Raw genomic sequence first — 44883 nt, forward strand, 5'->3', positions numbered from 1 at the left:
ATAGCGCAACCCGTGAGGTCACTTCAGCGTTTTGTCGACATGCCCACAGAACGACAAGCCAAACACACCCCGCCCAACTCCCCCCGGCGGCGCGGCGACCCCGCGCACCGGTACATGCGTTCGCCGCCCGTCCGGACAGCGGCCGCGACCGCTCCGCACACCAGGAACCGCCGGTCCGGGCGCCGTTGCCCGACCGTCCGCACACCACGAAGGCCCGGATCCAAAAAGGATCCGGGCCTTCGACTTCAGTAGCGGGGACAGGATTTGAACCTGCGACCTCTGGGTTATGAGCCCAGCGAGCTACCGAGCTGCTCCACCCCGCGCCGTTGTGTTCAAACCGTATCACGGCGCGGGGCGGTCTCGATCACCCGCTCGTACCGGGGCTGCCGCTCGCGGTGGGACTCGTACTGGCACCCGGGCTGGGACTGGCGCCGGGCGACCTGCCGCCACCGGTCCCTCCGGAGGCGGACTGCGCCGCCTCGGCCCGGCTGAGCGCGTCCTTCAGCTCCTCCTGGGCCTTGCCGTACGCCGTCCAGTCGCCCTTCTTCAGGGCCTCCTGTCCCGCCTCGAAGGCCTTCTGGGCGTCGCTCAGCGCCTGTTGGACCGTCGGGTTGCCGGACGACGGCGGGGTGGTCGTGCCGCCGTCGGACGATCCCGTGTCGGAGGACCCGGTGTCCGTGTCACCCGGCCCGAAGACCTTGCCGAGCGCCTCGCCGAGGGTGTTCTCGAAGACGGTCCTGCCCTGGTAGTTGACCAGAACCTTGCGCAACAGCGGGTACTTGACGCCGGCCCCGCGGACGTAGACCGGCTCCGCGTACAGCAGTCCCCCGTCCAGTGGCACGGTCAGCAGATTGCCGTACTCGACCTCGGAGTCGCCGCCCTTGAGGAGTTTGATGGCGGCGGCGATCTCCTGTTCGGAGTTGAACTTGCTCTGGACCTGTTTGGGTCCGTCGACGGTCGTACTGGTCGGCAGTTTCAGGATTCTGATCTTGCCGTAGTCCTGGGAACCCGCCTCGGAGTCGACCGACATGAACGCGCTGAGGTTGTCCCGGCCGTTGGGCGTGAACGTCGTCGACAGCGAGAACGTCTGCGCGATCTGGTCCGGCATCTTCATGCTCAGGTAGTACGGCGGCACCGCGTCGCCCGACTTGTTGGTCGGGTCGTCGGGCACCTGCCACACCTCGCTGCCGGTCAGGAACGTCTGGGCGTCCGTCACGTGGTAGCGGGTGAGCAGTTCGCGCTGCACCTTGAACAGGTCCTGCGGATACCGGAGATGGTCCATCAGGTCCTTCGAGATGGCGCTCATGGGCCGCACCGTCCCCGGGAAGGCCTTCATCCAGGTCTTCAGCACCGGGTCCTTCGTGTCCCACTGGTAGAGCTTGACCTCGCCGGTGTACGCGTCGACCGTCGCCTTCACCGAGTTGCGGATGTAGTTGACCTGGTTCTGCTGGGCCACCACCGCACGCGAGTTGTTGTTCGCCGTCAGCGAGTCGGCGGTGGTGTCACCGAGGGTCGTGCGGGACGCGTAGGGGTAGCCGTTCGACGTCGTGTAGGCGTCGACGATCCACTGGATCCGGCCCTTCACCACCGCCGGGTACGCGTCGCCGTCGATGGTCAGCCACGGGGCGACCGCCTCCACGCGCTCCTTGGGCGTGCGGTTGTACAGGATCCGCGAGCCCTTGCCGATCGCCCCCGAGTACAGGATCTGCGGCTCGTTGAACGCCACCGCGTACGCGGCCCGGTTGATCGGGCTGGAGAGACTGACCCCGCTCTTGCCCGCGTAACTGGTCAGCTCCTCACCGTTGTCGTCGGAGTAGTCGATCTCCTTCTGGGGTCCGCCGACGATCGAGTAGGTGTTGGTCTTCTCGCCGTAGTAGACGCGCTGCTGGTACGTCCCTAGGTCGCCCGTGGAGGGCAGGTCGGACTCGGTGAAGACCGGCTGGCCCTGGTCGTCGGCCTCGGTGCCCTTGGCGGCGACCACGCCGTAGCCGTGGGTGTAGCGGAAATGGTCGTTGATCCAGTTGTTCTTCGGGATGCCGTCGAGGTTCAGCTCGCGCAGGCCGATGACGGTGTCCTGGATCTTGCCGTCCTTGGTGTAGCGGTCCACGTCCAGATTGGTCGGGAACGCGTAGTAGTTCCGCATCTGCTGGAGCTGCTGGAACGTGGGCGAGACGATGTTCGGGTCCATGATCCGGATGCTCGCCGTGTTGTCGACGTCGGCCCGGAGCTTCGACTTGTCCGTGGTCGTGCTCGTGCCCTTGTACTCGGTGACCTTCGTGTCGTCGATGCCGTAGGCCTCGCGGGTCGCCTGGAGGTTCTTCTGGACGTACGGGGCTTCCTTGGCCTGCTCGTTGGGCTGGACCTGGAACTTCTGGACGATCGCCGGGTAGAGGCCGCCGATGAGGATCGCGGACAGGACCATCAGGCCGAAGCCGATGACGGGCAGCTGCCAGGTGCGCCGCCACAGGGTCGCGAAGAACAGCAGCGCGCAGATGACGGCGATGCAGAACAGGATCGTCTTGGCCGGCAGGTACGCGTTCGCGTCGACGTACCTGAGGCCCGTCCAGTTGCCGGTGGCCTTGAAGTCGCTGGACTTGACCGCCAGCCCGTAGCGGTCCAGCCAGTAGGCGACCGCCTTGAGCGCGACGAAGAGGCCGAGCAGCACCGAGAGGTGGCCGGTCGCGGCACCGGTGGCGCGCGCGCCCGGGCTGGTGACACGCAGCCCGCCGTACAGGTAGTGGGTGAGCGCGGCGGCGATCAGGGAGAGGATCGCGGTGGCGAAGCCGAAGCCCAGCAGGAACCGGTACCAGGGCAGGTCGAAGGCGTAGAAGGAGACGTCGAGGTGGAACTGCGGGTCCTCCTGGTGGAAGGGCACGCCGTTCACCCACATCAGCCAGGTGCGCCACTGCCCGGCGGCGGAGGCGCCGGCGATCAGCCCGACCAGCGCGGTGACCGCGAGCAGCAGCCACCGCTTGTACGGCGCGATCCCCATCCGGTAGCGGTCCAGGCTCTGCTGCTCCATGGACATGGCGCTCAGCGGCGGCCGCAGCCGGTGCGCGAGCCAGATGTTGAAGCCCACCGCCGCCGCCATCAGCAGCCCGAAGACGGAGAACAGCCCGATCTTCGTCCACAGGGTGGTGGTGAACACCGAGGAGTAGTGCACCGACCGGTACCAGAGCCAGTCCGTCCAGAAGCCCGCGAACATGGTGAACGCCATGCCGAGTACGGCGAGGACGCCCAATGTCATGAGCAGGGTCCGGACGCGCCGGGACGGGCGGCCCGCTCTCATCCGCGGCCCCGTCGGGCCTCCGCCGCGGTCCGGCATCTGGAAAGCCAAGGTGCGCACCTCGAAGTTCGCTGTTTGATCCGCTGTTGATCCGCTTTTGTTGCGTCAGACCCTCTTGCCCGAGGGCCGGACATGGCACCCGGTGATCGTGGGGCCACACCTATGCAACTTACTCATGACTTACTCGGTTCCCGATTCCGGCCATGAACGAGGCAGGATTGTGACCATGTCCAACACTCCCATGGCAGCGAACCCGCTCACCCGGGCCCTACTCGAGATCGACGAGTACGCCTCCGGCCTCGGCTGGGACCAGCCCGCTCGCCTCTTCGCCCTCGTCGACACCGCACGGCTGCGCACGCAGGAACCGGCTCTCGCCGCCCAGCTCGGTCTGGAGGACGACTCGGCGACCACCGGTCTCACCCCGATCGAGCAGGACGAAGTGCCAACGGACAAAGCGCTGGACGAGTTCCTGGGCACCATCGCCTGGCCGGACGCGGTGGTGGGCTGCGCGCTCACCGTGGAGCGGCTGATGCTGCCGCCGTCCGCCGAGAACCAGGTCCCGGAGGGGCTGAGCGAGGCCAAGCTGGCCAGGTGGGTGGCTCAGCACCCGGACCGGCAGGAGGTCCGGATGACGGTCGGCGTGCTGCGGGACGGCAGCCGCGACTCGGCGGTCCGGCTGCGCGAGAAGGACACGCCGACGGAGGTCCTCACCGGCCCCGACCTCGTGCCGGGCCTGGCGGAGGCGCTGAAGGCCACGTTCGCGGACTGAGCCCGCGGCCCGCGCGGACCGCGTCCGACGCGCCCGGGGGCCCGCACACGGCATCGGGGCGCCCCTCGTCAGGACGGGCGCCCCGGGCTCTTGCGGTCAGCCGCGGTTGCTCAGCCCTTGGCGGTGCACTTCGGCAGGGCGCCGGTGTCCCCGGCGCGGATGTCCTTGAGGGCGCCGAGGGCGTCGTCGATCGTCTTGACCTTGACCAGGGTGAGTCCGCCCGGGGTGTCCTTGGCGGCTTCGGCGCAGTTGTCGGCCGGCGTCAGGAAGTACTGGGCGCCCTTGCTGCGCGCCCCGATCGTCTTCAGGGCGATGCCACCGATCGGGCCGACCGTGCCGTCGTCGGCGATCGTCCCGGTGCCGGCGACGAACTTTCCGCCGGTGAGGTCGCCCGGGGTGAGCTTGTCGTAGATGCCGAGGGCGAACATGAGGCCGGCGCTCGGTCCGCCGACGTCGGCGAGCTTGATGTCGATGGAGAACGGGAACGTGTGGTCGGTGCCCGCGGAGATCCCGACGATCGCGCGCTTCTCCCCGTCGGCGGTGGCGGAGGTCGTGGTCACCGTGACGTTCTGCGTCCTGGTGGCCGTCTTGTCGGCCTTCTCGGCGGCGGCCTGCTCCTTGGCCGGTACGACCGTGAAGACGACGTCCTCGCCCGGCTTGTGCTTGGTCACCAGCGTCGCGACGTCGGTCGGCTGCTTGACCGCCTTGCCGTCGACGGCCTTGATCACGTCACCGGCGTGCAGCCTGCCCTCGGAGGGCGAGCCCTTGAGGACCGTCGAGACGATGACCCAGGACTGCACCGGGACGCCCAGCTCCTTCAGGGCGGCGACCTTCGCGCTCTCCTGGGACTCGCTGAACTCCTCGGCGTTCTCCTGGGTGGACTGCTGCTCGGTCTTGCCGTCCGGGTAGAGCGTGTCGTGCGGCACGACCTTGCTGTCGTGCGAGAGCCATCCGTAGACGGCCTCCACGAGGTTCATCTTGTAGTCGGCGCTGGTGACCCGCACCGTTGTCATGTTCAGGTGCCCGGAGGTCGGATAGGTCTTGTGACCGGAGATCTGCAGCACCGGCTCGCCACCGTGGTCCCCGAGCGTGTTCACGGTCGGGCCGGGCGACATCTCCGAGTACGGCACGTTGATGAGCACTCCGGCGCACAGGAGCGCGATCAGCATCAGGGTGGAGGCGAGCATCGTCGCGGTGCGGCGTGGCATGCAAAGACAGTACGGGACGTGTCTGTCAGCGCACCGTCAGGGCCACCCGTCGGACCGGCCTCAGCCGCCGGTGTGCGACCGCTCCATGGCCTCGCGGAATCGCGCGTAGCCGTCGAGTTCGGGGCCGTCGCTCCGTGCCCGCCTGGTCCGGCTGGCCCAGCTGCCCCACAGGCCGGCGGCGACCGCGGCCACAAGCGGAATCAGCAACCAGACGAGCGCCCCCATGCCGACCTCCCAACCCCTACGACCGTCCGCGACTGACTGATCAGCAGATTAATCATCCGCACTGACAACGCTCACGCGGGGGGTACGGTTACGCAACCGGAGGTCGGACAGGTGTTCTTCAGCAGGCTCCGACCCATTCCTCCGTCCCATCCGAGAACTTCTGGTGCTTCCAGATGGGCACTTCGTGCTTGATGTCGTCGATCAGCTTTCGACAAGCTTCGAAGGCATCACCGCGATGCGGACAGGACACGCCGACGACCACGGCGAGATCACCCACCCGCAGGTCCCCCACCCGGTGCACGGCGGCCAGCGCCCGCACCGGGTACTCGGCGGCGACCTTCTCGGCGATCCGCCGCATCTCGCTCTCCGCACTGGGATGACACGAATAGCCGAGCGCGTCCACGTCGGCGCCCCCGTCGTGGTTGCGCACGGTCCCGACGAACAGCGCGACACCCCCCGCGGCGTCGTCCCCGACGGCCGCGAAGACCTCGTCCACGGACAGCGCGCCCTCCCGGATCCCGATCAGCCTGACGGGATCTTCGGCACCCAGCTCACCGGGATGATCGTTCACAGCAGCCATGCCCCCATCGTGCCGCACGCCCGGGACCACGCGGAATACGCCCGACCACCGGTACGCGCGCGTGCCGGTTGGAGACTCCTACAGAAACGACGGCCCGACCGGAACACAGGTCCCACGCCCGCGGGGCGAGCCGAGGCCGTGCAAGCGGCGAGGGGGCGGGGTCCGGCCCTCAGATCCGCCGCCGGGCCTTGCGTGCCCGCCGTACCACGGCCGCCGCGCCCAGCAGCGCGACCGTCGCGCCCGCCGCGCCCGCCGCCGTCGCGTCCTTGCGGCCCAGCCGCCGCCCGGCCACCGTGTGCCGTCCCGCCGCCTCCTCCAGCAGCTCGGCGAGCACCTCCTCGTTCGTCCACGCGGGCCGCCAGCCCGCGTCGTGCAGCCGGCTGCCGCTGACCACCCACGGATACATCGTGTAGGCGAGATCCCCGGCGGGCGACGGCGTCAGCCCGATCCGGTGCAGCCGGGCCGCGGCGCCCAGCGCCACCGCGGACGGCAGCTCCATCCGCCGGATCCCGCTGAGCTCCTCGACCTCCTCCTGCTCGAGCCACCCGTCGCAGCCGACGGCGAGTTCCCCGTCGACCCGCTCCAGCACCGCGCACTCCAGCGCGCTGCACAGGTCCTCGACGTGACAGAACTGCCAGGCGGGCCGGGAGCCCGCCACGACGAGCAGACGGGGCGACTCGAAGTACCTGGTCAGTGCGGTGTCGGTGCCACCGACGAGGACCGCGGGGCGCACGACGGTGACATTGAGCCCGGGGTGCGCGCGGGGCGCCCGGCGCGCGAGCCGCTCGATCTCCAGGAGGTCGCCCACACCGGTGGCCTCCGCCGTGGCACGCAGCTCGGCGTCCTCCGACAGCGGCAGCTCGTTGTCCGGGAGCGCGCCGTAGACCATCGCGGAGGTGCACAGCACCACGCGGTGCACGCCGGCGGCGGCCGCCGCCGTCAGCACGGTCTGCGTTCCGCGCACGTTGTAGGCCGTACGGGCCGCCGGATCGGTCTCCAGATCCAGGTCGAGCGCGAGATGCACCACCACGTCGGCCCCGCGGAGCTTGTCCGCGATGGCCGGATCCCGCACGTCGAGAATGTGCCACTGCGCGTCCGCGCACTCCCCGCGCCGCTCGTCGATGGCGATGACCTGCTTGATCTCCTCGGAGGCGGCCAGCCGCTCGGTGAGCAGCGCGCCGACCCCGGTCGCGGCGCCGGTGACGGCGACGACCGGCCCGCGCACCGCGGCAGGGGTTGACGGGTTTCGCGCTGCGCGAACCTGCGGATCTGGGGAACTCACCGGGCGTCTCCAGCGGTTGTCTTCTGTACGAGCGTGAGTGACGCGTACGTACCAGGTGGCATCCATCCTGCCGCAGGCCGACTGTCGGCGAAGCACCGAGGCCCGATCGGGTCGGGGTGTCTACGCTGGGTGGTGTTGTCGGGCAGCCGCGCCGCCGGGAGAGAACCGGTGGCCTTACCAGCCGAGGATTCCCGTGAGTGACACCCCATTCGGTTTCGGCCTTCCGCCGGAGGAGCCGGAAGACGGCGACGAGGGCAAGAAGAAGGACCAGCAGAGCGGTGGTGGGCAGGGACCGGCCAACCCGTTCGGTTTCGGCGCATCCGGAGCCGGCGGCTTCGGCGGCCCCGGTGCCGACAATCCGTTCGCTGCCATGTTCGGTTCGCTGAACCCCACCGACCTGGGCGCCGCGTTCCAGCAGCTGGGCCAGATGCTCTCCTACGAGGGCGGCCCGGTGAACTGGGACATGGCCAAGCAGATCGCCCGCCAGACGGTCTCCCAGGGGACCTCCGACGGCGTCAAGGACGCGAGCGTGGGCCCCTCGGACCGCACGGCGGTCCAGGAGGCGGTCCGGCTGGCCGACCTGTGGCTCGACGACGCGACGTCGCTGCCCTCCGGTTCCGGCTCGGCCGTCGCGTGGTCACGCGCGGAGTGGGTGGAGGCGACGCTGCCCGCCTGGCAGGAGCTGGTCGACCCGGTCGCCGAGCGGGTCGGCGCCGCGATGGGCGACGTCCTGCCGGAGGAGATGCAGGCCATGGCCGGCCCGCTGATCGGCATGATGCGCTCGATGGGCGGCGCCATGTTCGGCACCCAGATCGGGCAGGCCGTCGGCGTGCTCGCGGGTGAGGTCGTCGGATCGACCGACATCGGCCTGCCGCTCGGCCCGATCGGCCGGGCCGCGCTGCTGCCGGTGAACATCGAGGCGTTCGGCAAGGACCTCGGCGTGCCCAAGGAGGAGGTGCGGCTGTACCTCGCGCTGCGCGAGGCGGCCCACCAGCGCCTGTTCGCTCACGTCGCATGGCTGCGCTCACACCTGTTCGGCGCGGTCGACGGGTACGCGCGCGGGATCAAGGTCGACACCGCGAAGCTGGAGGACGTGGTCGGCCAGTTCGATCCGCAGAACCCCGAGCAGCTTCAGGACGCGCTCCAGCAGGGCATGTTCCAGCCCGAGGACACGCCCGAGCAGAAGGCGGCGCTGGCCCGTCTGGAGACCGCGCTGGCGCTGGTCGAGGGCTGGGTCGACGCGGTGGTGCACGCGGCGGCCAAGCCGCGCCTGTCGTCCGCCGACGCGCTGCGCGAGACCCTGCGCCGCCGCCGCGCCACCGGCGGTCCCGCGGAGCAGACGTTCGCCACGCTGATCGGCCTGGAGCTGCGCCCGCGCCGGCTGCGCGACGCCTCCCGTCTCTGGGCCTCGCTCACCGACGCGCGCGGCGTCGACGGCCGTGACGCCCTGTGGGCGCACCCCGACATGCTGCCGACGGCCGGTGACCTGGACGACCCGGACGGCTTCGTCCACCGCGAGCAGCTGGACTTCTCCGAGCTGGACAAGATGCTCGGCGAGGCGGCCGAGAAGCCCGGCCTGCACAAGCCCGACCCGGACAAGCACACGGACCGGGACACGGACGAGAAGGACGAGCGGACAGAGGGCGACGAAACCGAGTGAGCCTGTACGACGACGTGGTCCTCGTCCTCAAGGGGTACGAGGACCAGGGAGAGCTGCGCCAGGCCTACCTGGACCATCTCGCGGCGCACCCCGACGGCATCTGGAAGGCCTGCCACGCGGGACATGTCACGGCGAGCGCGCTGGTCGTCGATCCCGAGCGCGGGCGGGTGCTGCTGACCCTGCACCGGAAGCTGCGCATGTGGCTGCAGATGGGCGGCCACTGCGAACCGGGTGACCCCACGCTGGCCGAGGCGGCCCTGCGGGAGGCCACCGAGGAGTCCGGGATCCCCGGGCTGACGCTGCTGCCCGGCGGCCCGGTCCGCCTGGACCGGCACCCGATCCCGGCGCCGTGCCACTGGCACTTCGACGTCCAGTACGCGGCCGTGGCCCCGTCCGGTGCCGCCCACGCGGTCAGCGACGAGTCGCTTGACGTGCGCTGGTTCGCCTACGACGAGGTCGCGGAGGTCGCCGACGACTCGGTCGTACGACTGCTGGAGGCGGTCCGGGCGCGGATCTGAACCGCCGGCCCGTGCGGGTAAGGGGCGCCGGCCACGGCACGCGCCCCTTACCCGGTGGCCGTCAGCTCCAGGCGTTCCCCTGGTTCATGCCACGCGCGCCCTGCTGGCCCATTCCGAACTGGGCGGCGAGGCCCTGGCCGATCTGGGCACCCTGCGGCGGCAGCAGTTCACTCGGCTGGACCAACGCGAAGCCACTTCCCATGAAGCTCAGCTCCCAGCCCTCGCCGGTGCTGCCGCGACGCCGCCACACCCCCGAGGAGTGCGTCTGGGCCTGCATCTGGACGCGCAGCCCGGTGGACCAGGCGACGATCGCGTCGGCGTCGCAGTTGACGTACTTGTCCGGCGTGACCTGCATCAGCAGCGGAGCACCCGAGGTCATCAGGGCGACCTTGCCGCGTCCGGTGATGTTGAGCTGGTACTTCCCGGAACCCGAGATGCCGTAGAGGCTGTCCACGGCGACCACCTCGTAGTGCAGCGAGGAGTCCATGGCGAGGACGTAGCCGCTGTCCACGGTCAGCCCCTCCTGCTCCACGTCCAGGACGTGCACGTGCTGGGCGAGGTTGGCGAGGTAGACCGTGCCCTGCCCGTGGCAGCGCATCAGGTCCAGGCCCTCGCCGGTGTACGCACGCGCGCGTGACTGCTGGTTGTTGGTGTACTCGGCGTCGAACTCGACGAGACCCTGGTAGGCGACCATCGTGCCCTTGCGGGCGAGGACGTCGTCGTGGCCCTCCAGGACGACCCGCAGCATCTGCTTGTTCTGCAGGCTGTAGCGGTCCCGGGCCTGGGAGTCGTTGAACGCGAAAAGCGGGCTCTGCATGATTGTCTGGCTCCCCCTCAGCCCCGGAAACGAAGGCGGTCGGTGCTGTCCTCGCTGGGCTGGACTACGACGATGCCCTGCCCGGAGAAGGCCATCTGGAAGGCCTCGCCGCTGCCCCGGCCGATCAGGGACTGCGCCTTGAAGCTGCGCTTGCCCTTCACCTTGAGGTTCGGCGACCAGGCGACCAGCGCGTCCGGGTCGACGTACGTCTCGTCCTCGCCACCGCCGCAGTCGACGACGATCGGCTTGCCACGGGAGGTCAGCGCGACCCAGCCCTGCCCTGAGATCTTGGTGTTCCACAGGCCCTGGCCGGCGAACTTCGCGAGCCCCTTCACCCGCTCCACGCCCCAGGTGAGGTGGGCGTCGAAGGCGAGCAGGTTGGTGGCGTTCACGGAGATGCCGTCGCCGTTGAGGTTGATGACGACGACGTTCGCCCCGTAGTCGGCGAGGTAGAGCAGGCCGTCTCCGGAGCACTTCATCAGCGGCGTGCCCTCGCCGGTCGCCCAGTCCCGGGCGATCTGGCGGACGGCCGGCGGGTTGGGCTCGTACTGGACGAAGCCCTCGTAGGCGACCATCGACCCCACGCGCGCGAGGAGGTCGCTGCCGGTCTGCATGGCGACCTTCAGCATGTGGTCGCCGTGGTTCTCCATGCGGGCGGTGACGGGTGCGGGGGCGTAGCCCGCGAGCGGCTGGTTCATGACGGGCTCCCTCAGACCTCGTACGGCTGGACCACGATGAAGTTGCCGGGGGCGCCCCGGAACTGCAGGTTGACGCTCTCGCCGGTGTCGCCGGGATAGGCGTTGCGGCGCATCCGGACCTGGCTGGAGACGATCACCTGGGAGGCCGCCGACCACGCGACCACGGCGTTGCAGTCGGCGAACGTCGTCGGTGTCACGGGCAGCACGACGGGCGTGCCGTGCGTCTTGACGACGATCGTGCCGGTGCCCTGGAACTGCATCGTGAACAGCGCGCCGCCGGGAATGCCGTGCCCCTCGATCCGGCGGACCTCGTACTGGAGGCTCTCGTCGAAGGCGAGGACGCTCTCGGCGGAGACGCAGATCGCGTCGCCCTGGAGCTCGATGGGGTGCAGGTACGCGGAGTTCTCGGCGAGGAACACCTGGCCGTTGCCGGTGCAGCGCATCAACTGCATCTCCTGGCCGGTCGCGTTGCCCACGATCCGGCCGGCGAACCCGGCGCCCTTGTAGCTGAAGTCGACCTTGCCCTGGTAGAGCACCATGCTGCCCTGCCGGGCGAGCGCGGGCTGGCCGCCCATGCCGAGGTCGACCCGGACCAGCTTGCTGTTCTGCTGCGTCCAGCGCTGCCCGGTGGGCGTCTCCTTGAACTTCTGGAGCGCCGGCCCCACCCCGGCACCGCCCTGGGGGGCGCCCTGCGGAACTCCGTAGGTCTGCTGGCCGGGCACCTGCCCGAACGGCGGCTGCTGGCCGTAGCCCGGGGGCGGTCCCGGGGCCTGGGGCGTCTGCGGGTAGCCCGGCAGCGGGGGCGCGGGCTGCGGGGCCGCCGGGGGCCCGCCGTAGCCGGGCGGCATGGGCGCGCCGGGAGCCGGCGGCTGGCCGTAGGGCGAGGGCACCGGGGACGGCGGCGGGACGGTGCCGGGGGCGAGCGGGGCGATGACGGTGGGCGCGCCGTGCACGTTCGGATGCGGCGCGGGCCCGGGGGCCGGGGGCGGGGTGAAACCCTGGGGCGCGGGGGCCGGGGTGTACGGCGGCGCGGGCGCGGGGGGTGCCGGGGCGGGGGTCGGTGCGGACCCGGCCGGCGCGGCGAACGCGGGCGGCGCGAATCCGGGCGCGGAGCCGGCCTGCGACGGCTGCGGCTCGGGCGCGGCGGGCGCCTCCTCCTCCATCACCTCGCCGCCGAAGTTCTTCAGCAGCGCCTCCAGACCGCCGTCGAAACCCTGCCCGACGGCGGCGAAGCGCCACACGTCCTTCAGGTAGAAGTCGCCCAGCATCACGGCGCGTTCGGTGGAGAACTCGGAGCCGTCGAACGCGTAGCGGGCCACCTCCTCGCCGCCCGCGACGATCCGGAGGTATCCGGGCCCGACCTGCGACATCTGGCCGGCGCCGTCGAGGGTCGCCGTGAACGCCAGCTTCTGGATCTGCGGCGGGATCCGGTCCAGCGTGATCCGGAAGGACTCGGTGTCGCCCGCCTGCGCACCCAGCAGCTGGATGGACTCCTCGGGGGACTTCGGCTGGTTGAAGAAGACGAAGTACCGGTCGTCCGACAGCCGTTCGTCGGCGTCCAGGCCGAAGCAGCTGATGTCGAAGGACAGGCCGGGCCCGGCGATCTGCACACCTACGTACAGATCCGTGCCCGCCGTCAGGTCACTGATCCTGGCCTTGTGGCCGCGTTGGAATTCCCTGGCCATGTGCTACGACCGTCCCCCATCCCGAATGTGAGTGCGTCGCGCCAGGCTAACGGCTAACTCGGACATCGGAGGAAGTCGGTACAGACCCGGTACACAACCGGGCTCGGCCGGTCCCGGGGGAAACGGCCGCCCGGGCGGTCACTCGTCGCGGACTCCGGGCAGGTGGGGCAGCCGGTCGGCGGCGACCACCCCTTCGAGGTAGCCCCGGGCCCGTTCGGTCCGCGGATAGACGTCCAGGAGCCGCCAGAAGTCGGGACCGTGTCCGGGTACCAGCAGATGTGCCAGTTCATGACAGAGCACGTAGTCGACGACGTACTCGGGCATGCCCTGGAGCCGGTGCGAGAGCCGGATGCTGCCCTCGGCGGGGGTGCAGGAGCCCCAGCGCGTGTTCTGGTTGGTGACCCAGCGCACCGTGGCGGGGCGGGCCCGGCCGTCGAAGTACTGGGCCGAGAGCCGTTCGGCGCGCTCGACCAGTTCGACGTCACCCAGCACTCGCTTGCTCTCCTGGGCGGCGAGCTTGTTGAGCATGACGGTGACCCAGCGTTTCTCCTCCGCCTCGGACATCCGGGCGGGGATCAGTACGACGGTGCGATCGCCCTCGCGGTACGCGGAGACCGTCCGGCGGCGCCGGGCGCTTCTGCGAACCTCGATCGCGCTCACCCCCAAGCCGCTGGGCGGCTGGCTCGTCATGCTGCGCTGTGGGTTTCCGGCGCGGTGCAGTGGGTCGGCGGGCACGCCCCGACGTTACCCGCTGCGCACGTGGGAAGTCCCGGGTCCGGGACGGTTCGATGCCGATCCCCCACCATGCGTCTGATTTGTACGACGAATACCCACCGCCTGTGGATAACTTTCGACGCCCGAACGGCGGGCCGGGCATGCTGGCAGTCGTCGGGCGGAGCGTGACCGGCTCCACCCGCCGACAGGGATCTTCCACCACCTTCGACGGCCACGGGGGACTGTCATGCATCCGTTGATGAAGCCCGCGCTGCGGCGCGGCTGGCGTGATCTCAACACCGTGCAGTTCGGGATGACACCGGCGCACGCGATGACGCTGGGTCCCATGGACCCGGCGACCGGCAGCTTCCTGGACCTGCTCGACGGCGCCCGCGGGCTCCCGCTGCTGCGCGCCGAGGGACGGCGCATGGACCTGCCGGACGGGCACGTCGACGCGCTGGTCGAGCAGCTGTCACGGGCCGGGCTCGTCGACGACGCCCACGGCGGCGGACCGGCCGCGGCGGCGCTGCGCGCGAAACGCGAGGTCCTGCACCGGCTCGGCCCCGATCTCGCGTCGCTGTCCCTGATCACTCCGGAGCCGGGCGGCGCGATCGCCCGGCTCGCGGCCCGGCGCGCCCAGCGGGTGCAGGTGCGGGGTGCGGGCCGGGTCGGTGTCACGCTGGCCGCACTGCTGTCGGGCGCGGGCGTCGGCGAGGTGGACGTACGGGACGTGGGCCACGTCCAGCCGTGGGACGTGGCGCCGGGCGGACTGCCCGCGGAGGCGATCGGCGAGCGGCGCGACGAGGCGGCCCGTGGAGTCGTCCGCCGCGCGGCCCCGGATCACCCGCCGCGCCGTACGGAGCCGGCCGGGGAGGAGCCCGGCCTCTCCCTGGTGATCATCGCACCGCGCGACGACGTCCTCGTGCACGCCCCGGACGCGGGCGCCGCCGAACCGCTCATGGCCTCCGGGACACCTCATCTCCACACAGGTGTCGTGGAGGGCACCGGCGTCGTCGGCCCGCTCGTCCTGCCCGGCGGGACCGGCTGCGCCCGCTGCCTGCACGAACACCGCGTGGACCGGGACCCGGCCTGGCCTCGTCTGATCGCCCAGTGGCGGTCCGGGCGTGCCCGCCGGGTGGGGGCCTGCGACCTGACACTGGCCGCGGCCGTGGCGGGACTGGCCGCCGCACACGCCCTGGCCCACCTCGACGGGGAGCTGCCCTCCGCCACCGGAGTGCGCTGGGAGGCGTCCGTGCCCACTCTGCACTGGCAGGCGCGGCCGGTCCGGCCGCATCCCGCATGCCCGTGCGGAGCGGCGGAGAAAGCTAAAGGGGAGCACTCATCCGAGGACGGGGCTCCGCACGAGACAATGGTGGTGCAACGGCCGTCGGCGGAGCGAGAAGAACGCACGGACGCCGCGTGGCCGACTGGGACTTGGAGGGCGCATGTCTGATCTTCCCCGGAAGGCGGTCACCCGGACCGCCAAGCTCGCCGCGCTCCCGCTCGGCATCGCCGGCCGGGCGACCTGGGGTCTGGGCAAGCGCATCGTGGGTGAGTCCGCGGAGCTGGTCGGCCGCGAACTCCAACAGCGCACCGCGGAGCAACTCTTCAAGGTTCTCGGAGAGTTGAAGGGCGGGGCCATGAAGTTCGGGCAGGCCCTGTCCGTCTTCGAGTCCGCCCTCCCCGAGGAGATCGCCGGTCCCTACCGTGCGGCTCTCACCCGGCTCCAGGACGCCGCGCCGCCGATGCCGACCCGCACCATGCACGCGGTGCTCGCCGAGCGCCTGGGCGAGGACTGGCGGGAGCTGTTCCTGGAGTTCGAGGAGAAACCCGCGGCGGCGGCCTCGATCGGCCAGGTGCACCGGGCGGTGTGGCACGACGGCCGGGTGGTCGCGGTCAAGGTGCAGTACCCGGGAGCCGGTGAGGCCCTGCTGTCCGACCTCGGACAACTGAGCCGCTTCGCCCGCCTGCTGGGTCCGCTGATCCCGGGCATGGACATCAAGCCGCTGATCGCGGAGTTGCGCGACCGGGTCTCGGAGGAGCTGGACTACGCCCTGGAGGCGCAGGCCCAGTCCGCGCACGCCGAGGAGTTCGCCGGCGACCCCGACGTGGTGGTCCCCGCGGTGGTGCACCAGTGCGAGCAGGTCCTGGTCACGGAGTGGATCGACGGCATACCGCTCTCCGAGATCATCTCGCGGGGTACGCAGGAGCAGCGCGACCGGGCCGGCCAGCTCCTGGCGCGGTTCCTGTTCTCGGGCCCGGCCCGCACCGGGCTGCTGCACGCGGACCCGCATCCGGGGAACTTCCGGCTGCTGCCCGGCGGACCCGAGCACGAGGAGGAGTGGCTCCTCGGTGTGCTGGACTTCGGAACCGTCGACCGCCTCGCGGGCGGTCTGCCCACCCCCATCGGCGACTCCCTGCGCATGACGCTGGACGGTGACGCCGAGGCGGTCTACGAACTGCTGCGCGCCGAGGGGTTCGTGAAGGACTCGATAGAGCTGGACCCCGACGCGGTCCTGGACTACCTGCTGCCGATCATCGAACCCGCGCAGGTCGACGAGTTCACCTTCACCCGCGACTGGATGCGCAGCCAGGCCGCCCGCATCGCCGACCCCCGCAACCCCGCCTACCAGCTGGGCAAACAGCTCAACCTGCCGCCTTCCTACCTGCTGATACACCGGGTGACCCTGAGCACCATCGGTGTGCTGTGCCAGCTCGGCGCGACGGTACGGCTGCGAGAGGAACTGGAGGGATGGCTTCCCGGGTTCCTGCTCGAAGACGCGGACCTCGAAGAGAACGGGCCCGAAGAGGACGGCTCCGAAGAGGACGGGCCCGAAGAGGCCGAGGTGCCGGAAGCCAGGGGGGCGGAGGCCGGAGTGGCGGAGGCCGGGGTGGCGGAGGCCGGAGTGGCGGAGGCCGGGGTGACGGAGGCCGCCGTGGAGGCCCAGTAGGGGCGCCGCGGCACACCGATCCGCGCGCAACGCACCGCGGGGGCCGGTCCGTTCGGCCGGACCGGCCCCCGCGTGAAGCCTTCGCCGCCCTGGACCGGGAGGCCACCGCTTCAGGTGTTCAGGATCACTGCATGACGGCCATGGCGAGCGCGCGGCGGGCGCGCATCGAGGCGCGCTCGGCGCGGCGCTGCATCCGGCGAGCGGTCGCCAGACGCACGGCGCGGCTTTCCCGCTCGGCCTGGTGCATTCGCTCGTGCATATGCGCACGAGCCAGCGCTTCTGGGATGAGTTGCATCTCGCGGGTCCTGTTCTGACGCGAGCCGGTGGTCTTACCGGCGAGGGTGAAGTCTGGGATCGCGGAGCCGGTGGGCTCGCTGGTGGACGGCTTCATCGGGGCCTGCTTCTTGGGATCGTGCGTGAGGGGACGGTCGATCGTTCCGTGGATGTTCATGCCGAGACCGGGTTCTTGCGCGGGCGGCCACGGGGCCGCTTGCGGGCGACGACGACACCCTGGACGAACAGCTCGCCACCCCAGACGCCCCAGGGCTCACGCCGCTCCTTGGCACCGGCGAGGCAGGCCTCGATCAGCGGGCAGGTACGGCAGAGGGACTTGGCGTACTCGACGTCCGCCGGCGACTCCGCGAAGAAGACCTCCGGGTCGTACGAACGGCAGGGGACGGGTACGCCGAGGTTCTCGATGGCGTCGTCGAGCGCGGTGAGCGCGGTGAGGGGGATCAAGGTGGAGTCCTCCGTGGAGCCGGGCGGCGGGATCGTTTGGGAAGGCGGTACGGACGGGGCGTGCGCTTCGAGTTGCACGGCTGTTGTTCCTCGTCTGGTCGTGCCGGTCGGGTTGGACCGGTTGGCGGCTGGTACCGGGTTCTGCTCGTGCCCGAGGCTCCTTCGCCGTTCGTCCCTGGGGTGGGGACAAACAGAAGGGCCGCGGATCCCGGATGGGGTTCCGCGGCCCTGAAGGCGCCGGCCTGATCGATTCAGGCTGGATCACTCCAGGGTTCTGGCCCACGGAAGGCCCACATCAGGTGGTGCTGCGTCGTCTGCTTCCGGCTTCCGGCACCGGTCGCCGTAAAGGCATAGGCCTGGGCCCGTGCCACTACTGCTTCCAGTGCCTGTGTCGGTCGCTCATTGCCCTCACGGACGGGAAGGCCCGCGAGAGAAACGGAGGAGGACGCCGGACGCACGGCACGAATGCCGGACAGACCGGTGCCCAGGTTCGAGACGCCGAGCATGCACGCGGAGACGGCCGAGAGATCGGTCATTTTGGCCGCACTGATGTTGGTCTTGATGCTGATCACTGGACTCGCCTCCTCTCGGCGTCTATGGGGACTGGGGCGAACCAGTCCACTCGGATATGCAAGTACAACACGGAACCGGGCCTTCGAGAAGGCCGCCGCTTCCGTGCCTAGAACCTATGGGGATTGCCGGGGCATGCGCAAACTATTTTTTCGACGAGTTGGCATCAGTCCCCATCTCCCGCTCCTCCGGGCTGCCGACCTGCGCAGATGGCCAGAACATCGGCTCCGTAACGGTTGAGCTTGCGCATGCCGACGCCGGGAATCCGGGCCAGCTCACGGTCGTCGTCCGGCGCGCTCTCGGCGATCGCCACCAGCGTCCTGTCCGTGAAGACGCAGAAGGCGGGCTGGCCGCTGAGCCGGGCCTGGTCCGCGCGCCACTCCCGCAACCGCTCGTAGAGGCCTTCGTCCATGTCCGACGGGCAGCCGTCGCAGCGCATCAGTTTCATCTCGCCGGCGTCCGTCAGGGTGCGACCGCACACCCGGCAGCGGGCGGGGGTCCGCTGGGTACGCCTGGGGGCGGCCACGGAGCCCGCGGTGAAACCGCGTTCGACGCCCGCGGTGCCGGAGCCGGAGCCGCGTCCGACGGTGCCGGTGGAGCCGGGGCGCAGCCCGTCAAGGAAGCGGCTGGGCCGGCGGCCGGCGCGGCCGCCGGGGGTACGGGAGAGCGACCAGGACAGATGGAGCCGCTCCCGGGCCCGGGTCACGCCGACATAGAGGAGACGCCGTTCCTCCTCGATCTGCTCGTCGGTCTTCGCATAGGTGATCGGCATCATCCCCTCGGCGACACCGACCAGGAAGACGACGTCCCACTCCAGGCCCTTCGCCGAGTGCAGGGAGGCGAGGGTGACGCCCTGGACCGTAGGGGCGTGCTGGGCGTTCGCGCGCTCGTCGAGTTCCGTCACGAACTCGGCGAGAGAGGCGGCGGGCCGGGCGGCGGTCACGTCGTGCGCCAGGTTGACCAGGGCCGCCAGTGACTCCCAGCGCTCCCGGACCGCGCCCGAGCCGGCCGGCGGCTCGGTGGTCCAGCCCTCCCCGGAGAGGACCGCGCGCACCTGGGAGGGCAGGTCGACGGTGTCCTCGAGCAGCACGTCGTTGCCGCCGAAGCGGGCCGCGGCACGCAGGGCGACCCCCGCCTTGCGCACCTCGGGCCGGTCGAAGAACCGCTCGGCGCCGCGCAACTGGTAGGGCACGCCGGCGTCGGCCAGGGCCTGCTCGTAGATCTCGGACTGGGAGTTGGTGCGGAACAGGACGGCGATCTCGGCGGCCGGGACCCCGGCGTCGACGAGTTCGCGGATCCGGCGCGCGGCGCCCTCGGCCTCGGCGGGCTCGTCGGTGTACTCGGTGTGGACGGGTTCGGGTCCCGCGGGACGCTGGGAGATCAGTTCCAGGCGGTGGTCGGCGGCCCGGCCGCGGGCCTGGGCCAGCAGGCCGTTGGCGAGGTGGACGACCTGGGGGGTGGAGCGGTAGTCGCGGACCAGCTTGACGACGGTGGCCCCGGGGTGGCGGGTACGGAAGTCGAGCAGATGGTCGGGGGTTGCTCCTGTGAACGAGTAGATGGTCTGGCTGGCGTCTCCGACCACGCACAGGCTGTCCCGGTCGCCGAGCCACAGCTCCAGCAGACGCTGCTGGAGGGGGCTGACGTCCTGGTACTCGTCGACGACGAAGTGCTGGTACTGGGCACGGACCTGCTCGGCGATGTCGTGCCGGTCCTGCAGGACGGCGACGGTGAGCAGCAGGACGTCCTCGAAGTCGATGACCCCTCGCCCCCGCTTCAGGTCCTCGTAGACCGAGTAGATCTGGGCGATCTCGGCCGGGTCCCGGGGAGCCTCACGGCCGGTCTTCGCGACGGCGGGCGGATAGTCGGCGGGGACGGTCTGGGTGACCTTGGACCACTCGATCTCGGCGGTGACGTCCCGCAGCTCGCCCCGGTCGAGCCGGATACGGCAGGCGGCGGCCGCGTCCGCGACCAGTTGGATCTTGCGGTCGATGAGCCGGGGCAGCGAGCCACCGACGGCTTTCGGCCAGAAGAACTGGAGCTGGCGGAGCGCGGCCGAGTGGAAGGTACGGGCCTGCACGCCCTGGGCGCCGAGCTGGCGCAGCCGGCCGCGCATCTCCCCGGCGGCCCGGTTGGTGAAGGTGACGGCGAGCACGCTGGACGGCTGGAGCACCCCGGCCCGGACCCCGTAGGCGATCCGGTGGGTGATCGCCCGGGTCTTGCCGGTACCGGCTCCGGCCAGCACGCACACCGGCCCGTGCAGGGCGGTCGCCACCTCGCGCTGCTCGGGGTCGAGCCCGTCGAGCACCGCGTCGGCAGAGTCCGGTGCCTGCGGGAAGAGGGAGGAGTGCGTTGCTGCTGTCACACCGCCATGCTGCCAGGTCACCGAAGACCGCTGTGCCGGTTGTCCACAGGCGGCCTCTCGTAGTCGTACTAATGCGGCAGGCGTCACCTCGGGGTGACGGGCGCTGCGGGAATGGCGGAGGGGGCGCGTACGTTCCCCTCCTGCATGATTTTCCCGACCTGCTTAAGGAGCGCGAGCGAGATGCAGGGCACTGTGACGATGTACAGCACCACGTGGTGCGGCTACTGCCGCCGGCTGAAGAGCCAGATGGACCGCGAGGGCATCGCGTACACCGAGATCAACATCGAGCAGGACCCGGAGTCGGCCGCTTTCGTCGAGAAGGCGAACGGCGGAAACCAGACGGTCCCGACGGTGCTCTTCGCCGACGGCTCCACCCTGACGAACCCCTCGCTGGCCCAGGTCAAGCAGAAGATCAGCGTGTAGTCGTCCCGCGCTCGCCCGCGTTCCGCGCCCCCGGCGTCCGGCGCGGCGGAGCGCGGGCGCACGCTCCTCACCAAGGCGGTCCCTGACCCGGTTCAGGGACCGCCTTCGCGTTCGCCGTCGTCCGGCTTGTCCCACACCAGGGTGTACCGCCACAGCAGCCGCCGCCGGTATCTGCGGCCGGGAAGCAGGTGTGCGGTGGCCCGCCGGGCTTCCTTCCAGTTCATGATCGGATTCTCGACGGGCATGCCGGACGGACCCCGCTCGGTGCCGCGCCTGCGCGCACGCAGCACCAGCGACGCCGGGACTCCGCACCCGCTGATCACCCGGTCCACGAGGGTGCGGTTGTACGCCATGCCGACGACGACCAGCCGCCCGCCGGGCGCGAGCAGCCGCACCAGCCGGGCGATCGCGTCGTCGAACGGGGCGTGGTGGACGACGGCCACCGCGCTGACGAAGTCGAAGCTTCCCTCGGTGAGGAGCGTGCCGTCGAGGTAGTCACCTTCCAGGAAGGTGACGTTCCCCGGGTCGTCCCTCTTCTGCGCCAGCCGGATCATCTCCGCCGACCGGTCCACGCCGGTCACCGACTCCGCCCGGGCCGCGAGCGCGGTGGCGAGCAGGCCGTCGCCGCAGCCCACGTCCAGGGCGGCCCGGCAGCCGGGCGGCACGGCGTCGAGCACCACCGGGTGGTAGTGGACGTTGTGGTTCCAGTAGGTGTCGTGGATGTCGGTGCTGTCGTGGGTGTCGGTCATCAGCAAGGTCGCCGTCTCAGACGAAGCTCCGCGTCGGCAACGGCTTGCCGTACCACATCTCGATCAGGCGGGCCGCGATGGAGATCCCGTACGGCGGCTGGACGTCGCCGGAGTCGAAGGCGGCTCCCAGTTCGTCGCGGGAGAACCAGCGGGCCTCGTGGATCTCGTCGCCGTCGACGTTGATCTCGGTCGAGGTGGCGTGCGCCATGAAGCCGAGCATGAGGCTGGACGGGAACGGCCAGGGCTGGCTGGCGACGTACTCGACCGGGCCGACGGTGATCCCGGCCTCCTCGAAGACCTCCCGGCGCACCGCCTGCTCGATGGACTCACCGGGCTCCACGAAGCCGGCGAGGGTGGAGAAGCGCCCCTCGGGCCAGTGCACCTGGCGGCCGAGCAGGATACGGTCCTCCTCGTCGGTCACGGCCATGATCACGGCGGGGTCGGTGCGCGGGTAGTGCTCGGCGCCGCAGGCGGGGCAGCGGCGGATGTGCCCGGCGGCGGCGATCACCGTGCGTTCGCCGCAGCGGGAGCAGAAGCGGTGGGTGCGCTGCCAGTTCTCCAGACCGACCGCGTGCACCATCAGGCCCGCGTCGCGCGGGGACAGCAGCAGGCCCGCCTCGCGCAGCCCGGCCGGGCGCGCGGACTGGTCGATCCTGCCGGGCAGCCCGTCCTTCTGCAGCGCGAAGTAGCTGACGCCGTCCTCGTCGGTGCCCAGGAAGTAGCGGTGCGCCTCGGTGAGGGGGGCCTCGAAGGAGGGGGTCATGACGAGCTCGGTACGGCCGTCGGGCGTCTCGTCGATGAGGACCTGGCCACCGGAGACCACGAAGCAGCGGGTGTCCGGGTGGCTCCACGCCGCCGCCAGCCAGGCCTCGTCGAGCCGGTGGTGGGCAGCGCGGTCGATGCCGCTCGGGGCGGTGAGCGAGATGGGTCGGTCGGCGGTGTGGTCGGTCCAGGTGGTCACGGGTGCTTCCAACTCCCCCAGTGCAGCGGATGTTTCAGCGGGCGGTTCAGCAGGACGAAGGGCGGGAGGAGACCGGGTCGGGCGGGTACGGGGCGGGTGGCACGGTCCTTCCAGTGTGCCCCGCGCGCGGTGCCGCTCCGGACGGCGCGGACGGGTCAGGGGGCATGGCGCCAGTTCTCGGCCAGGTCACCCCACAGGTAGGCGCTGGTCTCCACACCCTTCAGGAGAAGGTCCAGATCAACCTTCTCGTCAGGGGCGTGCCAGCCGTCGGAGGGCACGGAGATGCCCAGGAAGAGTACGGGCGCCCCCAGGACGTCCTGAAGATCCGCGGCGGGCCCTGAGCCACCCGAACGGGTGAACCGGACGGGTCCCTCGAAAGCGCGGCCCATGGCGCGGGCCAGCGACTGGAGGCCCGGGTCGTCGAGCGGGGTGAGACAGGGGCGGGTGGCCGGCAGGAAGGTGATCTCGGCGCGGATCCCGGCGGGGATCCGCTCGGTGGCCCAGGCGCGTACGGCCTTCTCGACGTACTCGGGTTCCTGGCCCGCGACCAGCCGGAACGACAGCTTGGCCATCGCCGAGGACGGGATGATCGTCTTGCTGCCGGGGCCCTGGTAGCCGCCGCCGATGCCGTTGACCTCGGCGGTGGGGCGGGACCAGACGCGCTCCAGGGTGGTGTACCCGGCCTCGCCCTCGGTGGCGTACGAGTGCGCTTCGCGCAGCCACTCCTCCTCGTCGAACGGCAGCTCGGCCCAGAGCCGACGCTCGTGCGCGCTCGGTTCCACGATGCCGTCGTAGAAGCCGGGGACCGCCACGCGCCCCTGGTCGTCGTGGAGCGCGGCGACCAGGCGGGCCACCACGGTGGCCGGGTTCGGGACGGCGCCGCCGAAGGCACCGGAGTGGATGTCCTGGTCGGGGCCGTGCAGGACGATCCCGCATTCGACGAGCCCGCGCATGCCCGTGCACACCGTCGGGGTGTCCTCGGACCACATGCCGGTGTCGGAGACGATCACGGTGTCCGCGGCGAGCCGGTCCGCGTGTTCCTCGACGAGCGCCCGGAAGTGCGGGGAGCCGGACTCCTCCTCGCCCTCGATCAACAGCTTCAGGTTGACGGCGGGGGCGGTGCGGCCGGTGGCGGCGAGGTGGGCGCGGACACCGAGTGTGTGGAAGAACACCTGGCCCTTGTCGTCGGCCGCCCCGCGCGCGTGGAGGCGGTTTCCCCGGACGACGGGCTCGAAGGGTTCGCTGTCCCAGCCGTCCGCCCGCGCGGCGGGCTGCACGTCGTGGTGGCCGTAGACGAGGACCGTGGGCGCCCCGGGGTCGCCCGAGGGCCATTCGGCGAAGACCGCGGGAGCGCCCGGTGTCTCCCAGACCTCGGCGGTCGGGAAGCCGGTCCTGCCGAGTTCAGCGGCGAGCCAGTCGGCGCTGCGCCGGACATCGGCGGCGTGCTCGGGCTGGGCCGACACGGAGGGGATGCGCAGCCACTCGGTGAGGCGGTCCAGGAAGACGGCGCGGTGCTGCTCGATGTACGTGCGGACGGCGCTGTCCGGGGTCTGGCTCATGGTCACGAGCCTATCGGCCCGCGCGGACATCCTCGGCGGGCGGTTCGTCACACTCGGCCCCGCCCGCGCTCACCCGCTCTCGCCCGTCTTCACCCACACTCGCCCGTCTTCACCCGCTCTCACCCGTCCTGCCCGATGATCAGTCTTTCCAGGGCGGCCCGGTCCGGCAGGCCCTCCGGCCGCTCCACCTCTCCGGTGCGGACGTGCACGAAGGCCACGGTGACCGACTCCGGCGGCACACCCTGCTGCTCGGCCCAGCCGATCCGGTAGATCGCGAGCTGGAGCGGATCGGCGGGACGGGTGCGGCTCGTCTTCCAGTCGACGATCTCGTACGTCGCCTCGTCGCCGTCCCCGGTGCGGTAGACGGCGTCGATCCGGCCCCGGACGACCCGCCCGGCCAGCGCCAGCTGGAAGGGGGCCTCCACACGGTAGGGCGTGCGCCGGGCGTACTCGGTGCGTTCGAAGGCCTCCTTGAGGGCTTCGAGGTCGCGTTCGTCGGCGATCTCGGCATCGCTTCCCGGCAGCTCGTCGGGGTCCAGCATGGGCAGGGTGAGCTCTTCGAAGCGCGCCTCCACCCAGGCGTGGAAGCGGGTGCCCCGGCGTGCGGCGGGTTGCGGAGGGCGGGGCATGGGGCGCGCGAGTTCCTGCGCGAGCCCGTCCGGGTCCTCGGCCAGCCTCATCAGCTGGGTGGCGGAGAGCGTGGCCGGCAGGGGCACGTCGGTGACGCCGCGGCGCGCGTGCAGCAGCTCGCCGGTGAGGGCGTCGAGGTCGCGGTCCCAGGAGGCGATCGCGCGGGTCTCCTCCGGCGTGAGGAGGGCGTGCTCCGGGACGCGCGCGTGCTCGGACCCGGCCGCGCGCGCGTGCTCCGGCGAATGGTCGGCGGGGTGGTCGACGGACGTGGCCTGGTGCGGGACCGTGGGGCGGTCGGCGCTCAGGGAGTCCCAGTCGGCGGTGTCCTCGTCCGGGAGGTCGTCCTCGTAGGGACCCGGTTCCGCGTAGGGATCGGGCTCCGCGTAGGGGTCCGGCTCCTCGTCGTCGGGTGGCGGGGGCCACTCCGGGTCCTCGGCGGTGGCGGCGTCGGGGCCGGCCGGCGGCCGGCCGGTCCCGCCCGCAGTGAGCGTGTCCAGGTGGGCGAGAACGGTCTCGGCGGCCGCGCGGCGGCGGGCCAGGGCGGCCTCGTCGAGGGGCAGCGGCCACACCTGGTCGGCGCTCACCGCGTGCAGGGCCGGGTTCTCCTCGTCCTCCTCCGGTTCCTCGGCCCAGGCCTCGATCTCGCCGTGGCCGGCGACGCAGTGCTCGTACAGGGCCCGCAGGAAGTCGGAGGGGCCGCGCGGCTTCTTCTGGCTGGGGCCCCACCAGTGCCCGGAGCCGAGGAGCAGGGAGCGGGGGCGGGTGAAGGTGACGTAGCCGAGGCGCAGCTCCTCGGTGTGCTGGTGGTCCTTCATCGCCTCGTGGAAGGCCTTCATGCCCCGCGAGTCCCAGGCGTCGACCTCGGGCAGGGTGTCCCGGTCGCCGCGCAGGGCGTGCGGCAGCACCTTGGCCTGAGCGGTCCACTTCTCGCGGCCCTGACCGCTCGGGAAGGTGCCCCGGACCAGGCCGGGTACGACGACGACGTCCCACTCCAGGCCCTTGGAGCGGTGCGCGGTCAGCACCTTGACGGTGTTCTCGCCGCCGGGCAGGGCGTTGTCGAGGCCCTTCTCGTACTGGGCGGCGGTGCGCAGGAAGCCGAGGAAGGCGAGCAGGGTCGCCTCCTGGTCCCCGGCCGCGAAGGAGGCCGCGACGTCCAGGAAGTTGGACAGCGTCTCGCGGCGGCGGGCGGCCAGCGCGTGCGGGGAGGCCGACAGCTCCACCTCCAGGCCGGTGACCGCGAGGACCCGGTGCAGGACGTCCATCAGCGGGTCGGACAGCGAGCGGCGCAGTTCGCGCAGCTCGGTGGCCAGCCGGGCGAAGCGCACGCGCGCGTCCGCCGAGAAGGGCAGTCCGTCGTCCTGCCGCTCGGTGCCGATCGGCAGCTCCAGGAAGGTGTCCAGAGCGTCCGCGAGCGATATCACCTCGGCCGGGTCGACCCCTTCGACCGCCGCGGCGAGCCTGCGGTCCGGGTCGTCGGCGTCGCCCACGCGCGCGTGGGACACCAGCAGCCGGGCGCGGCGCCCCAGGAGGGCGAGGTCGCGCGGGCCGATGCGCCAGCGCGGGCCGCTCAGCAGCCGCACCAGGGAGGCGTTGGCCCCCGGGTCCTGGAGGACCTCGCAAACGGCGACGAGATCGGCGACCTCGGGCAGGTGGAGCAGTCCGGAGAGGCCGACCACCTCGACGGGGACGTCCCGTCCGACGAGGGCGCCCTGGATCTCCGCGAAGTCGGTCGCCGTACGGCACAGGACCGCGATCTCGCCGGGTGCCGTGCCGGTGCGGACGAGATGGGCGACGGAGTCGGCGATCCACTCCATCTCGTCGGCGTGGGTCGGCAGCAGCGCGCAGCGGACCGTGCCGTCGAGTTCCGCGCCGGGGGCCGGGCGAAGGGCCGCCACGCCCGCGTGCATGGCGCGCAGCGGCTCGGCGAGGCCGTTGGCGAGGTCGAGGAGGCGTCCGCCGCTGCGGCGGTTCTCGCTGAGCGCCTGGCGGGTGGCGGGGCTGCCGTCGGCGTGCGCGAAGTGCTCGGGGAAGTCGTCCAGGTTGGCGACGGAGGCGCCGCGCCAGCCGTAGATGGCCTGGCAGGGGTCGCCGACGGCGGTCACGGGGTGCCCGGTGCCGCCGCCGAACAGCCCCGCCAGCAGCACCCGCTGGGCCACCGAGGTGTCCTGGTACTCGTCGAGGAGTACGACCCGGAACTCGTCGCGCAGCAGCCGGCCCACCTCGGGGATGCCGGCCAGCGCGGCGGACAGCGCGATCTGGTCGCCGAAGTCCAGCAGGTCCCGTTCGCGCTTCGCGGTTCGGTAGCGCAGGACGAGTTCGGCCAGTTCGCGGCGGGCGGCGGCCGCTTCGGGGACCTTGCGCAGGTCGGCGTTGCCGAGCTTGACGGCCGCGAGGGTGTTCAGCAGGTCGGCGTCGAAGGCGCGCAGGTCCTCGGGGCGCACGAGGTGTTCGGCGAGTTCGGAGTCGAGGGCGAGCAGGTCGCCGACCAGATCGGCGAAGGAGCGGGTGAGCGCCGGATAGGGGCCGGGGGCCTCGCGCAGCACCCGCGCGGCGAGCTGGAAGCGGGTGGCGTCGGCCAGCAGCCGGGAGGCCGGCTCCAGTCCGATGCGCAGGCCGTGGCCGGTCAGCAGCCGGCCGGCGAAGGCGTGGTAGGTCGAGACGACCGGTTCGCCCGGCGGGTTGTCGGGGTCGATGGTGTCGGGGTCGGTGACGCCGGCCGCGACGAGCGCCCTGCGGACGCGTTCGGCGAGCTCGCCGGCCGCCTTGTTGGTGAAGGTCAGCCCGAGGACCTGTTCCGGGGCCACCTGTCCGGTGCCGACCAGCCAGACCACGCGGGCCGCCATCACCGTCGTCTTGCCCGACCCGGCGCCGGCCACGATCACCTGGGGGGCGGGCGGCGCGGTGATGCAGGCCGTCTGCTCCGGGGTGAACGGGATGCCGAGGAGCTCCTTGAGCTGCTCGGGGTCGGTGATGAGTGCGGACATGACGGAAAAGGCTAGCCGCGGGCACTGACAATCGTTGAACCGGTGCTCACTCCACCACGTGCCGTCCCTCGGGCCGCGCGCTGCACGAGGCCCGGAAGGCGCAGTGCGTGCAGTGCTGGCCGGTGGTCGGTGTGAACCGTTCGTCGAGGACCTTGCCGGCGGCGGTGGCGAGCAGGTCGCCGACCCACTCCCCCTCCAGTGGTTCCTGGGCCTGCACCCTGGGCAGGGTCTCACCGCCGTCGCGCCGGGCGGCGCCCTGCCGCAGGTGCACCAGTTCGGCGCCGCCGGCCTCGGGGCGCACGCCGTCGAAGGCCTCGTCCACGGCGCCCTCGCGGACCGCGAGCTGGTAGACGGCGAGCTGTGGATGCCGGGCCACCTCGGCGGCGCTCGGTGCCTGCTTACCGGTCTTGAAGTCGACGACGTAGGCGCGGCCGTCGCCGTCGGTCTCCACGCGGTCGATCTGGCCGCGGATGCGCACCTCGTAGTCGCCGGCCTCCAGGCTGACGTCGAAGTCCTGTTCGCTGGCCACGGGGGTGCGGGCGGTGCGGTCCAGGACGTGCCACTTCAGGAAGCGTTCGAGCGCCACGCGCGCGTTGTCCTTCTCCTGGGCCGACTTCCAGGGGGCGTCGAAGGCGAGCGCGTTCCACACCGAGTCCAGGCGCTCCATGAGGACCGCGAGGTCGGCCGGGGTGCGTCCGGAGGCGACCTCGTCGGCCAGGACGTGCACGACGTTGCCGAAGCCCTGGGCGGTGGTGGCGGGGGCGTCGGCCTTGACCTCGCGGCCCAGGAACCACTGCAGGCTGCAGGTGTTGGCCAGCTGGTCGAGGGCGCTGCCGGAGAGCACCACGGGCTGGTCGCGGTCGCGCAGCGGCACCTTGCTCTCGGTCGGCTCGAACATGCCCCACCAGCGGTAGGGGTGGGCGGAGGGCACCAGGGGGCGGCCGTCCTCGTCGGCGAGTGCGGCCAGCCGGGCCAGCCGGCGGGCGGCGGCCTCCCGCAGCGGCTCGGACGCGCGCGGATCGACCGTGGTCGCGCGCAGCTCGGCGACCAGCGCGGCCACGGACAGCGGGCGGCGGGGGCGCCCGCTGACGTCCTGGGGTTCGGCGCCCAGCTCGGTCAGGAACCGGGAGGGCTGGTCACCGTCGTCCGCGGGGGCCTTCACGGCGGTGACGACGAGGCGTTCACGCGCGCGGGTGGCGGCGACGTAGAAGAGGCGGCGCTCCTCGGCGAGGAGCGCGCCCGGGGTGAGCGGTTCGGCCAGGCCGTCGCGGCCGATGCGGTCGGCCTCCAGCAGCGAGCCGCGGCGGCGCAGGTCGGGCCACAGGCCCTCCTGGACGCCGGCGACCACGACCAGGTGCCATTCCAGGCCCTTGGAGCGGTGCGCGGTCAGCAGGCGGACGGCGTCGGGGCGCACCGCGCGCCCGGCGAGGGTGTCGGCGGCGATGTCCTCGGCCTCGATCTCCGCCAGGAAGTTCTGCGCGCCCCGGCCGCCGCTGCGTTCCTCCGCGCGGGCGGCGGTGGCGAACAGCGCGCACACGGCGTCCAGGTCACGGTCGGCGTTGCGGCCGGCCGCGCCGCCCCGGCGGGCGGCGCGCTCCAGGCGCGAGGGCCAGGGCGTGCCGTTCCACAGGTCCCACAGCGCCTCCTCGGCCGTACCGCCGCCTGCCAGGCGTTCCCGGGCCTTCCTGAGCAGTGCGCCGAGCCGCTGCGCCCCGCGCGCGTATCCGGGGTCGTGCACGGCCAGGCGCTCGGGTTCGGCGAGGGCCCGCGCGAGCAGGTCGTCCGAGGGCGGCGGCAGCGCGTTGCCCGCGGCGCGTTCCTCCTCGCGCAGGGCGCGGCCGAGGCGGCGCAGGTCGGCCGCGTCCATGCCCGCGAGGGGGGAGGCGAGCAGCGTGAGCGCGGTCTCGGTGTCGAGCCAGCCGGAGGCGGCCGCGGGGCCGTCGTCGTCGCCGGATCCCACGTCGACGGCGCCCACGGCCTCGCGGGGGCCCGGGTCGGAGGCGCCTGCTTCCTCGCCGGAGCCCGCGTCGGAGGCAGCTGCTTCCTCACCGGGGCCTGCGTCGGCGACGCCCCTGGCCGCGCGGGGGCCCGGGTCGGAGTCGCCTGCTTCCTCGCCGGGGCCCACGTCGACGGCGCCCTCGGCCCCGCCGGAGCCCGCGTCGGAGGCACCCGCTTCCTCGCCGGGGCCCACGTCGACGGCGCCCTCGGCCCCGCCGGAGCCCGCGTCGGTGGCGTCCTCGACCGCGCCGGGGTGTGCCGCCGCCCGCGCCACCGCCCTGAGGGCCGTCAGCAGGGGTGCCACCGCCGGTTCGTGGCGCAGCGGAACGTCGTCGCCGTCGATGTCCAGGGGTACGCCGGCCGCGGTGAGGGCGCGGCGGACCGTCGGGATGGTGCTGGACCCGGCGCGCACCAGGACGGCCATGTCGCTCCAGCGCACGCCGTCCTCCAGGTGCGCGCGCCGCAGGATGTCGGCGATGTTGTCCAGCTCGGCGCCGGGCGTCGGGTACGCGTAGACCTCGACCGTGCCGCCGTCCCGCGTGGCGTCCAGTTCCCGGTGGGCACGCACCTTGTCGGCGGGCAGCCTGGTCAGCGGCATCCGCCGGGTCAGCAGACGGGTCGCGGCCAGCAGGCCGGCGCCGGAGCGGCGGGAGGTGCGCAGCACCTCGACGGGGGCGGGACGGCCGTCCACGCGCGCGAAGGCCGACGGGAAGTCCAGGATGCCGTTCACGTCGGCGCCCCGGAACGTGTAGATCGACTGGTCGGGGTCGCCGAACGCGACCAGCGTGCGGCCGCCGCCGGCCAGCGCGTGCAGGAGCCGCGCCTGGGCCGGGTCGGTGTCCTGGTACTCGTCCACGTACACGGCGTCGTAGCGGCCGGCCAGGTCCAGGGCGACCTCGGGGCGCCGGGTGAGCAGCACCGCGCGGTGCACGAGTTCGGCGTAGTCGAGGACGCCCTGGAGGTCGAGGACGTCGAGGTACTCGGCGAGGAAGGAGGCCGCCGCCCGCCAGTCCGGTCGGCCGATACGGCGGGCGAAGGCGTCCAGGGCGGCGGGGTCGAGGCCCAGTTCGCGGCTGCGGGCGAGGACCGCGCGGACCTCGTCGGCGAAACCCCGGGTGGTCAGGCAGGCGCGCAGGTCGTCCGGCCAGCGCACCGGGTCGAGTCCGAGCCGCTCCAGCTCGGCCTGGCCGGCCAGCAGCTCGCGGACGGTGACGTCCTGCTCGGGGCCGGAGAGCAGCCGCAGCGGGTCGACGAACAGGCCGCTGTCCTGGTGGGCGCGGACCAGGGCGTAGCAGTAGGAGTGGAAGGTGGTCGCGCGGGGTGCGCGGGCCGCGCCCACGCGCAGCGCCATGCGGTCGCGCAGTTCGACGGCGGCCTTGCGGCTGAACGTGAGCACGAGGATCCGCTCGGGGTCCTCGCCGCGGGCGATCCGGGCGGCCACCGACTCCACGAGGGTGGTGGTCTTCCCGGTGCCGGGACCCGCGAGGACGAGCAGCGGGCCGGCCGCGTGCTCAACCACCGCGCGCTGCGCGGCGTCCAGACGAGGGGGATCCGTATCGGCCGCCGGGGTCCGCACCAGCCGGTAAGCGCCACTGTTCCCCTGTCGCACCTGGGGGTGCGGCAGGCGCCTGGTGGAGGAAGAGGAGCTCACGTGGTTCGCCGGTCCTGGTGGGTGTGCTGGTTGGCTCGCGTTCGTGCGGGCGGTGCGGTGGCCGCGGGGTGAGCGGGACACGCGCAGCCGACGCTACGCCGACGAATCGGGCGGAAGCAGAGCTTCCGGTTCATCCCGTCCGTCACGGGCGCCAGTCGTGGCACGCACGCCCCGCACCCCTCGAACGTACGTCATGCCACGGACGTCCCCGGCATCCCTCGAACGGGCCACAGGTTCCCCTCGGGGGACCCGGATGGCGGAAGCTGTCAGGTGTGAGCACCCGAGTCCGCGTCGCCGTCCCACCGCGCCCGCTTCATGTCGAGGCGCGGCAGATGGCCCGCCGCGGCCCTGCTCGCCTCCTTCAGCGCGGTGCCCTCCGCGCGGTAGTGGTCCAGGGCGGTCAGCTCGTGCCCCGGCAGCAGCGCCCCGTCGGCGCGCACCACCCGCCACCAGGGGACGGCGCCGCCGTACAGGGCCATCACCCGCCCCACCTGGCGAGGTCCCCCTTCCTCCAGCCACTCCGCGACGTCGCCGTACGTCATCACCCGCCCGGGCGGGATCCGCTCGGCGACCTCCAGGACCCGCTCGGCGTATTCGGGCAGCTCGTCCGCGTACCCCTCTCGGGTGTCCTCGGGAAGGCTTCGCTCGCTCATTCGCCCCATCCTGCCGCACCCCACCGACAACCGGCGGGGTCCGTGCCAGGTCTCCGCCTCGCCCCCGGACGGCGCTTGGGGCAGACTGTGCGCCCCCGCATCTGCACCCTGATGCCCTCGTGTGTCGGTGGGGCATGCCACCATCGTGCGGGCGGTGACTGGTGATACGAGATCAAGAAGAGCAGACCGAGCAGCAGGGCGTGCACCCCGACGGAGCGGCGGGCACCCCTGGCGCCGCCGCACGCCCTGACGCGCCGGAACCCGGCACCGTACCCAAGAATCCCGTGAATCCCACGAATCCCGTGAATCCCGCGGATCCCACCGGCCCGGTGAATCCCACGGATCCCACCGGTCCCGTGACGTCTGACGCCGGGAGCCCCCCGGACGGCGGACATCCGCCGGAGACCGGACACCGGGCCGTCACCGTCGAACCCGACGCCGCCCACGACGTCTCCGAGGCGGAACACGTGCCGGACGAGATCCACACCGACGAGGTGGAGGGCGACGAACCGCTGCTCCCCGCGCGCGTGCACCGCCCCTCCGACCTCATGCGCCTCCTGGTCGGCGTACTGGCCATCGCCGTACTGCTCGGCATCGCCGCGTTCGCGCACGGCACCACCTCCGGACTCGAACAGGACATCAACAAGGGCACCGGACAGGCCCCCGACCTGCTGATCAAGATCGCGGGACTGGCCTCCAGCATCGCGATCCTGCTGGTACCGGTCGCGTTCGCCATCGAGCGGCTGATCAAGCGGGACGGACTGCGCATCGCCGACGGCGTACTCGCGGCCGTCCTCGCCCACGGTGTGACCCTCGCCACCGACCTGTGGGTCGCCCGGGCCGCCCCGGGCTCGATCCAGGAGGCCCTCACCCAGCCCTCCCCCGGTGACATCCACGCCCTCACCGATCCCGTGCACGGCTATCTCGCGCCCGTCATCGCCTACATGACGGCCGTCGGCATGTCCCGGCGGCCGAGATGGCGCGCGGTCCTGTGGATCGTGCTGACGCTCGACGCGTTCTCCATGCTGGTCACCGGCTACACGACACCGTTCTCGATCATCCTGACGGTGCTGATCGGCTGGACCGTCGCCTACGGCACGCTCTACGCGGTCGGCTCCCCCAACGTCCGCCCCACCGGCCGGACCCTGCTGGCGGGCCTGCGGCACGTCGGCTTCCACCCGGTCGGCGCGGCGCGCGAGGAGGCCCTGGACACCGAGAACGGCGACCGCGGCCGGCGCTACTTCGTCACCCTGGAGGACGGCCCGCCGCTGGACGTCACGGTCGTCGACCGGGAACAGCAGGCACAGGGCTTCTTCTACCGCGCGTGGCGCAACCTGACCCTGCGCGGCTTCGCCACCCGCTCGAGCCTGCAGTCGCTGCGCCAGGCCCTGGAGCAGGAGGCACTGCTGGCGTACGCGGCCATCGCGGCCGGCGCCAACGCGCCCAAGCTGATCGCCACCTCGGAACTCGGCCCCGACGCCGTGATGCTCGTCTACGAGCACACCGGCGGCCGCACCCTCGACTCACTGGGCGACGAGGAGATCACCGACGAACTGCTGCGCCACACCTGGCACCAGGTGCAGGCACTGCAGTCCCGCCGGATCGCGCATCGCAGGCTGGCGGGTGACGCCATCCTGGTGGATCGTTCCGGCAAGGTGATCCTCACGGACCTGCGCGGCGGCGAGATCGCGGCCGGCGAACTGCTGCTGCGCATGGACGTCGCCCAACTGGTCACCACGATCGGCCTGCGGGTCGGCGCCGAGCGGGCGGTGGCCTCGGCGGTCGGCGTCCTCGGACCCGACGCGGTCGCCGACTGCCTGCCGATGCTCCAGCCGATCGCGCTCACCCGGTCCACGCGCGCGACACTGCGAAGACTCGCCCGGGAGCGCGCCCAGCGCGAACGCGACGCGGTGCTGGAGGCCTCCCGGCAGGCCAAGCAGGCCCGTGCGGAGGAAGCGGAGAAGCCCGACAAGAAGACGGTGCGCGCCGAGCAGCGGGCCGAGAAGCGGGCCCTGGACGACGCGCTGGAGGAGGCCCGCGAGGAGGACCTGCTCACCCAGATCCGGCACCAGGTGCTGCGGATCAGGCCGCAGGCACCCGTGGAACCCGCCCGCCTGGAGCGGGTGCGGCCGCGCACCCTGATCAGCCTCATCGCCGGTGCGATCGGCGCGTACTACCTGCTGACCCAGCTCACCCACATCGAGTTCGGCCCGCTGGTCGCGAACGCCCAGTGGGGCTGGGTGATCGCCGCGGTGCTGTTCTCGGCGCTCAGCTACGTCGCCGCCGCCATGGCGCTGCTCGGGTTCGTGCCGGAGCGGGTGCCGTTCGTACGGACCGCGGCGGCGCAGGTGGCCGGCTCGTTCGTGAAGATCGTCGCGCCGGCGGCGGTCGGCGGGGTCGCGCTGAACACGCGGTTCCTGCAGCGCGCCGGGGTGCGCCCCGGCCTCGCGGTGGCGAGCGTCGGTGCCTCACAGCTGTTCGGGCTCGGCTGTCACATCCTGATGCTGCTGTCCTTCGGCTACCTGACCGGAACCGAGAAGACACCGTCGCTGTCGCCGTCCCGCACCGTCATCGCGGGGCTGCTGACCGTCGCCGTCCTGGTTCTCGTGGTGACCTCGGTGCCGTTCCTGCGGAAATTCGTCTCCACGCGCGTGCGGTCGCTGTTCGCGGGCGTCGTACCGCGCATGCTGGACGTGCTGCAGCGGCCGCAGAAGCTCGTCACCGGCATCGGCGGCATGCTGCTGCTGACCGCCTGCTTCGTGATGTGCCTGGACGCCTCCATCCGCGCCTTCGGCGACCAGGGCACCTCGCTCAGCATCGCCAGCGTCGCCGTCGTCTTCCTCGCCGGGAACGCGCTCGGTTCCGCGGCGCCGACCCCGGGCGGAGTGGGCGCGGTCGAGGCGACCCTGACCGTCGGCCTGATCGCCGTGGGCCTCCCCAAGGAGGTCGCGGCCCCCGCCGTCCTGCTGTACCGGCTGCTGACCCTGTGGCTGCCGGTCCTGCCCGGCTGGCTGGCCTTCAACCACCTCTCCCGCAAGGGAGCGCTCTAGCCACGGCGGCGGTTCCCGGGTCGTACCTCGTACGGCTCGCGCCCCGCGCGCGTGGCCGCGTGCGACCGCAGGATGGGAACATGCCGAACCCCCTCCGGATCCCTGCCGCCGCCCTGTCCGCCGCCCTGGTGCTGTCCTGCCTGCTCGCCGGGTGCGGCGACAGCGTCAAGGACGGGGACCTGGCGGTTCAGAAACTGGACTGGAAGGACTGTCCGGCCCCCGACGAGGCGGAAGGCGGTGGCGACACCCCCTCGCCGCTGCCCGGTGGCGGGGCCTGGCAGTGCGCCACCATGAAGGCGCCGCTGGACTGGTCGAAGCCCAAGGGCGCCACGATCGGTCTCGCCCTGATCCGCGCCAAGGCCAGCGGCGACGCGAGTCAGAGGATCGGCTCGCTGATCTTCAACTTCGGCGGGCCCGGCGGCAGCGGCGTCACCACGCTCCCCGCGTTCGGCGGGGACTACGCGGCCCTGCGCACCCGCTACGACCTCGTCAGCTTCGACCCGCGCGGGGTCGGCCGCAGCGACCCCGTCGAGTGCGAGAACGACGAACAGCTCGACAACTACTTCCAGCAGGACGCCACACCCGACACACCCGCCGAACGCGACCAGCTGATCAAACGCACCAGGCAGTTCAACGCGGCCTGCGAGAAGAACTCCAGGACCATCCTCCCGCAGGTGCGCACCACCGACGCTGCTCGCGACATGGACCTGATGCGCCAGGTCCTCGGCGACCGGCAACTGCACTACTTCGGCATCTCCTACGGCACCGAACTCGGCGGCGTCTACGCCCACCTGTTCCCGAAGAACGTGGGCCGGGCCGTCTTCGACGCCGTGGTGGACCCGACCCAGAACCCCGAACAGAGCTCACTGGGACAGGCGAAGGGCTTCCAGCTCGCGCTCGACAACTTCGCCGAGGACTGCACCTCCAAGGTGCCCGAGTGCCCGATCGGCGACACCCCGCAGGACGTGAAGAACCGTATCGCCAAGCTCCTCGCGGACCTCGACAAGAAACCGATCCCCGGCATCCTCCCGCGCCGGCTGACCGAGACCGCCGCCACCAACGGCATCGCCCAGTCCCTGTACTCCAAGGACTTCTGGGAGTACCTCACCGAGGGCCTCGAAGAGGCGTACGACGGTGACGGGAAGATCCTGATGCTGCTGTCCGACTCCATGAACGGCCGCAGCCAGAACGGCGAGTACAGCAACATCACGGCGGCGAACATCGCCATCAACTGCGCCGACGAGAAGCCCCGCTACACCGCCGACTACGTGCAGCAGAAGCTGCCCGAATTCCGGGCCGCCTCACCGCTGTTCGGCGACTACCTCGCGTGGGGCATGGTCAGCTGCACGAGTTGGGCGGTGCCGGGCGCCGCCGACCACCCCGACGTCAGCGCGCCCGGGGCGGCGCCGATCCTGGTCGTGGGCAACACGGGCGACCCGGCCACGCCCTACGAGGGTGCGAAGAAGATGGTCGACGCGCTGGGCAAGGGCGTCGGCGTGGAGCTGACCTGGAAGGGACAGGGTCACGGGGCCTACGACAGCAAGGACAAGTGCGTGCAGTCGGCCGTGAACGGCTACCTGCTGCAGGGCACGGTACCGAAGGCCGGCACGGTCTGTTCGTGACCACCCCGAACGAAGAACTCGCAGGTCAAGCGGTTATCCACAGGCAGCAACGGCCTGCGCTGGATCCGCCTACTATGACCTGACCGCTCTCCGCGACGAACCCGCGGAGAGCCTGTGAGGGGGGTGTGCGCGACATGGCGCGTTTCGTACGGTGGGTGGCCGTTGTCGCCGCCGGGCTGCTGGTGGCCGGGTGCGGCGGCGGACCGTCGGGCGGGGGCGGGGACGAGGGGAAGACGCGGTCCGAAGAGCCGTCGTCCCCCTCCGCGGCCGCTGCCGCCCTGCCCTCCTCCCTGACCTCGCAGAAGCTCGACTGGGGCCGCTGCGACTCCACTTCGGACTCCGCCGCACCCGGCGACGAGTGGCGGTGCGCGACCCTCAAGGTACCGCTGGACTGGTCGAAGCCGGGCGGGAGGACCATCGGGCTGGCGCTGATCCGGGCGAAGGCAGACGGTGGTCCGGGCAAGCGGATCGGCTCACTGCTGTTCAACTTCGGCGGCCCCGGCGGCTCGGGCGTCTCCAGGATGCCGTACTACGCCACCACCGTCTCCGCCCTGCGCGAGCGGTACGACCTGGTGAGCTGGGATCCGCGCGGAGTGGGCGCCAGTGAGGGGATCCGGTGCCGCAGCGACAAGGAGCTGCGGTCCGCCGAGTCGGTCGACGCCACCCCGGACACGGCCGCCGAGGAGACGGCGTACTTCCAGGACGCCGCCTCCTTCGGCAAGGGCTGCCAGAAGGCGGCCGGCGATCTGATCGCACACGTCTCGACGACCGACACGGCCCGGGACATGGATCTGATGCGCCAGGTACTCGGCGATCGGCGGATGCACTACTTCGGCATCTCCTACGGCACCGAACTCGGCGGCGTCTACGCCCACCTGTTCCCGAAGAGGGTGGGGCGGCTCATCCTGGACGCTGTCGTCGACCCGGCCGCGGACTCGGTCGGCCACGCGAAGAACCAGGCCCGGGGCTTCCAGCGGGCGCTGGACGACTACCTCAAGTCCACAGGACAGGACCCGGAGCAGGGCTCGCGGAAGATCGCGGCCCTGCTGCGGAAGCTCGACGCGGAGCCGCTCGCGACCTCCTCGGGCCGCAGGCTGACCGACACCCTCGCGGTCACCGGTATCGTCCTGCCGCTGTACAGCCAGGACAGCTGGCCGACGCTGACCAGCGCGCTCCAGGCGGCCGAGGACGGCGACGGCTCGGAGCTGCTGTCGCTCGCGGACCAGTACAACGAACGCGACTCCGCGGGGCACTACGGCACGAGCGCCCACTCCCAACGGGTCATATCGTGCCTGGACGACCGGCAGCGGCCCACGCCCGCCCAGACCAAGAAGCTGCTGCCCGACTTCGAGAGGATCTCGCCCGTCTTCGGCGACTTCCTGGGCTGGGACACGGCCGGCTGGTGCCACGACTGGCCGGTGGCCGGACAGTACGACACCCCGCAGGTGAGCGCCCCGGGCTCGGCCCCGGTGCTGCTGGTCGGCAACACGGGCGACCCGGCGACTCCGTACGAGGGCGCCCGGAGGATGGCCGACGAACTGGGCAAGGGCGTCGGCGTCGAACTGACCTGGAAGGGCGAGGGCCACAGCGCGTACGGCAGGGGCAGCGACTGCGTGGACTCGACGGTGAACGCCTACCTGCTGGAGGGCACGGTCCCGAAGGACGGCAAGGTCTGCTCATGACGATGGGCGCAGGAGCTGCGGTCTTGCCTCAGTCAGTGCCGTGACCGCTCTTTGACGACACGACGCACGCGCCAGCCCACCCACAGCCTGGCGAACACGTAGAACACGCTCACGACGGCAAAGCACGACGCCACGAGGATGTTTCGACTGGGTGATATGGCCAGGCTGCTGTGCGCGTACTCCCAGAAGGCGAAGGCGAGCAGTGCGAACACCAGAGGCGCCAGCCAACCCTTGAGCATCATGTGAGGCAGGAGGGACCGCAGGTAAGCGGGTAGCGGTATCTCCACCGGCTCGGAGACGGAAGCGGGTTGCTGGGGATCATCGGGCATGGCGTGGATCATAGTCGTCAACAGCGACCTGACCAGTTGACGCCGGCCCAGGGCGGCAAAACGGCGGGCCGCGGTGCAATACCGCAGCCCGCCACAAGGGGTTTCAGTAGACCGGCTTCTCCGGCTCGATCTGGTTGACCCAGCCGATCACGCCGCCGCCGACGTGCACGGCGTCCGCGAAGCCCGCGGACTTCAGGACCGCGAGGACTTCCGCGCTGCGGACACCCGTCTTGCAGTGCAGGACGATCTTCTTGTCCTGGGGCAGGCCGCCGAGGGCGGTGCCCATGAGGAACTCGTTCTTCGGGATCAGCTTGGCGCCCGGGATGGAGACGATCTCGTACTCGTTCGGCTCGCGGACGTCGATGATCTCGATGTTCTCGCCGTCGTCGATCCACTCCTTGAGCTGCTTGGGAGTGATCGTCGAGCCGGCGGCCGCCTGCTGGGCCTCCTCGGAGACGACGCCGCAGAAGGCCTCGTAGTCGATGAGCTCGGTGACGGTCGGGTTCTCGCCGCAGACCGCGCAGTTCGGGTCCTTGCGGACCTTGACCTGGCGGTACTGCATCTCCAGGGCGTCGTAGATCATCAGGCGGCCGACGAGGGGCTCACCGGTGCCGGTGAGGACCTTGATCGCCTCGGTGACCTGGATGGAGCCGATGGACGCGCAGAGCACGCCGAGCACGCCGCCCTCGGCGCAGGAGGGGACCATGCCCGGGGGCGGGGGCTCCGGGTAGAGGCAGCGGTAGCAGGGGCCGTACTCGGACCAGAAGACCGAGGCCTGGCCGTCGAAGCGGTAGATGGAGCCCCACACGTACGGCTTGTTGAGCAGCACGCACGCGTCGTTGACCAGGTAGCGGGTGGCGAAGTTGTCGGTGCCGTCGACGATCAGGTCGTACTGGCTGAAGATGTCCATCACGTTCTCGGCCTCGAGCCGCTCTTCGTGCAGGACGACGTTCACGTACGGGTTGATGCCGAGGACGGAGTCACGGGCGGACTCGGCCTTGGAGCGGCCGATGTCGGCCTGGCTGTGGATGATCTGCCGCTGCAGGTTCGACTCGTCGACCTCGTCGAACTCCACGATGCCGAGCGTGCCGACACCGGCCGCGGCGAGGTACATCAGCGCCGGCGAACCCAGGCCGCCGGCGCCCACACAGAGCACCTTCGCGTTCTTCAGCCGCTTCTGCCCGTCCATCCCGACGTCGGGGATGATCAGGTGGCGGGAGTACCTGCGGACCTCGTCTACGGTGAGCTCAGAGGCTGGCTCGACCAGGGGTGGCAGCGACACGGGGACTCCGTTGGTCGGTCTATCACTACGGTTGTTCTTCCCGTAACACTGCCACGTGCCTGTTCATTCCGAGACACCCGTCCCGACCCGCGAGACGATGTCGTCCCAGTAGCCGGGCATGTTCTCCCAGGGGTCCACCCGGCCGCCGTGATCCGTGCGGTCGGTGAAGTAGATGGTCGCGGCCCCCTGCCAGCGGGCGATGCGCAGTGCCTCCTCGAGATGGCCGCGGGGCACGCCGTGCACGAGGTGGCAGAAGCGGTCCGGCGGGTAGTCCGCGGTCCACTCGGCGACGTGCGACCAGCGGTAGTCGCTCCACGGGCCGGCGAAGGTCACCAGCTGGTCGGCGTTCTCCGCGTAGCCCGGGTGGGGGTGGGTGCCGTGGCCGAGGACGATGTGGGGGTCGTCACCGACCGTGCGCAGCGCGGCAACCGCGCGGCGGATCTCGGGAAGGGCCGAGCGTTCGCCGGGACAGCGGTCCAGCAGGAAGCCGTCCACGCGGTACCAGTCGTGGTAACGGCGGGCGTCCAGCAGCAGGTCGCCGTGGGGGCGGGCGCCGTGCGTGGTGTCCAGGCGGCCGAGGACGCGGACGCCCGCGTTGCGGAGCCGGCCGGCCGCCGCCAGGCAGTGCGGGTCGGGGCGGCTGCCGGGTCCGTTCGCCACGTTGAGGACGACCCAGTGCAAGGGGGTGCCGGGTCGGGTGAGTTCGGCCCACTGCGCCGGGGCGAGGAGGGGGTGGGCGTAGCCCGGGATGCCGAAGGCGGTGCGGACGCCGGTGGTGGCGGCGTCCGATCTGGTGCTGGTCAGATGCGGCACGCCGCCTCCATCCAGATGTCCGCGAGGGACTCCTCGAGGTTGATACGGGGTCGCCAGCCGAGCCGGTCGCGGGCACAGCGCACGTCGGCCTGCTGCCAGCTGCCGCAGCCGTCCGGGTACGGGTAGGCGACCGGCGCCGCGTGGTCGGGGTCCGTACGGGGGTGGCCGATGGGGCCGCGCAGGGGGCCGGCCGGGCCGTCGAGTTCGTGCAGGGCGCCGCCGTATCCGGCGACCCGGGCGAGGATGGCGGCGGCGTCGCGGAGGCGGACGGCGCGGCCGGAGCCGATGTTGATGACGCCCTGGGCCGCGGAGAGGGAGGCCGCGTGGACGGCTCGGGCGACGTCGCGTACGTCGACGAAGTCGCGCTGGGCGCCGAGGCCGCCGAGTTTGAGTTCGCCGTCGCCCGACTGCATGGCGCGGCGCATGGCCTCGGCGAGGCGGCCGAGCGGGGAGCCGGCCGGGGTGCCGGGCCCGGCGGGCGAGAAGACGCGCAGCACGACGGCGTCCAGGCCCGACCCGAGGACGAGTTCGGTGGCGGCGAGCTTGCTGACGCCGTACGGGCCGCCGGGGCGCGGTACGGCGTCCTCGGCCGTGGAGGAGCCGGGCTGGCTCGGGCCGTACTCGGCACTGCAGCCGATCTGCACCAGGCGGGCTCCGCAGCCGCTGCGGCGCAAGGCCTCGCAGATGGTGGCGACGGCGACGGTGTTGTGCCGGGTGAGTTCGCGGGCACCGCCGCGGGTGGCGCCGGCGCAGTTCACGATGACGCCCGGGTGGACCGCGTCGAGGAAGCGGGTGAGCGCACCGGGGCTGCCGGTGGCGAGGTCGAAGCGGACGTCGGCGTCGTCGCCGCGGCCGAGCGCGGTGAGCTGGACGGCCGGGTCGGCGAGCAGCCGGTCGGCGACGAAGCGGCCGAGGTATCCGTTGGCTCCGATCAGCAGAACCCTCATCGCGTGGCTCCCGGGGTGTGCGCTCCGGCGACTCCGGTGGTTCCGGACGCTCCGGGTCCGGGTCGGGAGGTGGTCATCTGGCGGTCTCCTTCAAGGGGTGGTGCGGTTGCCTCCGGCGGGATGCCGGGCGCCTGTCGCCGCGACGGCACGGCGGTGCGGGCGAAGGGAACGGGAGCTCTGCTCACTGCGGTTCTCCCGTCGACGCGTGGGCCGGGGCCCGGGTGAGGGTGCGGGTGGCCCGGAACAGCAGTGCCAGGGCCGCGGTGCCGCAGGCGAGCGCCGGGACGGCGCCCGCGCCCCAGGCCTGGGCCAGGGCGTCGACGGGGCTCGCCAGGAAGGCGCAGCCGGGCAGCCGGCCGGCCAGGACCAGCCCCACGGCGGCCGCTTCGGCGGCCGCGGCGAGGGCGAGTGCGGGGCCCTGCGGCAGACGGTGCACGGCGAGCAGGCGGGCGAGCAGCAGGAGCGCGCCGAGGGTGAGGGCCTCGGGGTAGCCGGCGGATTCGCCCAGGGCGGCGCCGCACACGGCGAGCAGAGTGGTGAGAACACCCAGGTAGAGGGCGAACGTGCCGAGCAGCAGGGGCTGGACGGCCCCCGCGAACTCCGCCAGGCCCCTGCTGGCCGCGAGCCTGCGGCGGGCGGCCGCGGTGAAGAGGTGGGTGCTCCAGGCGGCCGGGGCGCAGGCCAGCACGAGGGCCAGGACGGGCGCGGTGGCCACCGGCCAGGGACCGTGCGCGGCACCGGTCGGCAGGCCGTCGGGGCCGCCGTCCAGGACGGTTCGCAGCAGGCCGTTGCCGAACAGTGCGTAGGCGAGGAGCCAGCAGGTCCATACGCGGGTGCCGGTCACGGCGGGCCGGGCCACGGCACGGCCGGGCACGGCGAGGGGTCCGCCGCGCAGGGCCAGGCCCGCGGCCAGGGCGAGGACGAGGACGCCGGCGGCCGCCGTCAGCAGACGGGGGCGGCCCTCGGTGAGGCGTACGCCGACCGCCACCGCCGCGCCGACCGCACCCGGCAGGAGCGTGAGCAGCACCCAGTCGGCGCGGGCGCGGGGCGCGGGCGCCGGTTCCGGTCGGGGAGGCCGGTCGCCGTCGCGGGGCACGCGCGCGTAGAGCTCCTCGGCGAGCGAGAAGACGTCCCGGTGCCGGAAGCGGGCGGCGGTCCGGTCGGTGACACCGTGCGCCTCGAGGCCGGCCGCGATCTCCAGCGGGTCGACGGCCTGTTCACAGAGGGCGCGGTGACGGTGCATCAGCGCCTTCACGGGGTCGGCGGCGCCTCGCCGGGGGCCGGGCCCGCGGCTGCCCGCGGACTCCCACACGGTCCGGGTGGAAGGTCTTTCCGGGGCCGCGGCGGACCCCGGCGGCCGGCTCCCGGACAGAGCGTCCTCGGAGCCGGCGTCCGCCGTGCCGAGCAGCCACTCCTGCGACCGTGTGTCCCGGGCTCCGGCCGCGCCGGGGCGCCCGGGCCGGTCCGGCGCCCCGGGACGGCCGTGACCGGGGTCGTCCTGGACGCCGTTCACCGGGCGCCCTCCGGGGCGGTGAGCGGGGTGGCGCGCACCGGGCTCGACGTCGGCGGGGCGCCCAGGGCCCAGCCGGGGCCGCCGCGGCCTCCGGCGCGGACCGTGGGACCGGTCCAGCGGCCGGGGACGTGGGCCTCGGCCGGCGCGGCGAACGGCATTGGCTCGCCCGTCTCGTCGAGGACGACCCGGCGCACCGGGGAGTGCGAGACGATCTCCAGGTAAATGCCGTGAAATGCCGTGATGTTCTGCTCGACGGTGAACAGTTCGAGCGCTCGGGCGCGTGCGGCGGCCCCGAGCCGCTCACGGCGCTCAGGGTCGCGCAACAGCGACACGCACGCCTCCGCGAGCGCCCGCGGGTTGCGCGGGGGTACGACGAGTCCGGTGCCGCCGATCACCTCCACCACGGCGCCGACGTCGGTGGAGACGGTCGCCCGGGCGCACAGCATCGCCTCGACCAGGCCGACCGGGAAGCCCTCGACGACGCTGGAGAGGACGACCACCGAACCGGACGCGTAGGCGTCGGCGAGGGTGGGCGCCTCCGGACCGCCGATCTCCTCGAAGCAGACCGGGTTGTCGCCGACGGCGTGCACCCCGTCGGCCTCGTCCGGGAAGAGCTGGGCGGCGAGTGCCCTGCAGTGGCCCAGGTAGGCCCGGCCGTCGGCGCCCGCCGGGGTGCCCACCACCCGCAGCCGGGCGTTGGGCTCCGCCCTGCGGACCTCGGTGAAGGCGTGCAGCAGCGACACCAGGTCCTTGGACGGTTCTATCCGGCCGACCCACACGAGCGTGTCCGGGTCGGCCCGGTCCGGCGCCTCGCCGACCTCGGCGAAGCGGGAGGCCTCCATGCCCGGGTGGACGGTGCGGATCCGGGACCGGTCGGCGCCGCAGCGCTCCTGCCAGCGGCGGGCGTGCGCGTTGCCGGGGGTGATGATCGCGGCGCGGCCGTAGACCTCGGCGGCGAGCCGGCCGTGGAAGGCGGCGAGCAGGGTGCGCACGGCCGGGGTGGCCGCGTCGGGGCCGGAGGCGAGGTAGTGCGAGCGCAGTTGCACGCCGTACTCGGTGACCAGCAGGGGCACGTCGCAGAAGTGCCGGGCGAGCAGACCGGGCAGGGCGGCGGGGCCGCCGCCGGTGGCGTGGCAGAGGTCGACGGCGCCGAGGCCGTCGTCGTCGTACCAGTCGAGCGAGAGGGGGCGCAGGGCGCGTTCGAGGTGCGCGGCGACGGCGAGCAGATCCGGTACGCGCGCCTCGCGTGCGGGACCGAGTGCGCCGGGGGCGCGGCAGGCGCGTTCCAGTGTGCGCACGGCGCTGTCGGAGCGGAGCGCACCGATCAGTCCGCCTTCGTCACGGGCGAGTTCGGCGAGTCCGTACAGCGCGCTGCCGAAACGGTCCGCCAGATGGCCGATCCCGGTCCCGGTGCCGGGGCCGCCCGTACCGTCCGCGTCGCCGGCGCCGTCCGGTTCCTGGCCCGCCGGGCCGCCGACGCCCGGGCCCGCGCACAGTACGGCCGCCAGTTCGCCGTAGCCGTCGACGAAGCGCCGGCGCGCGCGCCGGCCGTACTCGACCCCGTCGGCCTCGGCGGTCCACAGGGGAGCCGTCCGCACCCGGCTGACGTGCGGCGGCAGCGGCAGCCACCCCTCGTCCTCCTGGCGCCCGCTGCGGCTGAGCGCGTAGAGGTCGAACTCGTGCTGCCCGAGCCCGCGCACGAGCCGGTCGCACCAGAGTCCGGCGTCACCGCTCACATACGGATAACCACCCTCCGTAAGCAGTCCGATGCGCACGTGTGCACCCCCGATCGATCTCCCGTATGGGGAGCCGCCGTTGTCCCGGCGGCTCGCAGCGGGACGAACGTATGCGGACAAGGCGGTGGCGGGGGGGGGGGGGGGGGGGCGCGCCCCCCCCCCGGGGGGGCCGGGGGAGAAATAACCCGCGGGGGGCGGTGGGGGGCGCGGGGGGGGGGGGTGGGACCGGAACGTCACA

At 72.2% G+C, this 44883-nt stretch carries 34 protein-coding genes and 1 tRNA gene; 9 read left to right on the forward strand and 26 right to left on the reverse strand.

Features of this window, described 5'->3' with window-relative positions; translation table 11 throughout:
- Positions 1-249 precede the first annotated feature (249 nt).
- Positions 250-323: transfer RNA gene (locus tag ACFY3I_RS10655), tRNA-Met, on the reverse strand.
- A 41-nt stretch (positions 324-364) separates the two neighbouring features.
- A complete protein-coding gene (locus ACFY3I_RS10660; RefSeq protein ID WP_390860273.1) occupies positions 365-3346 on the reverse strand; it encodes a UPF0182 family protein in 2982 nt (993 codons plus the stop codon).
- 166 nt (positions 3347-3512) lie between these two features.
- On the opposite strand from ACFY3I_RS10660, the gene ACFY3I_RS10665 reads away from it, so the two are divergent.
- Positions 3513-4055, forward strand: a complete 543-nt coding sequence (locus tag ACFY3I_RS10665; protein ID WP_390860274.1) for a PPA1309 family protein — start codon at positions 3513-3515, stop codon at positions 4053-4055.
- Positions 4056-4165: 110 nt separating this feature from the next.
- On the opposite strand, the gene ACFY3I_RS10670 is transcribed toward ACFY3I_RS10665, so the two are convergent.
- The 4 genes from ACFY3I_RS10670 to ACFY3I_RS10685 form a co-directional block, all read right to left on the reverse strand.
- On the reverse strand, positions 4166-5263 hold the full coding sequence (locus tag ACFY3I_RS10670) for a PDZ domain-containing protein (RefSeq protein WP_390860275.1): 1098 nt from the start codon (positions 5261-5263) through the stop codon (positions 4166-4168).
- 60 nt (positions 5264-5323) lie between these two features.
- Positions 5324-5488, reverse strand: a complete 165-nt coding sequence (locus ACFY3I_RS10675; RefSeq protein ID WP_365290568.1) for a hypothetical protein — start codon at positions 5486-5488, stop codon at positions 5324-5326.
- Positions 5489-5606: 118 nt separating this feature from the next.
- A complete protein-coding gene (locus ACFY3I_RS10680; RefSeq protein ID WP_365290566.1) occupies positions 5607-6068 on the reverse strand; it encodes a molybdenum cofactor biosynthesis protein MoaE in 462 nt (153 codons plus the stop codon).
- A gap of 169 nt (positions 6069-6237) precedes the next feature.
- Positions 6238-7350, reverse strand: coding sequence for an SDR family oxidoreductase (locus ACFY3I_RS10685; protein ID WP_365290564.1), 1113 nt, complete (start codon positions 7348-7350; stop codon positions 6238-6240).
- A 193-nt stretch (positions 7351-7543) separates the two neighbouring features.
- Between ACFY3I_RS10685 and ACFY3I_RS10690 the strand changes: the two genes are divergently transcribed.
- The gene (locus ACFY3I_RS10690) at positions 7544-9010 is read left to right on the forward strand and encodes a zinc-dependent metalloprotease (protein ID WP_390860276.1); all 1467 of its coding nucleotides are present in this window, start codon (positions 7544-7546) and stop codon (positions 9008-9010) included.
- On the forward strand, positions 9007-9528 hold the full coding sequence (locus ACFY3I_RS10695) for an NUDIX hydrolase (RefSeq protein WP_390860277.1): 522 nt from the start codon (positions 9007-9009) through the stop codon (positions 9526-9528). Before ACFY3I_RS10690 ends, ACFY3I_RS10695 begins: the two co-directional genes overlap by 4 nt.
- Before the next feature lie 61 nt (positions 9529-9589).
- On the opposite strand, the gene ACFY3I_RS10700 is transcribed toward ACFY3I_RS10695, so the two are convergent.
- The 4 genes from ACFY3I_RS10700 to ACFY3I_RS10715 all read right to left on the reverse strand — a co-directional run bounded on the left by ACFY3I_RS10700 (position 9590) and on the right by ACFY3I_RS10715 (position 13463).
- On the reverse strand, positions 9590-10345 hold the full coding sequence (locus ACFY3I_RS10700; protein WP_362722996.1) for an AIM24 family protein: 756 nt from the start codon (positions 10343-10345) through the stop codon (positions 9590-9592).
- A gap of 17 nt (positions 10346-10362) precedes the next feature.
- Positions 10363-11043 (reverse strand): AIM24 family protein, encoded by a 681-nt coding sequence (locus ACFY3I_RS10705; RefSeq protein ID WP_365290557.1) that lies wholly within the window; start codon positions 11041-11043, stop codon positions 10363-10365.
- Between the two features lie 11 nt (positions 11044-11054).
- Entirely contained in the window at positions 11055-12728 is a 1674-nt protein-coding gene (locus tag ACFY3I_RS10710) for a TerD family protein (RefSeq protein ID WP_390860278.1), read from the reverse strand.
- A 138-nt stretch (positions 12729-12866) separates the two neighbouring features.
- A complete protein-coding gene (locus tag ACFY3I_RS10715; RefSeq protein ID WP_390860279.1) occupies positions 12867-13463 on the reverse strand; it encodes a M48 family metallopeptidase in 597 nt (198 codons plus the stop codon).
- Between the two features lie 226 nt (positions 13464-13689).
- Here ACFY3I_RS10715 and ACFY3I_RS10720 point away from each other — a divergent pair, with 226 nt between their 5' ends.
- Both ACFY3I_RS10720 and ACFY3I_RS10725 read left to right on the forward strand, forming a co-directional pair.
- Positions 13690-14895 (forward strand): TOMM precursor leader peptide-binding protein, encoded by a 1206-nt coding sequence (locus ACFY3I_RS10720; RefSeq protein WP_390860280.1) that lies wholly within the window; start codon positions 13690-13692, stop codon positions 14893-14895.
- Positions 14888-16393, forward strand: coding sequence for an ABC1 kinase family protein (locus ACFY3I_RS10725; protein ID WP_390860281.1), 1506 nt, complete (start codon positions 14888-14890; stop codon positions 16391-16393). Before ACFY3I_RS10720 ends, ACFY3I_RS10725 begins: the two co-directional genes overlap by 8 nt.
- Positions 16394-16517: 124 nt before the next feature.
- On the opposite strand, the gene ACFY3I_RS10730 is transcribed toward ACFY3I_RS10725, so the two are convergent.
- From ACFY3I_RS10730 to ACFY3I_RS10745, 4 genes are all read right to left on the reverse strand, one after another.
- Complete coding sequence (locus tag ACFY3I_RS10730; protein ID WP_365290548.1) at positions 16518-16844, reverse strand: hypothetical protein; 327 nt, start codon at positions 16842-16844, stop codon at positions 16518-16520.
- Positions 16841-17209: a WhiB family transcriptional regulator gene (locus ACFY3I_RS10735; RefSeq protein WP_365290546.1), complete on the reverse strand. Its 369-nt coding sequence runs from the start codon at positions 17207-17209 to the stop codon at positions 16841-16843. Before ACFY3I_RS10735 ends, ACFY3I_RS10730 begins: the two co-directional genes overlap by 4 nt.
- 173 nt (positions 17210-17382) lie before the next feature.
- Positions 17383-17667, reverse strand: coding sequence for a hypothetical protein (locus ACFY3I_RS10740; protein WP_390860506.1), 285 nt, complete (start codon positions 17665-17667; stop codon positions 17383-17385).
- 200 nt (positions 17668-17867) lie between these two features.
- Positions 17868-20063: an ATP-dependent DNA helicase UvrD2 gene (locus tag ACFY3I_RS10745; protein ID WP_390860282.1), complete on the reverse strand. Its 2196-nt coding sequence runs from the start codon at positions 20061-20063 to the stop codon at positions 17868-17870.
- A 180-nt stretch (positions 20064-20243) separates the two neighbouring features.
- Between ACFY3I_RS10745 and ACFY3I_RS10750 the strand changes: the two genes are divergently transcribed.
- Positions 20244-20486, forward strand: coding sequence for a mycoredoxin (locus ACFY3I_RS10750; RefSeq protein WP_264926508.1), 243 nt, complete (start codon positions 20244-20246; stop codon positions 20484-20486).
- Between the two features lie 92 nt (positions 20487-20578).
- Here ACFY3I_RS10750 and ACFY3I_RS10755 read toward each other — a convergent pair whose 3' ends face one another.
- From ACFY3I_RS10755 to ACFY3I_RS10780, 6 genes are all read right to left on the reverse strand, one after another.
- Positions 20579-21235, reverse strand: coding sequence for a class I SAM-dependent methyltransferase (locus tag ACFY3I_RS10755; RefSeq protein ID WP_390860283.1), 657 nt, complete (start codon positions 21233-21235; stop codon positions 20579-20581).
- 16 nt (positions 21236-21251) lie between these two features.
- Complete coding sequence (nudC, locus tag ACFY3I_RS10760) at positions 21252-22196, reverse strand: NAD(+) diphosphatase (protein WP_390860284.1); 945 nt, start codon at positions 22194-22196, stop codon at positions 21252-21254.
- Positions 22197-22351: 155 nt separating this feature from the next.
- Positions 22352-23755, reverse strand: coding sequence for a dipeptidase (locus ACFY3I_RS10765; RefSeq protein ID WP_390860285.1), 1404 nt, complete (start codon positions 23753-23755; stop codon positions 22352-22354).
- Positions 23756-23874: 119 nt separating this feature from the next.
- On the reverse strand, positions 23875-27369 hold the full coding sequence (locus ACFY3I_RS10770) for a UvrD-helicase domain-containing protein (protein WP_390860286.1): 3495 nt from the start codon (positions 27367-27369) through the stop codon (positions 23875-23877).
- A gap of 46 nt (positions 27370-27415) precedes the next feature.
- Entirely contained in the window at positions 27416-31018 is a 3603-nt protein-coding gene (locus tag ACFY3I_RS10775) for a UvrD-helicase domain-containing protein (protein WP_390860287.1), read from the reverse strand.
- A gap of 266 nt (positions 31019-31284) precedes the next feature.
- Positions 31285-31671, reverse strand: coding sequence for an MGMT family protein (locus ACFY3I_RS10780; protein WP_390860288.1), 387 nt, complete (start codon positions 31669-31671; stop codon positions 31285-31287).
- Positions 31672-31832: 161 nt separating this feature from the next.
- Between ACFY3I_RS10780 and ACFY3I_RS10785 the strand changes: the two genes are divergently transcribed.
- The 3 genes from ACFY3I_RS10785 to ACFY3I_RS10795 all read left to right on the forward strand — a co-directional run bounded on the left by ACFY3I_RS10785 (position 31833) and on the right by ACFY3I_RS10795 (position 38025).
- A complete protein-coding gene (locus tag ACFY3I_RS10785) occupies positions 31833-34721 on the forward strand; it encodes a lysylphosphatidylglycerol synthase domain-containing protein (RefSeq protein WP_390860289.1) in 2889 nt (962 codons plus the stop codon).
- 80 nt (positions 34722-34801) lie between these two features.
- Complete coding sequence (locus tag ACFY3I_RS10790; RefSeq protein WP_390860290.1) at positions 34802-36343, forward strand: alpha/beta hydrolase; 1542 nt, start codon at positions 34802-34804, stop codon at positions 36341-36343.
- Between the two features lie 134 nt (positions 36344-36477).
- A complete protein-coding gene (locus ACFY3I_RS10795) occupies positions 36478-38025 on the forward strand; it encodes an alpha/beta hydrolase (protein ID WP_390860291.1) in 1548 nt (515 codons plus the stop codon).
- 32 nt (positions 38026-38057) lie between these two features.
- Here the strand turns inward: ACFY3I_RS10795 and ACFY3I_RS10800 are convergent, their stop codons facing one another.
- From ACFY3I_RS10800 to ACFY3I_RS10825, 6 genes are all read right to left on the reverse strand, one after another.
- Complete coding sequence (locus tag ACFY3I_RS10800) at positions 38058-38354, reverse strand: hypothetical protein (RefSeq protein ID WP_390860292.1); 297 nt, start codon at positions 38352-38354, stop codon at positions 38058-38060.
- Positions 38355-38457: 103 nt separating this feature from the next.
- Complete coding sequence (gene moeZ, locus ACFY3I_RS10805) at positions 38458-39636, reverse strand: adenylyltransferase/sulfurtransferase MoeZ (protein WP_365290522.1); 1179 nt, start codon at positions 39634-39636, stop codon at positions 38458-38460.
- A 63-nt stretch (positions 39637-39699) separates the two neighbouring features.
- Positions 39700-40449 carry a spherulation-specific family 4 protein gene (locus ACFY3I_RS10810; protein WP_365290520.1) on the reverse strand — a complete coding sequence of 250 codons (750 nt, stop codon included), beginning with the start codon at positions 40447-40449 and terminating at the stop codon, positions 39700-39702.
- Complete coding sequence (locus ACFY3I_RS10815; protein ID WP_365290519.1) at positions 40437-41396, reverse strand: NAD-dependent epimerase/dehydratase family protein; 960 nt, start codon at positions 41394-41396, stop codon at positions 40437-40439. Before ACFY3I_RS10815 ends, ACFY3I_RS10810 begins: the two co-directional genes overlap by 13 nt.
- Positions 41397-41577: 181 nt before the next feature.
- Positions 41578-42909: a hypothetical protein gene (locus ACFY3I_RS10820; protein WP_390860293.1), complete on the reverse strand. Its 1332-nt coding sequence runs from the start codon at positions 42907-42909 to the stop codon at positions 41578-41580.
- The gene (locus tag ACFY3I_RS10825; RefSeq protein ID WP_390860294.1) at positions 42906-44684 is read right to left on the reverse strand and encodes a DUF3492 domain-containing protein; all 1779 of its coding nucleotides are present in this window, start codon (positions 44682-44684) and stop codon (positions 42906-42908) included. Before ACFY3I_RS10825 ends, ACFY3I_RS10820 begins: the two co-directional genes overlap by 4 nt.
- Positions 44685-44883 lie beyond the last annotated feature (199 nt).

It is taken from the genome of Streptomyces sp. NPDC001068, from assembly GCF_042897315.1.
Lineage (GTDB): Bacteria > Actinomycetota > Actinomycetes > Streptomycetales > Streptomycetaceae > Streptomyces.

Coding starts and splice junctions, on each gene's coding strand:
- ACFY3I_RS10755 (WP_390860283.1), bottom strand. CDS start 21,235: ATGACCGACACCCACGACAGCACCGACATCCACGACACCTACTGGAAC.
- ACFY3I_RS10705 (WP_365290557.1), bottom strand. CDS start 11,043: ATGAACCAGCCGCTCGCGGGCTACGCCCCCGCACCCGTCACCGCCCGC.
- ACFY3I_RS10795 (WP_390860291.1), top strand. CDS start 36,478: ATGGCGCGTTTCGTACGGTGGGTGGCCGTTGTCGCCGCCGGGCTGCTG.
- ACFY3I_RS10790 (WP_390860290.1), top strand. CDS start 34,802: ATGCCGAACCCCCTCCGGATCCCTGCCGCCGCCCTGTCCGCCGCCCTG.
- ACFY3I_RS10815 (WP_365290519.1), bottom strand. CDS start 41,396: ATGAGGGTTCTGCTGATCGGAGCCAACGGATACCTCGGCCGCTTCGTC.
- ACFY3I_RS10665 (WP_390860274.1), top strand. CDS start 3,513: ATGTCCAACACTCCCATGGCAGCGAACCCGCTCACCCGGGCCCTACTC.
- ACFY3I_RS10680 (WP_365290566.1), bottom strand. CDS start 6,068: ATGGCTGCTGTGAACGATCATCCCGGTGAGCTGGGTGCCGAAGATCCC.
- ACFY3I_RS10675 (WP_365290568.1), bottom strand. CDS start 5,488: ATGGGGGCGCTCGTCTGGTTGCTGATTCCGCTTGTGGCCGCGGTCGCC.
- ACFY3I_RS10720 (WP_390860280.1), top strand. CDS start 13,690: ATGCATCCGTTGATGAAGCCCGCGCTGCGGCGCGGCTGGCGTGATCTC.
- ACFY3I_RS10730 (WP_365290548.1), bottom strand. CDS start 16,844: ATGAACATCCACGGAACGATCGACCGTCCCCTCACGCACGATCCCAAG.
- ACFY3I_RS10725 (WP_390860281.1), top strand. CDS start 14,888: ATGTCTGATCTTCCCCGGAAGGCGGTCACCCGGACCGCCAAGCTCGCC.
- ACFY3I_RS10700 (WP_362722996.1), bottom strand. CDS start 10,345: ATGCAGAGCCCGCTTTTCGCGTTCAACGACTCCCAGGCCCGGGACCGC.
- ACFY3I_RS10710 (WP_390860278.1), bottom strand. CDS start 12,728: ATGGCCAGGGAATTCCAACGCGGCCACAAGGCCAGGATCAGTGACCTG.
- ACFY3I_RS10800 (WP_390860292.1), bottom strand. CDS start 38,354: ATGCCCGATGATCCCCAGCAACCCGCTTCCGTCTCCGAGCCGGTGGAG.
- ACFY3I_RS10740 (WP_390860506.1), bottom strand. CDS start 17,667: ATGACCGATCTCTCGGCCGTCTCCGCGTGCATGCTCGGCGTCTCGAAC.
- ACFY3I_RS10780 (WP_390860288.1), bottom strand. CDS start 31,671: ATGAGCGAGCGAAGCCTTCCCGAGGACACCCGAGAGGGGTACGCGGAC.
- ACFY3I_RS10670 (WP_390860275.1), bottom strand. CDS start 5,263: ATGCCACGCCGCACCGCGACGATGCTCGCCTCCACCCTGATGCTGATC.
- ACFY3I_RS10750 (WP_264926508.1), top strand. CDS start 20,244: ATGCAGGGCACTGTGACGATGTACAGCACCACGTGGTGCGGCTACTGC.
- ACFY3I_RS10765 (WP_390860285.1), bottom strand. CDS start 23,755: ATGAGCCAGACCCCGGACAGCGCCGTCCGCACGTACATCGAGCAGCAC.
- ACFY3I_RS10770 (WP_390860286.1), bottom strand. CDS start 27,369: ATGTCCGCACTCATCACCGACCCCGAGCAGCTCAAGGAGCTCCTCGGC.